At 66.3% G+C, this 56,363-nt stretch carries 51 protein-coding genes (2 of these 51 only partly in view); 27 read left to right on the top strand and 24 right to left on the bottom strand.

The annotated features are described in order from the left end of the window. From NIBR502770_RS03235 to NIBR502770_RS03225, 3 genes are all read right to left on the bottom strand, one after another. A protein-coding gene (locus NIBR502770_RS03235; protein WP_141161209.1) for a MarR family winged helix-turn-helix transcriptional regulator crosses the window boundary here: on the bottom strand, window positions 1-78 show its 5' end (the start). It extends 357 nt beyond the left edge of the window; 78 of the gene's 435 nt are visible here — the first part of the coding sequence; its start codon is at window positions 76-78; its stop codon lies beyond the left edge, outside the window. 124 nt (window positions 79-202) lie between these two features. Further along, the gene (locus NIBR502770_RS03230; RefSeq protein ID WP_141161210.1) at window positions 203-1,420 is read right to left on the bottom strand and encodes an amidohydrolase; all 1,218 of its coding nucleotides are present in this window, start codon (window positions 1,418-1,420) and stop codon (window positions 203-205) included. Between the two features lie 96 nt (window positions 1,421-1,516). Beyond that, window positions 1,517-2,650, bottom strand: a complete 1,134-nt coding sequence (locus NIBR502770_RS03225; RefSeq protein ID WP_141181016.1) for a mannose-1-phosphate guanylyltransferase — start codon at window positions 2,648-2,650, stop codon at window positions 1,517-1,519. A 275-nt stretch (window positions 2,651-2,925) separates the two neighbouring features. On the opposite strand from NIBR502770_RS03225, the gene sdhC reads away from it, so the two are divergent. The 5 genes from sdhC to NIBR502770_RS03200 all read left to right on the top strand — a co-directional run bounded on the left by sdhC (window position 2,926) and on the right by NIBR502770_RS03200 (window position 7,369). Further along, window positions 2,926-3,306 carry a succinate dehydrogenase, cytochrome b556 subunit gene (gene sdhC / locus NIBR502770_RS03220; protein ID WP_141161212.1) on the top strand — a complete coding sequence of 127 codons (381 nt, stop codon included), beginning with the start codon at window positions 2,926-2,928 and terminating at the stop codon, window positions 3,304-3,306. 3 nt (window positions 3,307-3,309) lie between these two features. Next, a complete protein-coding gene (locus NIBR502770_RS03215; protein WP_141181015.1) occupies window positions 3,310-3,771 on the top strand; it encodes a succinate dehydrogenase hydrophobic membrane anchor subunit in 462 nt (153 codons plus the stop codon). A gap of 108 nt (window positions 3,772-3,879) precedes the next feature. After that, window positions 3,880-5,679: a succinate dehydrogenase flavoprotein subunit gene (gene sdhA, locus NIBR502770_RS03210; protein ID WP_141161214.1), complete on the top strand. Its 1,800-nt coding sequence runs from the start codon at window positions 3,880-3,882 to the stop codon at window positions 5,677-5,679. Between the two features lies 1 nt (window position 5,680). Then, the gene (locus NIBR502770_RS03205; protein WP_141161215.1) at window positions 5,681-6,463 is read left to right on the top strand and encodes a succinate dehydrogenase iron-sulfur subunit; all 783 of its coding nucleotides are present in this window, start codon (window positions 5,681-5,683) and stop codon (window positions 6,461-6,463) included. Between the two features lie 132 nt (window positions 6,464-6,595). Further along, window positions 6,596-7,369 carry a S9 family peptidase gene (locus NIBR502770_RS03200; protein ID WP_141181014.1) on the top strand — a complete coding sequence of 258 codons (774 nt, stop codon included), beginning with the start codon at window positions 6,596-6,598 and terminating at the stop codon, window positions 7,367-7,369. 33 nt (window positions 7,370-7,402) lie between these two features. Here the strand turns inward: NIBR502770_RS03200 and NIBR502770_RS03195 are convergent, their stop codons facing one another. The 10 genes from NIBR502770_RS03195 to glyA form a co-directional block, all read right to left on the bottom strand. Further along, window positions 7,403-8,326, bottom strand: coding sequence for a YihY/virulence factor BrkB family protein (locus NIBR502770_RS03195; protein WP_141161216.1), 924 nt, complete (start codon window positions 8,324-8,326; stop codon window positions 7,403-7,405). A 109-nt stretch (window positions 8,327-8,435) separates the two neighbouring features. After that, the gene (locus tag NIBR502770_RS03190; protein ID WP_141161217.1) at window positions 8,436-9,140 is read right to left on the bottom strand and encodes a 2'-5' RNA ligase family protein; all 705 of its coding nucleotides are present in this window, start codon (window positions 9,138-9,140) and stop codon (window positions 8,436-8,438) included. Between the two features lie 4 nt (window positions 9,141-9,144). Next, a complete protein-coding gene (gene trpS / locus NIBR502770_RS03185; RefSeq protein ID WP_141161218.1) occupies window positions 9,145-10,188 on the bottom strand; it encodes a tryptophan--tRNA ligase in 1,044 nt (347 codons plus the stop codon). A gap of 16 nt (window positions 10,189-10,204) precedes the next feature. Further along, on the bottom strand, window positions 10,205-11,038 hold the full coding sequence (locus NIBR502770_RS03180) for an exodeoxyribonuclease III (RefSeq protein WP_141161219.1): 834 nt from the start codon (window positions 11,036-11,038) through the stop codon (window positions 10,205-10,207). A gap of 10 nt (window positions 11,039-11,048) precedes the next feature. Next, the gene (locus tag NIBR502770_RS03175) at window positions 11,049-11,612 is read right to left on the bottom strand and encodes a hypothetical protein (RefSeq protein WP_141161220.1); all 564 of its coding nucleotides are present in this window, start codon (window positions 11,610-11,612) and stop codon (window positions 11,049-11,051) included. A gap of 68 nt (window positions 11,613-11,680) precedes the next feature. After that, the gene (locus NIBR502770_RS03170; protein WP_246857383.1) at window positions 11,681-12,031 is read right to left on the bottom strand and encodes a hypothetical protein; all 351 of its coding nucleotides are present in this window, start codon (window positions 12,029-12,031) and stop codon (window positions 11,681-11,683) included. 150 nt (window positions 12,032-12,181) lie between these two features. Beyond that, window positions 12,182-12,847: a response regulator transcription factor gene (locus NIBR502770_RS03165; protein WP_141181013.1), complete on the bottom strand. Its 666-nt coding sequence runs from the start codon at window positions 12,845-12,847 to the stop codon at window positions 12,182-12,184. Beyond that, window positions 12,844-13,980 carry a sensor histidine kinase gene (locus NIBR502770_RS03160; RefSeq protein ID WP_141181012.1) on the bottom strand — a complete coding sequence of 379 codons (1,137 nt, stop codon included), beginning with the start codon at window positions 13,978-13,980 and terminating at the stop codon, window positions 12,844-12,846. Before NIBR502770_RS03160 ends, NIBR502770_RS03165 begins: the two co-directional genes overlap by 4 nt. A 183-nt stretch (window positions 13,981-14,163) precedes the next feature. After that, on the bottom strand, window positions 14,164-15,066 hold the full coding sequence (locus NIBR502770_RS03155; protein ID WP_141181011.1) for a bifunctional methylenetetrahydrofolate dehydrogenase/methenyltetrahydrofolate cyclohydrolase: 903 nt from the start codon (window positions 15,064-15,066) through the stop codon (window positions 14,164-14,166). A 3-nt stretch (window positions 15,067-15,069) separates the two neighbouring features. Further along, window positions 15,070-16,368 carry a serine hydroxymethyltransferase gene (gene glyA, locus NIBR502770_RS03150; RefSeq protein WP_141181010.1) on the bottom strand — a complete coding sequence of 433 codons (1,299 nt, stop codon included), beginning with the start codon at window positions 16,366-16,368 and terminating at the stop codon, window positions 15,070-15,072. A gap of 276 nt (window positions 16,369-16,644) precedes the next feature. Between glyA and purU the strand changes: the two genes are divergently transcribed. After that, window positions 16,645-17,505 carry a formyltetrahydrofolate deformylase gene (gene purU, locus NIBR502770_RS03145; RefSeq protein ID WP_141181009.1) on the top strand — a complete coding sequence of 287 codons (861 nt, stop codon included), beginning with the start codon at window positions 16,645-16,647 and terminating at the stop codon, window positions 17,503-17,505. A gap of 81 nt (window positions 17,506-17,586) precedes the next feature. Further along, window positions 17,587-18,105 carry a gamma carbonic anhydrase family protein gene (locus NIBR502770_RS03140; protein WP_141161227.1) on the top strand — a complete coding sequence of 173 codons (519 nt, stop codon included), beginning with the start codon at window positions 17,587-17,589 and terminating at the stop codon, window positions 18,103-18,105. Window positions 18,106-18,121: 16 nt separating this feature from the next. On the opposite strand, the gene NIBR502770_RS03135 is transcribed toward NIBR502770_RS03140, so the two are convergent. Both NIBR502770_RS03135 and NIBR502770_RS03130 read right to left on the bottom strand, forming a co-directional pair. Next, entirely contained in the window at window positions 18,122-19,858 is a 1,737-nt protein-coding gene (locus NIBR502770_RS03135; protein ID WP_210418906.1) for an NAD(P)/FAD-dependent oxidoreductase, read from the bottom strand. After that, on the bottom strand, window positions 19,855-21,285 hold the full coding sequence (locus tag NIBR502770_RS03130; RefSeq protein WP_371416511.1) for an amino acid permease: 1,431 nt from the start codon (window positions 21,283-21,285) through the stop codon (window positions 19,855-19,857). The genes NIBR502770_RS03135 and NIBR502770_RS03130 overlap by 4 nt, the downstream gene beginning before the upstream one ends. A 293-nt stretch (window positions 21,286-21,578) precedes the next feature. Between NIBR502770_RS03130 and NIBR502770_RS03125 the strand changes: the two genes are divergently transcribed. Beyond that, window positions 21,579-23,183, top strand: a complete 1,605-nt coding sequence (locus tag NIBR502770_RS03125; protein WP_141161229.1) for a PucR family transcriptional regulator — start codon at window positions 21,579-21,581, stop codon at window positions 23,181-23,183. 7 nt (window positions 23,184-23,190) lie between these two features. On the opposite strand, the gene NIBR502770_RS03120 is transcribed toward NIBR502770_RS03125, so the two are convergent. Beyond that, complete coding sequence (locus NIBR502770_RS03120) at window positions 23,191-24,048, bottom strand: nitrilase-related carbon-nitrogen hydrolase (RefSeq protein WP_141161230.1); 858 nt, start codon at window positions 24,046-24,048, stop codon at window positions 23,191-23,193. Window positions 24,049-24,276: 228 nt separating this feature from the next. Here NIBR502770_RS03120 and NIBR502770_RS03115 point away from each other — a divergent pair, with 228 nt between their 5' ends. The 11 genes from NIBR502770_RS03115 (at window position 24,277) to NIBR502770_RS03065 (ending at window position 37,647) form a co-directional block, all read left to right on the top strand. Continuing rightward, window positions 24,277-25,467 carry an ROK family transcriptional regulator gene (locus NIBR502770_RS03115; protein ID WP_141161231.1) on the top strand — a complete coding sequence of 397 codons (1,191 nt, stop codon included), beginning with the start codon at window positions 24,277-24,279 and terminating at the stop codon, window positions 25,465-25,467. A 131-nt stretch (window positions 25,468-25,598) separates the two neighbouring features. Then, the gene (gene mmsA, locus NIBR502770_RS03110; protein ID WP_141161232.1) at window positions 25,599-27,158 is read left to right on the top strand and encodes a multiple monosaccharide ABC transporter ATP-binding protein; all 1,560 of its coding nucleotides are present in this window, start codon (window positions 25,599-25,601) and stop codon (window positions 27,156-27,158) included. A gap of 45 nt (window positions 27,159-27,203) precedes the next feature. Further along, complete coding sequence (gene mmsB, locus NIBR502770_RS03105) at window positions 27,204-28,487, top strand: multiple monosaccharide ABC transporter permease (RefSeq protein WP_018761952.1); 1,284 nt, start codon at window positions 27,204-27,206, stop codon at window positions 28,485-28,487. Between the two features lie 49 nt (window positions 28,488-28,536). Next, the gene (locus tag NIBR502770_RS03100; RefSeq protein WP_141161233.1) at window positions 28,537-29,631 is read left to right on the top strand and encodes a sugar-binding protein; all 1,095 of its coding nucleotides are present in this window, start codon (window positions 28,537-28,539) and stop codon (window positions 29,629-29,631) included. Window positions 29,632-29,830: 199 nt separating this feature from the next. After that, window positions 29,831-31,270: an ABC transporter permease gene (locus NIBR502770_RS03095; protein WP_141181008.1), complete on the top strand. Its 1,440-nt coding sequence runs from the start codon at window positions 29,831-29,833 to the stop codon at window positions 31,268-31,270. A gap of 2 nt (window positions 31,271-31,272) precedes the next feature. Further along, complete coding sequence (locus NIBR502770_RS03090; RefSeq protein ID WP_141181007.1) at window positions 31,273-31,980, top strand: ABC transporter ATP-binding protein; 708 nt, start codon at window positions 31,273-31,275, stop codon at window positions 31,978-31,980. Between the two features lie 119 nt (window positions 31,981-32,099). Continuing rightward, window positions 32,100-33,170 carry a Gfo/Idh/MocA family protein gene (locus tag NIBR502770_RS03085; RefSeq protein WP_141181006.1) on the top strand — a complete coding sequence of 357 codons (1,071 nt, stop codon included), beginning with the start codon at window positions 32,100-32,102 and terminating at the stop codon, window positions 33,168-33,170. A gap of 200 nt (window positions 33,171-33,370) precedes the next feature. After that, a complete protein-coding gene (locus tag NIBR502770_RS03080) occupies window positions 33,371-34,300 on the top strand; it encodes a hypothetical protein (RefSeq protein ID WP_141181005.1) in 930 nt (309 codons plus the stop codon). 90 nt (window positions 34,301-34,390) lie between these two features. Beyond that, window positions 34,391-35,647 (top strand): hypothetical protein, encoded by a 1,257-nt coding sequence (locus NIBR502770_RS03075; protein WP_141181004.1) that lies wholly within the window; start codon window positions 34,391-34,393, stop codon window positions 35,645-35,647. A 285-nt stretch (window positions 35,648-35,932) separates the two neighbouring features. Continuing rightward, window positions 35,933-37,141: a serine/threonine-protein kinase gene (locus NIBR502770_RS03070; protein WP_141181003.1), complete on the top strand. Its 1,209-nt coding sequence runs from the start codon at window positions 35,933-35,935 to the stop codon at window positions 37,139-37,141. Further along, complete coding sequence (locus NIBR502770_RS03065; protein WP_141181002.1) at window positions 37,138-37,647, top strand: hypothetical protein; 510 nt, start codon at window positions 37,138-37,140, stop codon at window positions 37,645-37,647. The genes NIBR502770_RS03070 and NIBR502770_RS03065 overlap by 4 nt, the downstream gene beginning before the upstream one ends. 88 nt (window positions 37,648-37,735) lie before the next feature. Here the strand turns inward: NIBR502770_RS03065 and NIBR502770_RS03060 are convergent, their stop codons facing one another. Then, window positions 37,736-39,955 (bottom strand): NADP-dependent isocitrate dehydrogenase, encoded by a 2,220-nt coding sequence (locus tag NIBR502770_RS03060; protein WP_141181001.1) that lies wholly within the window; start codon window positions 39,953-39,955, stop codon window positions 37,736-37,738. Window positions 39,956-40,283: 328 nt separating this feature from the next. Between NIBR502770_RS03060 and NIBR502770_RS03055 the strand changes: the two genes are divergently transcribed. Beyond that, on the top strand, window positions 40,284-41,252 hold the full coding sequence (locus NIBR502770_RS03055; protein ID WP_141181000.1) for a serine protease: 969 nt from the start codon (window positions 40,284-40,286) through the stop codon (window positions 41,250-41,252). A 230-nt stretch (window positions 41,253-41,482) separates the two neighbouring features. On the opposite strand, the gene purH is transcribed toward NIBR502770_RS03055, so the two are convergent. Beyond that, the gene (gene purH / locus NIBR502770_RS03050) at window positions 41,483-43,168 is read right to left on the bottom strand and encodes a bifunctional phosphoribosylaminoimidazolecarboxamide formyltransferase/IMP cyclohydrolase (RefSeq protein ID WP_141180999.1); all 1,686 of its coding nucleotides are present in this window, start codon (window positions 43,166-43,168) and stop codon (window positions 41,483-41,485) included. Window positions 43,169-43,311: 143 nt separating this feature from the next. Here purH and NIBR502770_RS03045 point away from each other — a divergent pair, with 143 nt between their 5' ends. Further along, window positions 43,312-44,664 carry an MFS transporter gene (locus tag NIBR502770_RS03045; protein ID WP_141180998.1) on the top strand — a complete coding sequence of 451 codons (1,353 nt, stop codon included), beginning with the start codon at window positions 43,312-43,314 and terminating at the stop codon, window positions 44,662-44,664. A gap of 136 nt (window positions 44,665-44,800) precedes the next feature. Here the strand turns inward: NIBR502770_RS03045 and purN are convergent, their stop codons facing one another. After that, entirely contained in the window at window positions 44,801-45,382 is a 582-nt protein-coding gene (purN, locus tag NIBR502770_RS03040) for a phosphoribosylglycinamide formyltransferase (RefSeq protein ID WP_141180997.1), read from the bottom strand. Window positions 45,383-45,421: 39 nt separating this feature from the next. Between purN and NIBR502770_RS03035 the strand changes: the two genes are divergently transcribed. Next, entirely contained in the window at window positions 45,422-45,853 is a 432-nt protein-coding gene (locus NIBR502770_RS03035; protein ID WP_141161245.1) for a hypothetical protein, read from the top strand. A 12-nt stretch (window positions 45,854-45,865) separates the two neighbouring features. Here the strand turns inward: NIBR502770_RS03035 and NIBR502770_RS03030 are convergent, their stop codons facing one another. Continuing rightward, window positions 45,866-47,182, bottom strand: coding sequence for a DUF6350 family protein (locus NIBR502770_RS03030; protein WP_141180996.1), 1,317 nt, complete (start codon window positions 47,180-47,182; stop codon window positions 45,866-45,868). A gap of 440 nt (window positions 47,183-47,622) precedes the next feature. Beyond that, window positions 47,623-48,465, bottom strand: a complete 843-nt coding sequence (locus NIBR502770_RS03025) for a PRC and DUF2382 domain-containing protein (RefSeq protein WP_141180995.1) — start codon at window positions 48,463-48,465, stop codon at window positions 47,623-47,625. Between the two features lie 259 nt (window positions 48,466-48,724). Here NIBR502770_RS03025 and NIBR502770_RS03020 point away from each other — a divergent pair, with 259 nt between their 5' ends. Both NIBR502770_RS03020 and NIBR502770_RS03015 read left to right on the top strand, forming a co-directional pair. Next, entirely contained in the window at window positions 48,725-49,882 is a 1,158-nt protein-coding gene (locus NIBR502770_RS03020) for a glycosyltransferase family 1 protein (RefSeq protein ID WP_210411276.1), read from the top strand. Next, the gene (locus tag NIBR502770_RS03015) at window positions 49,879-51,246 is read left to right on the top strand and encodes a UDP-glucose/GDP-mannose dehydrogenase family protein (RefSeq protein ID WP_141180994.1); all 1,368 of its coding nucleotides are present in this window, start codon (window positions 49,879-49,881) and stop codon (window positions 51,244-51,246) included. The genes NIBR502770_RS03020 and NIBR502770_RS03015 overlap by 4 nt, the downstream gene beginning before the upstream one ends. Window positions 51,247-51,265: 19 nt before the next feature. Here the strand turns inward: NIBR502770_RS03015 and NIBR502770_RS03010 are convergent, their stop codons facing one another. Next, on the bottom strand, window positions 51,266-52,129 hold the full coding sequence (locus NIBR502770_RS03010) for an HAD family hydrolase (protein ID WP_141180993.1): 864 nt from the start codon (window positions 52,127-52,129) through the stop codon (window positions 51,266-51,268). Window positions 52,130-52,327: 198 nt separating this feature from the next. On the opposite strand from NIBR502770_RS03010, the gene NIBR502770_RS03005 reads away from it, so the two are divergent. Together NIBR502770_RS03005 and NIBR502770_RS03000 are read left to right on the top strand one after the other, a co-directional pair. Beyond that, window positions 52,328-52,597, top strand: coding sequence for a GlsB/YeaQ/YmgE family stress response membrane protein (locus tag NIBR502770_RS03005; RefSeq protein ID WP_141161250.1), 270 nt, complete (start codon window positions 52,328-52,330; stop codon window positions 52,595-52,597). A 155-nt stretch (window positions 52,598-52,752) separates the two neighbouring features. Next, entirely contained in the window at window positions 52,753-54,921 is a 2,169-nt protein-coding gene (locus NIBR502770_RS03000; protein ID WP_246857382.1) for a bifunctional diguanylate cyclase/phosphodiesterase, read from the top strand. A gap of 18 nt (window positions 54,922-54,939) precedes the next feature. Here NIBR502770_RS03000 and NIBR502770_RS02995 read toward each other — a convergent pair whose 3' ends face one another. Further along, window positions 54,940-55,305, bottom strand: coding sequence for a hypothetical protein (locus NIBR502770_RS02995; RefSeq protein WP_246857381.1), 366 nt, complete (start codon window positions 55,303-55,305; stop codon window positions 54,940-54,942). A gap of 220 nt (window positions 55,306-55,525) precedes the next feature. Here NIBR502770_RS02995 and NIBR502770_RS02990 point away from each other — a divergent pair, with 220 nt between their 5' ends. Further along, window positions 55,526-56,080, top strand: coding sequence for a dihydrofolate reductase family protein (locus tag NIBR502770_RS02990; protein ID WP_141180992.1), 555 nt, complete (start codon window positions 55,526-55,528; stop codon window positions 56,078-56,080). On the opposite strand, the gene NIBR502770_RS02985 is transcribed toward NIBR502770_RS02990, so the two are convergent. Next, window positions 56,077-56,363, bottom strand: partial view of a hypothetical protein gene (locus tag NIBR502770_RS02985; RefSeq protein WP_141180991.1) — the 3' portion only. Its footprint extends 64 nt past the window's final position; 287 of the gene's 351 nt are visible here — the last part of the coding sequence; the start codon falls outside the window, past its right edge — the gene reads right to left on this strand; its stop codon occupies window positions 56,077-56,079. The two genes, NIBR502770_RS02990 and NIBR502770_RS02985, sit on opposite strands and share 4 nt — an antisense overlap.

Raw genomic sequence — 56,363 nt, 5'->3', positions numbered from 1 at the left:
GTAAACGGCGGTGGCGGCCCGGGATGCCGAATAGAGCGCAAAACATACTTGCCGGTCCAGGCGGGGTGCTTCGGTCATGGAACTACAATAGCGCACAACTAAGTTGTGCACAACTTATCTATGGTGGCGGCACCCAAGGCCAGCATCGTCGTCGTACTCACCGGCGGCGGTCCGGCACCACCGTGCCGGACCGTCGTCCGCGCTAGGAAAGGGGTGCCGGCTCCAGGTCGCGGATGGTGCGCAGGGCTGCCGCGGTGAGCACCCTGATGCCGAGGCCCAAAGAGCGCTCGTCCAGGATGTAGTCGCCGCGGTGCAGGTCGTAATCCTCGCCGCCGGGCGTTTTGGTGCCAAGGCGCATCATGGCACCGGGAAGTTCAGCGAGGAACCAGGCAAAGTCCTCGCCGCCCATGGACTGGGGTGTCAGGACCACGGCGCTCTCGCCGATTTCAGCACGGGCGGCCGCTTCGATGATGGCTGTCTCGTGTTCGGAGTTGACCACGGGCGGCACTCCCCTGGTGTGTTCCAGGTGGACGTCCACGCCGTAGGGCGCGGCCACCTGATGCACCACTTCGTCCAGCAGTTCACCGGCGGCATGCCAGGCGTCCCGGTCCAGGCAGCGCATGGTTCCGGCCATGTAGCCCGAGCCGGGAATGGCGTTGGGCGCCGATCCGGCGGTGATCTGGCCCCACACCACGGAGACCCCGCTGCGGACGTCCACCCGGCGGGACAGGACGGCCGGAACGTTGACGGCGATCTGCGCCAGCGCGAACACCAGGTCCTCGGTGAGGTGCGGCCGGGACGTGTGGCCGCCGCGCCCGGACAGCTCGATCCGAATGGTGTCCGACGCGGACGTGATGGCCCCGATCCGGGTACCCACCTTTCCCACTTCGATGCGGGGGTCGCAGTGCAGCGCGAGGATCCGGGGGACGCCGTCCAGCACGCCCTGCTCAATGCACGCGTGCGCGCCGCCGGGCATGGTTTCCTCGGCGGGCTGGAAGATGATCCGGACGGTGGCGCCAAGGGGCGATTCCTGGTGCATGCGCTGCAAAACCAGGGCAATGCCCAGCATGGTGGTGGTGTGCACGTCGTGGCCGCAGGCGTGCGTGACACCATGGTTCTTCGAAGCGAAGGGCAGGCCCGTCTCCTCGATGATGGGCAAGGCATCGATGTCGCCGCGCAGTGCTGTGGCGATGGGTCCCTCGCCCACGTCCACCGTCAGGCCGGTGCCCTCCAGGCGGCGCGGGCTCAGCCCTGCGGCTTCGAGCCGTTCGGCGAGCTTGTCGGTGGTGCGGAACTCCTTGAAGGACAGTTCCGGGTGCGCATGCAGGTCCCGGCGGAATTCGATCAGGTCCGGCAGGAGCGGTTCGAGCCAGGGGGCCACCAGGGCGGTGGGCTCGGCTTCAGTAGTGTAATTGCGCACTGTTTCACTCTAGCGAGGGTGGCGGGTTTAGCGCCCATCCCTGACGGCGCATTACATTCCGGTCCTGCCGGCACCATGGCGCCGGCAGGACTCCGGTCAGAGAACGTCCGTGTCCCCGCTCGCCTTGAGCGCATCCACGGCAGCCTTCACGCGCTGGGAATTGGCCATGGTGGTCACCAGGAGGGCGTCCGGCGTGTCCACGATGACAACATCCTGGATGCCGATCAGCGCGATGACGCGCTTGGTGTCGGTGACAACAACGCCGCTGGAGTTCTCGGTGAACACGCGGGCGCCTTCGCCAAGGACAGTGACGTCATCCACTTCCTTGGCGCTGTTGAGGCGCCCAACCGAGGCGAAGTCGCCAACGTCGTCCCAGCGGAAAGTACCGGGCACGACGGCGACGTCCCCGGCTTCGGCGGCGGGCTCGGCCACGGCGTAGTCAATGGCGATCTTGGGCAGGGTGGGCCAAATCCGGGCCGTTACCTCGTCGCGCTGGGGTGTATCCCAGGCCCGGGCGATTTCCTGGAGGCCCTGGAAGAGTTCGGGCTGGTTGGCTTCGAGGTGCTTGAGCATCAGCGACACGGGCGCCACGAACATGCCGGCATTCCAGACATAGTCTCCGCTGTCCACGTACTGCTGCGCCACAATCTCGTCCGGCTTTTCCACGAACTCCACAACGTCGTGGGCGCTGGGCGCGCCGTCGATGTGCAGCGCCTTGCCGGAACGGATGTAGCCAAAGCCGGTGGACGGGTGGGTGGGCTTGATGCCGATGGTCACGATCTTGCCGGTAGCAGCGGTGTGGATCGCTTCCCGGACTGCCTGCTGGAACAGGTCATCCGGGCTGATCACCTGGTCGGCGGCGAAGGACCCCATGATGGTGTCGGGATCGCGTTCGTGCAGGATTGCGGCCGCGAGGCCGATCGCCGCACCCGAGTCCTTGGGTTCCGATTCCAGGACCAGGTCCGAGTCGCGGACCTCAGGGAGCTGGCGGCACACTGCTGCGCGGTGGGCCTGCCCTGTCACCACCAGCATCCGGTCGCCCGCGAGGGGGTGCAACCGGTCGTAGGTGGCGCGCAGCAAGGTGCTGCCCGATCCTGTGAGATCGTGAAGGAACTTGGGAGCTGCTGCTCGTGACAGGGGCCAGAGGCGGGTCCCCACTCCGCCTGCCGGAATCACCGCAATGAAGCGGTCAATGGGTGAAGCCGGGCTTGTCACTTTGTCTGTACTCATCACGGCTACTTTAGCCGAAGGGCCGCCGGCCGCTCCTGTGGCGGCGGATGGGCGCTGCTTTTGGGCTGCCCACGTGCCCTGGCGCCTGCAATGATGTGGCGTTCGTCTCATTTCCCTGCAAAATCCGCTCCAGTACTGGGCACCAACAAACGACTAAATTGAATAAGCTGTTAGCGAAGCCTAGATTTAGGCCTGAGCTACGAGTGCTCTCGCAGCAGGCGTTCCCCCCGCATGGATCTCATGCCAGCGCCGCTGTGTTGCAGGGAGGTTTATCAGTGCCGACAAAACCAGCTGGCACCTTGTACCGCGGCCGTGAAGGCATGTGGTCCTGGGTAGGACACCGTATTACCGGTGTAGTGATCTTTTTCTTCTTGTTGGTCCACGTCCTGGACACCTCCTTGGTGCGTGTGTCACCGGAGGCCTACACCGCCGTGATCGGCGCCTACAAGAATCCGCTGATGGCGCTGGGTGAGACCGGCCTTGTTGCCGCCATCGTCTTCCACGCCTTCAACGGCCTGCGGATCATCGCGGTCGACTTCTGGAAGAAGGGCGCCAAGTACCAGCGGCAGATGCTGTGGGCAGTCCTGGCCCTTTGGGTTGTGACCATGCTTGCCTTCTCCATCCGCCACCTGTCCCTCGCCCTCGGAGGTCACTAAGCCATGACTGCAACGATCGAGAGCCCCCGCAGCGGCCGGGTCGCTCCCCAGTACCGCCGCAGCGGTGGTTCCAAGGGCAACTTCGAGATGATCGCCTGGCTGTTCATGCGCCTTTCCGGCGTGGTGCTGGTGGTGCTGATCTTCGGCCACCTGTTCGTGAACCTCATGGTCGGCGAGGGCATCCACGCCATCGACTTCGGCTTCGTGGCCGGCAAGTGGGCGGATCCGTTCTGGCAGTTCTGGGACCTGGCCATGCTCTGGCTGGCCATGCTGCACGGCAGCAACGGCGTCCGGACCATCATCAACGACTACGCCGAGAAGACATCCACCCGGCGCTGGCTGAAGACCGTTCTTTACGCGGCCGCAGTGGTCATCATCCTCCTGGGCACCCTGGTGATCTTCACCTTCAACCCGTGCCCCGTGGTGAACGGCGTCGCCCTTCCGGGTGGTTTCTGCCCTGCCTAGCACTGGCACATCCCCGGGCCCGCGGGCTTATCCGCGGGCCCTGTTTTGCGGAGCAGGCAAAGCCGCCCCGTTGTTTTATAGCGAATTTTGAGAGAAAGAGCGTCTGGTATGCAGGTCCATAAGTACGACGTCGTCATCGTCGGTGCCGGTGGCGCTGGCATGCGCGCCGCGATCGAATCCGGTCAGCGCGCGCGCACAGCAGTACTGACCAAGCTCTACCCCACCCGCTCGCACACGGGTGCGGCGCAGGGTGGCATGTGTGCAGCCCTTGCCAATGTCGAGGAAGACAACTGGGAATGGCACACGTTCGACACCGTCAAGGGCGGCGACTACCTGGTTGACCAGGACGCTGCCGAGGTCATGGCGAAGGAAGCCATCGACGCCGTGCTGGACCTGGAAAAGATGGGCCTGCCCTTCAACCGCACGCCCGAAGGCCGCATCGACCAGCGCCGGTTCGGCGGCCACACCCGCGACCACGGCAAGGCTCCGGTCCGCCGCGCATGCTACGCCGCCGACCGCACCGGCCACATGATCCTGCAGACCCTGTACCAGAACTGCGTCAAGCACAACGTCGAGTTCTACAACGAGTACTACGTGCTGGACCTGCTGACGGTTGAAGAGGACGCTGTCCGCGAAGACGGCACCCCTTACAAGCAAAAGCGCGTAGCCGGCGTCGTCTCCTACGACCTCGCCTCCGGTGAACTGCACGTTTTCCAGGCCAAGTCCGTGGTGTTCGCCTCCGGTGGCGCCGGCAAGGTCTTCAAGACCACGTCCAACGCCCACACCCTGACCGGCGACGGCATGGGCATCGCGTTCCGCCGCGGCATCCCCCTGGAAGACATGGAGTTCTTCCAGTTCCACCCGACAGGCCTTGCCGGACTGGGCATCCTGCTCTCCGAGGCCGCCCGCGGTGAAGGCGCAATCCTCCGCAACTCCGAGGGTGAACGCTTCATGGAGCGTTACGCCCCCACCATCAAGGACCTGGCGCCGCGTGACATCGTGGCCCGCTCCATGGCCAACGAGGTCCGCGAAGGCCGCGGCTGCGGCCCGAACAAGGACTACGTCCTGCTGGACCTGACCCACCTGGAGCCGGCCCACATCGACGCCAAGCTCCCGGACATCACCGAGTTCGCCCGCACCTACCTGGGTGTGGAACCGTACACGGAGCCCGTGCCGGTGTTCCCCACCGCGCACTACGCCATGGGTGGCATTCCCACCAACATCAGCGCCGAGGTCCTGCAGGACAACGACACCGTGGTCCCGGGCCTCTACGCCGCCGGTGAAGTGGCCTGCGTGTCCGTCCACGGCTCCAACCGCCTGGGCACCAACTCGCTGCTGGACATCAACGTCTTCGGCAAGCGTGCGGGCATCGCCGCCGCGGAGTACGCCAAGACCGCCGAGTTCGTGGAACTGCCGGAGAACCCGCTGGGCTACACCACCGAACTGCTGGACATTGCCCGCAACGGCACCGGCGACGAAAAGGTGGCCCAGATCCGCAAGGAACTGCAGGACACCATGGATGCCAACATGCAGGTGTTCCGGACGGCGGACACCCTGAACCAGGTGCTGCGCGACATCGCATCCTTCGAGGAGCGCTACAAGCGCATCAACGTCCAGGACAAGGGCAAGCGCTTCAACCTGGACCTGCTCGAGGCCGTTGAACTCGGCTTCCTGCTGGAACTGGCCAAGGTGATGACCGTGGCCGCCCTGCACCGCGAGGAATCCCGCGGCGGACACTTCCGCGAGGACTTCCCCGAGCGTGACGACGAGAAATTCATGAAGCACTCCATGGCGTACAAGGATGACCATGCGCCGGCTGACGGATCGGCGGAATCAATCGCCGGTATCCGGCTGGCCACCAAGCCGGTTGTCTTTACCCGCTACGAGCCGATGGTGAGGAAGTACTAAGATGACCGCTGAAATCGCTGAGCCAGCCTCAAAGGTTGAACTTCCTGCCGGCGTTGGCGGGGCCGGGGAAATCCCCTCGTTCGACGTCCACCTGCGCGTCCGCCGCTACAACCCGGAGGTTTCGGAGGAAGCGACCTGGGACGACTTCCACCTGACCATGTACGGCACGGACCGTGTCCTTGACGCCCTGCACAAGGTCAAGTGGGAAACGGACGGCACCCTGTCCTTCCGCCGCTCCTGCGCACACGGCGTGTGCGGCTCGGATGCCATGCGCATCAACGGCCGCAACCGCCTGGCCTGCAAGACCCTGCTGAAGGACCTGGACACGTCCAAGCCCATCACGGTGGAACCCATCAAGGGCCTCCCGGTGGAGAAGGACCTGATCGTGGACATGGAGCCCTTCTTCCAGTCGTACCGCGAAGTCATGCCCTTCCTCATCAACAAGGGCCACGAGCCCACCCGGGAGCGCCTGCAGTCCGCAGAGGACCGTGAGCGCTTTGATGACACCACCAAGTGCATCCTTTGCGCCGCGTGCACGTCATCCTGCCCCGTGTTCTGGACGGACGGGCAGTACTTCGGCCCCGCCGCAATCGTGAACGCACACCGCTTCATCTTCGACTCCCGTGATGACGCCGGCGACATGCGCCTGGAAATCCTCAATGACAAGGAAGGCGTGTGGCGCTGCCGCACCACCTTCAACTGCTCCGAGGCATGCCCCCGCGGCATCCAGGTCACGCAGGCCATCGCGGAGGTCAAGCAGGCCATCCTGGCCCGCAAGATCTAGCACCTTCAACTCCAGATAGACGGCCGACGGCGTCCCTCACCACACGTGGTGGAGGGCGCCGTCGTTCGTTTTCAACACTCATTCACCCCGGATGCTCTATCAGCAAGCTGTCCGCCCGCAGAAAGGGCCCCCATGTCCCGCACCGAAAAAGTGTCCTTCGCCGGCTCCACCGGCGAAATGCTGTCCGGCATCATTGACCTTCCCGAAGGGCCCGTCAAGGGCTGGGGGGTGTTTTCGCACGGCTTTACGCTGGGCAAGGACAGCCCCTCCGCCTCCAGGATGTGCAAGGCGCTGGCGGACAGCGGAATCGGCATGCTGCGCTTCGACAACCTGGGCCTCGGCGGGTCCGCCGGGGAATGGTCCGCGGGATCGTTCAGCCACAAGGTGGCTGACACGGTGAAGGCTGCGGAGTTCATGCGCGGAGAGGGCAAGGAAATCTCGCTGCTGGTGGGCCATTCATTCGGCGGCGCGGCCGTCCTTGCAGCTGCCAGGGACATTCCCGAACTCGATGCCGTGGCCACGGTGGGGGCTCCGTTCTCGCCCAAGCACGTGGCCCACGTGTTCGATGCCGCCCTGGACAGGATCTTGAATGAGGGCAGCGCCGAGGTGGACCTGGGCGGCAAGCGGGTGGAGATCCGCCGGCACTTCGTGGAGGACCTGGAGAACGCTGACCTGACGGACTGCATCCGGCAACTGCATAAGCCGCTGATGGTCCTGCACTCCCCCACCGACAACACCGTGGGGATCGAGAATGCGAGCACCATCTTCCAGACCGCCCGGCACCCCCGGAATTTCGTCTCCCTGGAGGGAAGCGACCACCTCCTGACCGGGAAGGGCCAGGCTGCCCGTGCAGCGAGGATCATCGCAGCCTGGGCCGACCAGTACCTTGATGCGGCCTCCGCCTGACCCAAGCGCCCCCCGCCTCAGAATGGCTGCGGGTCAGGTCTGGGGCGTTGCCCGCCGGGCCCCGAGGATTGCCTTCCGCGGGGCTGAGCCGGACTCCAGGTCGGCCTCGCGGACGGCGGACCACCCCGCGGAGACAAGGTAGACCTGGCTGACCAGGTTGAACCAGATGAGCAGGCCGATGATGATGGCGAACGGCGCCAGGATGGGATTGCGGCTGGCGCCGCCAAGCAGCTCGGTGCTGAAGATCTGCAGGACGGTGGTGCCGACGGCGGCCAGGATGGTCCCTTCCAGCAGCGCCTGGCGGGACAGCTTCAGCCCCGCGGCCAGCCGGAACATGACCAGTGCCGTGACCCAGTTCAGGACCAGCGGCACGACGATCTTCACGGACGTGGTGAGGGGGCCGGCGAGGGCATCGCTGAGGTGCAGGAAGTCCGAGACCCATCCGGCAGCGGTGCCGAAGACCAGGGAGGCGCCGGCACTGATGACCAGGGCGGTGCCCAGCAGCAGCAGGGTGCCGGAATCGCGCAGCTTCATCAGGATGGGGTTGACCATCAGCGGCGGCAGCTGCAGCACGCCGCGGAGGCCGTCCCGGAGCCCGTTGATCCATCCCAGGGACGTGACGACCGTGACCACGGCACTGATCAGCGCAGTCCAGCCAAGTCCGTTGGGATCGAGCAGGTCCTTGGGATCCACCAGTCCCTCCCCGCCGTTGACCTTCAAAAGTCCGGGGGCGCTTGTTGCCACGCTGCTGATGATGGTGTCAAGCAGGGCCGGCTGGCCCCTCAGGACAAGTCCCGCAACCGAGAAGCCGGTGGTCAGGAGCCCGGTGATGGAGAAGAACATCCGGAAGCCAATGCCGGCGCTCAGCAAGGGGCCGTGCTGGAGGTTGTAATGCTGGAACGCGCGCATCGGGCGCAGGGTGTTGAGCTTGGCCTGCAGCCACAGGATCATGGCCATCAGGCGTGGTAACAGCCCGACGCCGGATCTCCTGGCTTTGCCCCAGGCCATCCTTTTCTGGATGGCGGCCAGCTTAAGCTGGGCATGCTCAGTGGGCAGCGGCTGCTGGTCAGGCGCCTTCGGTTGTGGTGTCCGCGGCAGCGTCCGTGAATCGGGTGCCGTCGTGGTTGTCAGTTTCGGTCCCAAAATCCAGCTCTTCCCGTAGCTGCCAGATGCCCTCGGCATCATGCTCATAGAGTCCCATGCTAACCACCGGGAAGGTGGCTTTATAGTTCTTGAGCACCGTTTCGGCCTCATCCAGGCTTTCGGGGGCGACATCGTGGGCGATGGTGACGTGTGGGTGATAAGGGAAGGGCAGTTCACGGTGGAGGGGTCCCTGCTGCAGCTTGCGGTGCAAGTCCACGCAGTGCTCGAACCCGTCCTCCACCCGGATGAAGACCACGGGCGAAACGGGCCTGAAGGTTCCGGTCCCGGCGATGGTGACCATGAAGGGGCTCTGGCAGCGGGCCACCTCGCGGACATGCCGGCGGGTGGCCTCCCAGTCCTGGGTGGGGGTGGTGGTCACCAGCGTGATGTGCGCGGGCACCACTTCGGCCAGGGGATCGCCGAAGGACGCCCGCCAGCGCTGCAGTTCCCCGGCAATCTCGTCTGGAAAGCCCAGGATGACGCCCACACTGATCTCATCGCTGCGGGCCGGTTCATGGTCAGCAGCCGCAGCGTGGCCGGACTCGTCTTCGAAGCGGTCGGCCAGGGTCCGCTCCACCTGGCCGGCAGAGCAGGCACCTCCCCTGGCGGTGACGTTTCTCGAAGACATGGCGCTAGCGGACCCCTGCGAGGCTGAGGGACGGCAGGAAACCCATGCGCTGGTACACCTGGCCCAGGGTGGCCGAGGCGATCTCCCGGGCCCGGTCTGCGCCGAGGGCCAGCAGCCGGTCAAGCTCGGCGGGATCGGCCATGAGCTCGTTGGTCCGGTTGCGGAGCGGGGTGATGAAGTCCACCACCACCTCCGCGAGGTCCACCTTGAGGTGCCCGTACATCTTCCCCTGGTACTCGGCTTCAAGGTCCGCCACGGACTTTCCGGTGAGGGACGAGTAAATGGTGAGCAGGTTGGAAACCCCGGGCTTCTCCTCGGCGTCGAAGCGGATGTCCGTGCCGGCGTCGGTCACTGCCGACTTGATGCGCTTTGCGGCGATCTTGGGATCCTCCAGCAGTTGGATGGCACCGTTGGGGGACTCCCCCGTCTTCGACATCTTGGCGCTGGGATTCTGGAGGTCGTAGATCTTGGCGCTTTCCTTCACGATCGTGGCCTCTGGAACCGTGAACGTGTGGCCAAACCGGGTGTTGAAACGCTGCGCGAGGTTCCGGGTCAGCTCCAGGTGCTGCCGCTGGTCCTCGCCCACCGGAACCAGGTCGCTCTGGTAGAGGAGGATATCGGCGGCCATCAGCGTGGGGTAGGCGAAAAGGCCCAGCGTTGCGGCGTCAGCGCCAGACTTCTGGGTCTTGTCCTTGAACTGCGTCATACGGGACGCCTCACCGAAGCCGGTGATGCAGTTCAGCGCCCAGGCAAGCTGCGCGTGCTCCGGGACATGGGACTGGACAAAGAAGATGCTCTTGTCCGGGTCGATGCCGGCGGCAATGTACTGCGCCGCCACGATGCGGGTGCGCCTGGCCAGCTCGGCGGGGTCGAAATCCACCGTGATGGCGTGCAGGTCCGGGATAAAGAAGACGGCGTCGTATTCCGCCTGCATGTCCACCCAGTTGCGCACAGCGCCGATGTAATTGCCCAGGTGCAGGGAATCCGCGGTGGGCTTGGCGCCGGAAAGGATGCGCTTCTTGGCAGTGGAGGAAGTCTGGGTGGTCATGGAAAAACTTTCGGGCTCAGAGCTGGTAGTCCACTACCAGCGGGGCGTGATCGGAGAAGCGGGTATCCCAGGAGGCTGCACGGTCAACAACGGCCGAAATGGCGGACGCTGCCAGTCCGGGGGTGGCCATGTGGTAGTCGATGCGCCACCCGGTGTCGTTATCGAACGCCTTGCCGCGCCAGGACCACCACGTGTACGGCCCGTCGACGTCGCCGGCAAGGTTCCGGTGGACGTCATGCCAGCCGATTTCCTCACCAAAGAAACGGTCAAAGTAGGCGCGTTCCTCCGGCAGGTGGCCGGCTTTCTTGAGGTTGCCCTTGGAGTTCCGAATGTCCCGGGGCGTGTGGGCGACATTCAGGTCCCCCACCACCAGCGCGTGGTCGCTGTGCTTGGTCAGCTCCGGAAGCCGGGTGCTCATGACGTCAAGGAAGCGGTACTTGTCGTCCTGCTTGGGTGTCCCTGCCTCACCGGAGTGCACGTAGGCGCTGGCAACGGTGAGCTGGACGGGGTTCCCGGCGGCGTCCGGAACGCGGAAATCAGCCTCCACCCAGCGCCCGGCCGTGGCGAAGTAGTCGTCCCCAATGCCGTTCCTGGTTTCGAGCGGCTCCTGGCGGGAGGCGATGGCGACGCCGGCACGGCCTTTTGCTTCCGCCTCGGCGTGCAGGATGTGCCATCCTTCCCCGAGCAACTCCCGGACGATCGCGTCGGGGGCGCGCACTTCCTGCAGGCAGAGGATGTCCACTTCGCGCGGCTCCAGCCACGCCGCCATGCCGTTTTTGTAGGCAGCCCGGAGGCCGTTGACGTTGACTGATGCGATGCGAAGGTGGTCCTTGTTCAATGCCGAGCTCACCCGCTCCACTCTAGTCGATGATGGTTCCGGTCACCGGCTCGCCGCTGCCGCCGGAGGACTTGATCATGTCCCGGGCGTTGGTGGCCGTGATCTCAATCGTCTCGAGGGCGCGGTTGATGGTGTCCTGGTTGGCCGCGGCGCCCTTGGCCCGTTCCTCTTCCACTACGCGGATCTGCACCTGGACGATTTTGAACGAGTGGTCCAGTTTCAGGTCGCGCACTTCGTCGGCCTCGGTCCGTTCGTAGACCACCCGGGTGCCCCCATGGTCCGCTGATGCCTGCACCGGGGCCCGGCCGGTTGCGGTGTGGAAGGCGCTTTGAGCCTCGGACAGCTTGGCGCCGGCCTTCTTGGCGGCCCGCTGGATGCTGAAGACCACGAACAGGGCCAGTGCCAGCCAGAAGGCGGCGATGACGGCAACAACCCAGCCCACGACGTCGTTCTGGTTGGCGGCGAAGATGACGGCAACAACGAACGCCGTCACCAGGACCATCAGGCCCGGCCCGCTGATCCGGAACATCGAGAAACCGGCCCTGGCGGGTTTGGCGGATGACGAGGAGCTGCCCAAAGTTCGCATGCAGCTATTGTCTCAAACCCCGGCCTGTGCTTCGGCCGCCTTCCACCCCCGGCGAACAGCTCCGGCGTTCAGCTCCGGCGGGTCCGGTCACTTCTGCCGTCCGTCCCCGCTGCGGAGGACCTCCAGCCGTTGCCGGTACTCGGTCTCGTCCACCTCCCCCGGGCGTAGCGCTCGCGCAGCACGCCTTCGGCCCCCTGGCCGGCTGCCCAGTGCTGGTTCCGGCGCCAGGTCCTGCGGGCCACGAAGATGAACAGCGCGATCACCAGGATCCAGAAGAGCGGGAACAACAGGAACCAGGGGGAAAAGGCACCGTGCCAGGGGCCGTAGACGACCGTATCGGCCGGCACCTGCGTAGCGGCGGTCAGGGCTGCGGTGGACACGCCCGCAGTGGACAGCGCGGTGGTCAGTGATGGCAACATTTTCGTTCTCCAGACTCTCTCGACCGGCCGGGGATCCGGCCTTGTATCGAGTGTCGTTGCCGCAGCCGGCCGGCGCGTCCGGCGGCGGGAGTCACCTTCACCGGGCCACGTACTCCCCCGGGAGGCCTGCGGCTGCACGTGGTACGGGCCTCAGCCTGCCCAGCCCGGCCGGACCAGTCCGGATTCGTAGGCCAGCACCACCAGCCGCGCCCTGTCCCTGACCATCAGCTTCGCCATGATCCGCGAGACATGCGTCTTTGCCGTGAGCGGGGTGATGAACAGGCGCCCGGCGATTTCCGCGTTGTTCAAACCCTCCCCCACAAGCTGGAGGACTTCCCGCTCCCGGTCGGTGATGCGGTCCAGTGCCACGGGCCGTTCGGCGGCGCGGGAGTGCCGCGCCAACTGGGCCATGATCCGCCGGGTCACCGAGGGCGACAGCAGCGCATCGCCGTCGTGCACAATGCGGACGGCGCGCAGGAGCTCGGCCGGTTCAGTGTCCTTGACCAGGAAACCGGCGGCGCCGGCCCGCACGGCCTCGGCGATGTATTCGTCCAGCTCGAAGGTGGTGAGCATGACCACCCGGGTACCTGGCAGCGCAGGGTCGGAGAGGATCTGCCGCGTTGCCTCCAGGCCATCACCGTCCGGCATGCGGATATCCATCAGGACCACGTCGGGTTGCCACTGCCGGGCAAGCCGGACCGCGTCGCGCCCGGTCCCGCACTCGGCCACGACCTTCATGTCCGCTTCGGCGTCCAGCAACGCCCGGAAGCCCGCCCGGATCAGGTTCTGGTCATCGGCCAGCAGGATCCTGATCATCCCGGTTCCTGCCTTGCACGGGCGGCCAGCGGGAGGACCGCACGGACCCGCCAGCCCGTACCGGAGTGGGCCGGCCCCAGCTCAAGGATGCCGCCCAAAGCTGCCACGCGTTCCCGCATGCCGGTAATGCCGTTACCTTCGGGCGCTGTGCCGGCCCCGGCGCCGTCGTCGTCTATGGTCACCAGTAACTCCCCGTTCGCCGCGTGGATGGACACCTGGGCCGAACGCGCGCCGGAATGCCGGACCACGTTTGTCAAGGCCTCCTGCACAATCCGGTACGCCGCTTCCTGGGCTGCAGCGGGAACGTGGTCACTGCCGGGGCCGGCCAGGAGCCGGACATCGAGCCCGGCCCGCCGCGCGTTCTCTACGATTTCCGGAACCCGGGCCAGGCTGGGCCGGGTGGTGGGGCTCAACGGCGCATCTTCCCGCAGCACGCCCAGCAGCTGGCGGACTTCAGCCAGTGATTCCCTGCTCGCTGCCTTGACGGTCTCCAGGGCAGGCCGGAACTGCGCCGGATCCTTCTCGCCCAGGTGGAGCGCCACCGAGGCCCGGACGTTGATCAGGGACAGCGAATGGGCCACCACGTCATGGATGTCCCGCGCAAGGGCAAGCCGGTATTCATCGCGGGCAGCCTGTTCCGCCGCGGCCGCCTGGCGGTGCCGTTCGGAAACCCGTTCGCCGCGGAACCGCACCCCTTCCCCGACCAGGACCAGGATGGCCAGCCATGAGGACCCGGCGAAGGCGCGGACGAACGCCGCTTCATCGCCGCTGCGCGCAGCGGCAAGAAACAATGCGAGGATTCCCGCGGCGGCTCCCGACCATGCCACAGCGCGCTTCCCGGCCGCCGCCGTCAGGATCAGGGCCATCGCGAAGGAGAGGACCACCGGGCCCCAGCCGTAGCCCAGGGCAAGGTAGGCAGTGGTGGCCCCGGCGGCAACGGGCAGCATCACCAGCGGCGCGCGCCGGCGGAAAGCCAGTGCGGCCGGCCCCAGCAGCAGCAACGCGAGCGCCAGGGGGTCCAGGGGCGCGTGTCCGGGCTGCCGCAGGGAGGCGAACGCCGATCCCGCCACCTGGATCACGGCGACCACCACCACGATGACGGCGGTGGGTGGTCCCCGGAAACGGCGCTGCATGGTCCGAGCCTATTCCCGCGCACGGTGAAAGTCGTCAGGTGGGCGGCGTACCGCTTGTACTCCGCCGGGAGTACAAGCACGGCCGCGCCTGGCTTACCCCGCGCTGCGCTTAAATGGACGACGGCGGCACGGCGCCTTCCATACGGAAGGTCCCGTGCCGCCGTCGAGCGCTTGGGGCCGGTGCTACTCTCCGACGCCTGCTGCGCGTTCGGCGGCTTCGACCACATTGGTCATCAGCAGCGCCACCGTCATGGGGCCCACTCCGCCGGGGTTTGGCGAAATCCAGCCCGCCACCTCCGCGGCGGCGGGATCGATGTCCCCGTAGACACGGCTCTTGCCGGTCTCCGGATCGGTCTCCCGTGTGACGCCGACGTCCAGCAGGGCAGCGCCCGGCTTCACATCAGCGGCCTTCACGATGTGCTTGACGCCGGCGGCACCCACGATGACGTCCGCCTGCCGCAGCAGTTCGGACAGGTTGGTGGTACCGGTGTGGGTCAGGGTCACGGTGGCGTTGACCTCCCGCCGCGTGAGCAGCAGGCCGATCGAGCGGCCGATGGTGACGCCGCGGCCCACCACCACCACGTGCTTGCCGGCCAGGCTGTATCCGTTGCGCTCGAGCAGCTCGATGACGCCGCGGGGCGTGCACGGCAGCGGCGTGGTGATCTTGTTGTTGACGTTGAGCACCAGCCGGCCCAGGTTGGTGGGGTGCAGCCCGTCCGCATCCTTGGCGGGGTCGATCCGCTCCAGGATGGCGTCCGTGTCCAGGTGCTTGGGCAGCGGCAGCTGAACGATGTAGCCGTGGCAGGAGGGGTCTGCATTGAGTTCGTCAATGAGGGCCTCCACCTGTTCCTGGGTGGCGTCCGCCGGAAGCTCGCGCTGGATGGAGTTCATCCCGATCTGCACGGACTGCTTGTGCTTCATGGAGACGTACAGCTGCGAGGCGGGGTCAGCGCCCACCAGCACAGTGGCGATGCCGGGGGTGACGCCCTTGGCCTTGAGTGCGGCCACGCGTTCGGTCAGCTCGGCCTTGATGGCAGCAGCGGTGGCCTTGCCGTCAAGGATCTGTGCGGTCGTGGTTTCAGCCATGGGTTACCACTGCTCGTGCTGGGGGTACAGCGGGAAGTCGGCAGCCAGCTTGTCCACGCGGGACTGGAGGGCCTCGACGTCGGCGCTGGCGCCTGCCTTGAGCGCGGTGGCGATGATCTCTGCCACCTCGGTGAACTCGTTGGCACCAAAGCCGCGGGTAGCCAGGGCCGGGGTGCCAATGCGCAGGCCGGAGGTGACCATCGGCGGCCGCGGGTCGAACGGCACGGCATTGCGGTTCACGGTGATGCCCACGGAGTGCAGGAGGTCCTCCGCCTGCTGGCCGTCCAGCTGCGAGTTGCGGAGGTCAACCAGTACCAGGTGCACATCGGTGCCGCCGGTGAGGACGGAGACGCCGGCTTCGGCGACGTCGGCCTGGTTCAGGCGGTCAGCGATGATCCTGGCGCCTTCCAGGACGCGCTCCTGGCGCTCCTTGAATTCCCGGGTGCCGGCGATCTTGAAGGCCACGGCCTTGGCAGCGATGACGTGCATCAGCGGGCCGCCCTGCTGGCCCGGGAAGACGCTGGAGTTCAGCTTCTTGGCCCACTGCTCCTTGGCAAGGATCACGCCCGAGCGGGGACCGGCCAGGGTCTTGTGCACGGTGGAGGTGACGACGTCGGAGTGCGGGACCGGGCTGGGGTGCAGGCCGGCTGCCACCAGGCCGGCGAAGTGTGCCATGTCGGTCCAAAGGAGCGCGCCCACTTCATCGGCGATGGAGCGGAACGCGGCGAAGTCCAGGTGGCGGGGGTAGGCGGACCAGCCGGCGATGATGACCTGGGGCTTCTCGGCGATGGCCTGCTCGCGCAGCTTGTCCATGTCGATGCGGAAGTTGTCTTCCTCCACCTGGTAGGCGGCCACGTTGTACAGCTTGCCGGAGAAGTTCAGCTTCATGCCGTGGGTCAGGTGGCCGCCGTGGGCCAGGGACAGGCCCAGGATCTTGTCGCCGGGTGTGATCATGGCGGACAGCGCGGCGGCGTTGGCCTGCGCGCCGGAGTGCGGCTGGACGTTGGCGAACTCGGCGCCGAACAGGGCCTTGACCCGGTCAATGGCCAGCTGTTCTGCAACGTCGACGTATTCGCAGCCGCCGTAGTAGCGGCGGCCCGGGTAGCCCTCGGCATACTTGTTGGTGAGGACCGAGCCCTGGGCTTCCATCACGGCGCGGGGCGCGAAGTTCTCGGAAGCAATCATCTCCAGGGTGCCGCGCTGGCGGCCAAGCTCCTGCTCAAGGACTGCTGCGATTTCGGGGTCAAGCTCAGCCAGCGGCTGGTTGCTGACGGCGGTGGTTGAGGTGGCTGTAGTAGTCACGAAGTACTCCTGGCTGGGGATACGGGCACTGCTATAGGTCAGGCTACCGGCTGGCGCGCTTCCGCACCGCGTTGATGACAGGGCGTGAAAGCCCGGCATGGTGCTGCTGTACTGACGCAGGAGCAGCCCCAATTCCGGCAAAACATGACCCTCGGCCCAGGCGTACGATCCGTGGTCTTCGTGATTGCCGCTCCCTGGTGGTTAGCCACCCAACGCCAGTTGCGACCCTTCCAGCGTACCAAAACCGGCACCCGCGGCGCGGGTAGGCTGTTACGCGTGAATCATGAGCAGCTGAACCAAGCGTACGTCGTCACCCTGTCCTGCCCGGACCGCCCCGGAATCGTCCACGCCGTGGCCGGAGCCCTGCTCGTGGCAGGGTGCAACATCATGGACTCGCAGCAGTACGGCAGCCCTTCCACCGGCAACTTCTTCATGCGCGTGGAAGTGACCACGGCGGCTCCGAAGTCCGAGCTGCGCGCCGCGCTGGAACCGGTGGCGGAAGCATTTTCCATGCAGTGGAACCTCGATACCGTCGGTGACAAGGTGCGCACGCTGGTCATGGCCAGCACCTCGGCCCACTGCCTCAATGACCTGCTCTTCCAGCAGCGCTCCGGTACCCTTCCCATCGAAATCCCCGCCATCGTTTCCAACCACCAGGATCTGGCAGGCCTCGCCGAGTTCTACGGCATCCCGTTCCACTACATCCCTGTGACCCGGGACACCAAGGTGCAGGCCGAGGACAAGCTGCGTGCCCTCATCGCGGAGCACGACATCCAGCTGACCGTCCTGGCCCGCTACATGCAGATCCTCTCCGATGAGCTCTGCACCGACCTGACCGGCAAGGCCATCAACATCCACCATTCGTTCCTGCCGTCCTTCAAGGGTGCCAAGCCGTACCACCAGGCGCACGCACGCGGTGTGAAGCTGATCGGGGCCACCGCGCACTATGTGACCGCCGCCCTGGACGAGGGGCCGATCATCGAACAGGAAGTCATCCGCGTGGACCATGCGCGAACGCCCGAACAGTTCGTCCAGATGGGCCGGGACGTGGAGGGCCGCACCCTGGTGCAGGCCGTGCAGTGGCATGCCGAGCACCGGGTGCTGCTGGACGGCAACCGCACGGTGGTCTTCAACTAGGTAGCAGAAGGTGCCGTTTTGGGGCTGCCAAACGACACCTGAGCTACCCAGTTCGGTGGAGGGGTGGCTTAGGGTGAAGCCATGGCTCCTCTTTACCCTTTCGCCGGCAATTCCCCGGCTGTCCATGAATCAGCGTTCGTGGCCCCGTCGGCCTCGATCATCGGCAATGCCACCCTGGGCGCGGACGCCAGCGCGTTCTATGGTGTCTCGGTCCGGGCTGATACCGCGGCCATCACCGTGGGCGCCGGAAGCAACCTGCAGGACAATGTGGTGCTGCACGCCGACCCCGGCTTCCCCTGCACGGTGGGCCAGCGGGTCAGCGTGGGCCACGCCGCCGTCGTGCACGGCTGCACCGTGGAGGACGACTGCCTGATCGGCATGGGCGCCACCGTCCTCAACGGGGCAGTGATCGGCGCCGGCTCGCTGGTGGCCGCCGGCGCCGTGGTCCTGGAAGGAACGGTGGTTCCGCCCCGCTCGCTGGTGGCCGGGGTTCCCGCCAAGGTGCGCCGCGGGCTCTCGGATGAAGAGTTCGACGGCGTGCGCGCCAATGCGGCGCGCTACGTGGAGCTCGCGGCGAAACACCGCGAGCTCCACGCCTGACCAAGTCCGGCCTGGATCAGTCCAGGCTGATCGGCCCGAACTCGTCCAGCAGGTCGCCCGGGCCGGGATTTCCGGGCGCCGAGGACCCGCCCAGGTGCTTCACCACGCCCCACACCGCGTTCAGCCCCGTGGTGACCGCGCCTTCCGCCCAGCCGGCGGTGAAGGAGACGTCGTCGCCGGCCAGGAAGATGCCGCGCTGGGACTCCGGCAGCTTGTCCTGCTTGAAGTGGGTGAACACCCGCTGCTGGTAGCGGTAGTGGCCGGGGAGGTTGGCCTTGAAGGCGCCCATGAAGTTGGGGTCCGCCTCCCAGGACACGGTGATGGGCTGGCCCACGATGTGCCCGGCGATGTCCACGCCGGGATAGATCTGTTCAAGCGAGTGCAGCATCAGTTCCACGCGTTCGTCGGCGTCCAGGGCCAGCCACTTCAGCGCGTCGTCGTTCCAGGTGTAGGAGAGCAGGATGACGGCGGGCTGGTCTGGGCCGTTGTCCAGCAGGTAGGTGGCCCGGTTCAGCCTGTCCGTCAGGGTCATGGACAGGACCTCGTTGCCCGTTTCCGGGTCGACGTCCTTCCAGAACGGCCGGTCCACCATCACGAACGTCTTCGAGGACTGCATGTAGTGCGATTTCTCCATGGCGGTCCAGAGCTCGGCCGGGAACAGGGCCTCCTCCGTGTGGATCCGGGTGGACAGCAGCCACGACTGGCAGGTGGTCACCACGGCCGGGTAGCTGGCCTCGCGGCCCCAGCGCTCCCGGACCCGCAGGTTGCCGTCAGGGTCCCTGCTGATCTTCCCCACGGCGCCGCGCGGCGAGCCCGAGTGCAGCGAGGCCAGGGAGGTGCCCGCAGGCCAGTGCACCAGGTCCGACGGCGCGTGCTGCCAGAGTGCCTCGGGCAGGCGTTGCGCTCCGCCGCGGATCAGCCGGTGCTGGTCGTCCGCGTCGGTGTAGACCACGCGGAGGATTTCCAGGATGGAGTTGGGGAAGTCGGTGTCCCAGCCGCCGGTGCCGAACCCCACCTGGCCGAAGGCCTCTCGGTGGGCGAACCCTGCCTTCTTGAAGGAATCGCTGGCGGCGATGAAACCGTAGAAGGTCTGTTCATCCATGAGCGGGAGCAGTTCGTTCCAGAGTTCCTTGATCCTGGGCATGTCCCGCGCCTTGATGGCGTCCTGCATCTGCACGAACTTGGCGCCGTCATTGACTGCTGCCTTCCAGGCTTCGGCCACTTCGCGGAAGAACGGCGGCAGGTCGCTCGGCTTTTCGGCATAGTGTTTCTTGCCGGCCAGCTCGATTACGGTGCTGGACGTTGCCTCGGCGAGGGGGTTGGGGAAGTCCTGCGTTTCCAGCCCGAGCAGGTCCACGTAGTGGTAGAACGCCTTCCCAGAGACCGGGAACCGCATTCCGCCCAGGTCCGCCACCACGCCCGACGCTGCGGGGAAGGCAGCTGTTCGGAGCCGCCCGCCGATCTGGTCCGCCTCGTAGACCACCGGCCGGAGCCCGAGTTTCATGAGTTCATAGGCGGTCACCAGGCCGGAGAGACCGGCGCCGATGACGGCCACCTCCGCGCCGTACAGCTCCGGCGGGACGGTGCCCAGGCCGTCCGGGTGGGCCAGGTAGTGGTCGTAGCTGAACGGGAAATCGGGGTTCAGCATGGTGATGGGCGCTGCCTGCCCGCCTGCGCCGCGTCCGGCCGCGTCCGCCGGCGGCGTGGAGGTGCTGGAGGGGTCGAAGGCAGGCAGTTCGGTGGCGATGGTCATGGTTGTTCTGCTTTCACAGGTTCCTGGCTCGGGGCCTTGGCGGTCAGTTCACGGTAGTCGAGCTCACTCAGCGCCGCTACCTTGGAGTTCCGGCGTCCATAGCCGAAGTAGATGGCGATGCCCACCAGCATCCAGGCCCCGAAGACGACCCAGGTATCGGCTCCCAGGTTCGCCATCAGGTAGGCACACATGAGCGTGCCCAGCACGGGAGTGATGGGGTACAGCGGCACCCGGAAGCTCCGCTTCAGGTCCGGGCGGTTGCGGCGCAGGTGGATGACGGCGATGTTCACCAGTGCGAACGCGAACAAGGTTCCGATGCTGGTGGCGTCGGCCAGGGCTCCAAGCGGCACCAGGCCTGCGGTGAGCGCGACGGCGGTACCCACAATGAGCGTTCCGGCGGCCGGGGTGCCGGTCCGGGAGGAGACGCGGCCGAAGACCTTGGGGACCAGCCCGTCCCGCGACATGGACAGCAGGATCCGGGTTTGCCCGTAAAGGACCGTGAGCACGATGCTGGCGATCGCGAGGACAGCGCCGACGGAGAAGACCAGGGCGATCCACGGCTGGTGGGTGGTCTCCTCCAGGATCTGGACCAGGGCGGCCTCGGTGCCGTCGAACCAGCCCCAGGGGCGGGCACCGATGGCAGCAACCGCCACCAGGACGTAGATGCCGGTGACGATCACCATGGACAGCAGGATGGCGCGGGGAAGGTCGCGCTTGGGGTCCCGGGCTTCCTCGCCGGCAGTGGAGGCGGCATCGAAGCCGATGTAGGAGAAGAACACCCTGGAGGCCGCGGCGGAGACACCGGCCGCGCCCATGGGCAGGAGCGGCTGGAAGTTGCCGGCATTGAAGGCGGTGAAGGCAACGGCGCAGAAGAACAGCAGGATGCCCACTTTGACGATGACAATGGCCGTGTTGATCCGGGCGCTCTCACGGGCTCCGCGGACCAGCAGGACCATGGCCAGCACCACGATGGCCACCGCCGGAACGTTGACCAGTCCCCCATCGCCGGGCGGCTGGGCTACTGCGTCGGGCAGCACCTGCCCGAACGCCGCCAGCGTCTCGTTGACATACTGGCCGGCGCCCACCGCCACCGCGGCCACAGACACCGCGTATTCCAGGACGAGGCACCAACCGCAGATCCACGCCATGCCTTCGCCCAGGGTGGCGTACGAGTAGGAATAGCTGGAGCCCGCCACCGGGACCAGGCCCGCCATCTCGGCATAGGAGACGGCGGAGAGCAGGGCGGCAAGGCCGGCAATGACAAAGGAGATCCAGATGGCGGGCCCGGCAAGGGGCACCGATTCGCCGAGGATCACCAGGATGCCGGTCCCCAGGGTGGCCCCCACGCTGATCATGGTCAGGTGCAGGACGCCAAAGCTGCGGAGCAGCCTTGGGGCGCCTTCGCCGCCTTCGGCTTCGCTGACCATTTGTCCTATCGGTTTACGCCGCAGCAGCTGGGCCTGGAGGCCGGGCCGTACCGGGCTTGGCGCAGTGGGCTTTTCGGTGGTCACAGGCACAGTCACCGTTGACGTCCCTTCAGAGTAGTTGTCGGTTTCCCCTCACCAACACTCGCATGTGAGCCAACTCTCAACCTGGTGCAAAATGACTTATAGTGATCCACCGTGAGACTTTATGCACAAGCGCGGCGGATCCCGCAATCCGGCACCTGCGGCCGCCGGAGGCCGCGGCTGCCGGGATCCGGCCCGCGCCGGAGGCACCCATGACGGTTGAGCCAGGGGAGTCCGGACCGCTGAGTTTTGTCACGCTGCAGCAGTTCCTTGACCAGCTGCCGCCGTTATTGAAACTCCTTCACGACGGCGGCAGTGGCGGCCGTCTCCTGCGCTGGGTGGAGCCCAGCGAGCTGGAGGACCCCACTCCCTACCTTCCGGAGGGTGAGTTCCTGCTCACCGCCGGACTCCCCTTCCTTGGCGGGGGCGGCACGCCGGCACGGGTGGATGCGTATGTCCGGCGGCTGGTCCAGGCCAAGGTGGCGGCGCTGGGATTCGGGATCCGGCCCTATTTCGATGCCGTTCCCGACGTGGTGGTGGAGGCCTGCCGCCGGCACAACCTCACGTTGTTCGAGGTGCCGGAATCCCTTCCTTTTGCCGCGATCGGCCTCCAGTTCTCACAACTCCTGGAAACCGACAATGCCCGGGTTTTCCGGCAACTCGCGGAGACCAACCGGCAACTCATGCGTGCCGTCCTCTCCCCCCGGCCTGAGCATGAACTCCTGGCCGCGCTGGTCCAGCGCGTCCCCGTGTGGGCGGTCCTGGTAGGCGCGGACGGCCGGGTCCGGGCCCGGGGCACCAGTGACGGCGGCAGCACCGCCGTCGACCTCTCCCTCCTGGAACCCATGCTCGATCGGTTGCTGTCCGGCCGGGGGCCGAGGGTGGAGATGGACGGCTTTGACCAGCCGGGATCTGCATTGGTGGTGGGCCATCCCCTGCGCAGTACCAAGGACGCCAACCTCGGCGCCCTGATTCTCGGCTCCGACGCTCCGTTGACGCCTGCGCAGAACAATGTGGTCCAGTCCGCCGTCGGACTGCTCGAGCTGCTGGTGCGGCAGCGCACCAGCGGGTCGCTGGCGCCGAGCCAGCTGGCCACCGCCGTCCTCCTGCACCCCGAAAGCCTCGCTGCGGGCAGCACCCGGCACCTCAACGGCCTCAAGGACCTGCTGGCACAGAGCCTTTCCTCCACCCGGTCCGCGCCCATGCGCGTCGTGCAGGGCATCAATGTCGAGGCGCCCCAGTGGCCTGCGGGTGACGGCCCGGTCCGGGAGCTGCTGCAGTGGCGCCGGATGCTTGACACAAAGCTCGTGGAGGTCACCGACTACGGGTTCGCCGCCGTGACCCGGCTCAGGGTGGACGATGCCCTGCTCGCAGATGTGGAGAGGCTGGGGTGGCGCCTGGTGATCGGCGAACCGACCGAGCTCACCGGATTGTCTGCCGCGTACCAGCGCGCCACCTCCCTGCGCAGCCAGGTCCAGCGCAGCGGCCGGAGCGTCCGGGCCGATGAGGTGTCCTGGTCCGTGACCGGGCTGCTGGGCCGTGAGGCCGGCACGTTGCTGGCCGAACGCCTCCTCCAGCCGGTCCTGGCACTGGAACCTGACCGGCGCCACCCACTGCTGGCCGTCCTCCGGGGCTGGCTCAGCGAGAACGGCAGCTGGGATGCCTCCGCCAAACTGCTGGGACTGCACCGGAACAGTGTGCGCCGGCAGATCGGCGTCCTGGGCGAACTGCTGCAGATGGACCTTAACCAGGCACAGGTGCGCGCAGAACTGTGGATCGCGCTGCAATACGCAGACGGCGTGGCCGGGGCGGACTGACCGCAGCCTAGGGCCGGCCATTCCCGGGCAGGCCCCGTTCCTGCGGCCGGTCCGCCTCCCACTCCCGGTATACCCCGGGCCGGCGTTCCCGCAGGTACGGCACCACCTCCCGCGCGGCGCGGACCGCCTCCGCCCCCACCTCGGCAAACAACAGCGCCTGGCCGTCCGCCGCCTCGGCAAGAAGCGCACCGTCAGGTCCCGCCACCACGCTTCCACCGCCGAAGATGTAGGCGTCCTCGCTTCCGCAGTGGTTTGCATAGGCCACGTGGAGCTGGCTTTCCAGCGCCCGGGCGCGGATGAGCACCTGCGGTACCGCCTCGAAGCCCGCAGACAACGCGGTGGGCACCAGGACCAGTTCGGCGCCCCGGGCAGCAGCCTCCAGCGCGGCCTCGGGGAACTCGATGTCATAGCAAATCAGCAGAGAGGTGCGGATGCCGTGGAAATCCACCACGGCCGGAGGTTGCGAGGCCGGGACGAATGCCCTGCGTTCCTCATCGCCGAAGAGGTGCACCTTGGCGTAGGTGAGGATTTCCCTGCCTCCGGCATCCACCAGGGTGGCTGAAATGTGCCATCCAGTGCCACCGGCGGACTCCGTTTCACCACCTGCCGGTGCCGGCAGGCTGTACACGAGCGCGACCCCGGTACTGCGGGCGATCCCGGCCAGCCGTTCGCGGACCGCGGGGATCGCCGCCGGATCAAGGTCGCGGCGCAGCCGCAGCGGAGCGTAGCCCACGGGAAAGAGCTCCGGCGTGAGCAGCAGGTGGGCGCCGGCCTGCGCGGCCTGGCGGGCAGCCTGGTCCACGGTCCGGAGATTGGCCTCGATGTCCAGGACCACGGCGTTGGCCTGCAGGACGGACAGCAGCATCGTTACCACCTTCGTTGTGCCTGTCCACGCGGAGGTGGAGGGGCAGGGGTTGTTTCCGTCTTCCAGCCTAGCCAGCCGCAAGCAGTGGCTGGCGGGTCGTTTGGACCCGCCGCGCTGGACGCCGGGACGGAATGCACGGCGGCGCTCCCCACTTCTTCCACCGCTCCCCGACCCACCCTTGCGTTAACTTCTTGACTACAAGCGGAGCGGTAGGGCAATCTTCTTAGCATGTCCGCAACTACGCGCTCAACGAGGAGCAAACCTAAGAACCCCGGATCGCAGTCCGCCCTGCGGCAGCAGAACCAGCAGCGGATCATCGAGACCCTGATGGGCGGCCCGTCCACCCAGGCGGAGCTGGCCCGGCAGACCGGGCTGTCCACGGCAACTGTTTCCAATATCGTCAGGATCATGCTGGATTCGGGGCTGGCATCCACCGAACCGATTACCAGTTCCGGGCGGCGGGCGTTGAACGTGCGGCTGAACAGCAACGGCGCCGTGGCTGTGGGGATCGATTTCGGCCGACGGCACCTGCGCGTGGTCCTGGCCTCCCTTAGCTACCACGTGATAGCCGAAGAATCGGTCATGCTCCCGCTGGGCCACCAGGCGGACGACGGCATCCAGGCAGCGGTGTCCCTGCTGGAGAAACTGCTGCGCGAAAGCGGCGTGGAGCGCACGTCCGTGGTGGGGGCCGGCGTCGGCATTCCGGGCCCCATAGACCGCCGGACGGGAACGGTGGCGCAGGGCGCAATCCTCCCCGAGTGGGTGGGCATCAACATCCTGCAGCATCTTGAGGAAACCTTGAGAATCCCCGTCTTTGTTGACAATGACGCCAATCTGGGCGCGTGGTCCGAAGTGACCTGGGGGCAGCACTCGGGGGTCAGCAACCTTATGTTCCTGAAGATCGGATCGGGCATCGGCGCCGGCCTGATCCTCAATGGCGCCCCCTACTACGGCAACGTGGGAATCACCGGCGAGATAGGCCACGCCACCATCCACGAACAGGGGCTGGTATGCCGCTGCGGCAACCGCGGCTGCCTGGAAACCATCGCCTCCACCACCACCATGATCGAGCTCCTCAGCCGCGGTGAGGACCGGCCCATGACACCGGCGGACATTGTCCGCAAGGCACTGAACAGGGACTCGGCAACGCTGCGCGTCGTGGATGATGCGGGGCTCGCAGTGGGGCGCGCCCTGGGCAATGTGGCCAACCTGATCAACCCTGAGGTCATCGTGGTGGGAGGCCCGCTGGCAGGCCTGGGAGACATCCTGCTGGACCCCATCCGGCGGGGCCTGGTCCGTCATGCGGTACCGGTCATCGGTGAGACCACCACCCTCGCCATGTCCTCGCTCGGCGACCGTGCGGAGGCCCTTGGCGCCGCCGCCCTGGTGTTCCAGCATGCCGGTATCCGGAAGCCCTAGACCATTTCGTTATCCAGCAATTGCGTTAAAGACTTGACGACAACAGCTGTGATCCAGTTTACTTTTGGTTCAGACGGCCCTGCGCTTTGCCGGCCGGACAAAGAAGTCATTGCATTGGAGGGTTAGGGCTCATGACGTCCCAGACCACGCACGCGGACCCGGTCATCCTTGAGATGCGGTCCATCACCAAGGAATTCCCCGGCGTTAAAGCCTTGTCGAATGTGAGCCTCCGGGTGAAGGCAGGCGAGATCCACGCCATCTGCGGCGAAAACGGGGCCGGCAAGTCCACCCTCATGAAGGTCCTGTCCGGCGTGTACCCGTATGGCAGCTACGACGGCGATATCGTCTACCAGGGGCAGGTCCAGCAGTTCCGGGACATCCGGGCCAGCGAGCACGCCGGCATCGTGATCATCCACCAGGAACTGGCGCTGATCCCCGAACTGTCCATCATGGAGAACATCTTCCTGGGCAACGAGCCCACCAAGCGCGGCATCATCGACTGGGCCGAGGCCCGCCTCCGGTCCCTGGACCTCCTGGCCCGTGTCGGCCTGCGCGACGATCCCGACACCCCCATCAAGGAAATCGGCGTCGGCAAGCAGCAGCTGGTGGAAATCGCCAAGGCGCTGAACAAGTCCGTGAAGATCCTCATCCTGGACGAGCCCACCGCGGCGCTGAACGAATCGGACTCGCAGCACCTGCTGGACCTGATGCTGGGCCTGAAGGCCAAGGGCATCACCTCGATCATCATTTCGCACAAGCTCAACGAGATTGAGCAGGTGGCCGATTCGATCACCATCATCCGCGACGGCAAGTCAATCGAGACGCTGGACGTCAAGAAGGACGGCGTGGACGAGGACCGCATCATCAAGGGCATGGTGGGCCGGACGCTGGAATCCCGGTTCCCGGACCACACCCCCAAGATCGGCGAGGTGTTCTTCGAGGTCAAGGACTGGACCGTTGGCCACCCGGCCATCCAGGACCGCCTGGTCTGCAAGGGCTCGAACTTCTTCGTCCGCCGTGGCGAAATCGTCGGGTTCGCCGGGCTCATGGGTGCCGGACGCACGGAACTGGCCCGCTCGGTCTTCGGCCGGTCCTACGGCCGCTTCATCGACGGCCACATCTACAAGGACGGCAAGGAAGTGGTCCTCAAGAGCGTCAGGCATGCCATTGACGCCGGCCTGGGCTACGTCACCGAGGACCGCAAATCACTGGGCCTGAACCTCCTTGACGACATCAAGACCACCACCGTGGCGGCAAACCTTCGTAAGATCAGCCACAACTTCGTGGTGGACGCCAACCAGGAATTCACGGTTGCGGAGCAGTACCGCAAGTCGCTGCGCACCAAGACGCCCTCCGTCGAGGAAGGCGTCGCCAAGCTCTCCGGCGGCAACCAGCAGAAGGTGGTCCTGGCCAAGTGGATGTTCACGGACCCGGACCTGCTGATCCTGGATGAGCCCACCCGCGGCATCGATGTCGGCGCCAAGTATGAGATCTACGGGATCATCCAGCAGCTGGCCAACCAGGGCAAGGGCGTCATCGTCATCTCCTCGGAGCTACCCGAGCTCCTGGGCCTGTCCGACCGCATCTACACCATCTTCGAAGGCGCCATCACCGGTGTCCTGAACAAAGACGAGGCCAGCCAGGAAAGCCTGATGAAACTGATGACCTCCGCTACCCGAAAAGCCGCCTGACCTTCTGGCAAACCCCAGAACCTTCCGGACACAAGGACTGACACCATGAACGCCCTCAAAAAGCTGTTTGGCGGCAACACCCGCCAATTCGGCATGATCTTCGCCTTGGTTGCGCTGATCATTTTCTTCCAAATCTTCACCGACGGCCGCACCCTCACTCCGGGCAACGTCATCAACCTCTTCAACGGCAACTCCTACATCCTGATCCTGGCCATCGGCATGGTCCTGGTGATCATCGCCGGCCACATCGACCTCTCCGTCGGTTCGGTCGCGGCGTTTGTCGGGGTCAGCGTCGCCCTGGCCATCCGCGACTGGGGAATCCCCTGGTATGCGGGCGTACTCCTGGGCCTGCTGCTCGGAGCCCTGATCGGAGCCTGGCAAGGCCTGTGGACCGCGTACGTCGGCATCCCAGCCTTCATCGTCACCTTGGCCGGCATGCTCCTGTTCCGCGGTTTCAACCAGTTCGTGGGCAAGTCCAACACCATTCCCGTCCCGGAAGACTTCCAGTACCTCGGCTCCGGGTACCTTCCTGAGGTAGGACCGGACACCGGGTTCAACAACCTGACACTCCTGATGGGCATCGCCGTTGCTGTTTTCGTCGTCGTGGGCGAACTCCGCGCCAGGGCACGCGCCAAGGCGCTCGGCGCAGGCGTCCCCGAGATGTGGGTGACCGTGGTGAAACTGGTGCTGATCTGCGCCGCCATCCTTTACGCCACGTACCTGTTCGCCACGGGCCGGCCCGGGACCTCGTTCCCCATCCCCGGCCTGATCCTGGCCGTGCTGGTCCTGATCTACGGCTTCATCTCCTCGCGCACGGTCGTTGGCCGCCACGTCTACGCTGTCGGTGGCAACCGCCACGCAGCAGAGCTTTCCGGTGTCCAGTCCAAGAAGGTCAACTTCCTGGTCATGATGAACATGTCCATCCTGGCCGGCCTGGCCGGCATGATCTTCGTGGGCCGCTCCACAGCGTCCGGCCCCTTTGACGGCGTGGGTTGGGAGCTGGACGCCATCGCTGCAGTCTTCATCGGCGGCGCGGCAGTGACCGGCGGCGTGGGTACCGTGGTCGGCTCCATCATTGGTGGCCTGGTCATGGCAGTGCTCAACAACGGCCTGCAGCTCCTGGGTGTCGGCGCCGACCTCACCCAGATCATCAAGGGGCTGGTGCTCCTGATCGCTGTCGCTTTCGACGTCTACAACAAGTCGCAGGGCAAGCGGTCCATTATCGGCATGTTGACCCGGAACATGAACCGGAACACCGCCGGCCCCAGCGGCCCCATCCAGCCTGACGAAACCACCTCCACCAAGGAAGCGATCGCCAGGGAAGCCTGAAGTTTGCAGCCTGAATACTGTTCCATCACACAAAGAAAGAGAACCAACAATGCGAATGTTTGGTAAAGCAGGGAAGGCCGCAGCGGTTGCTGCCATCGCAGCACTGGCGCTGACGGGCTGTGGACGCTCGGAACCCTCCGGTGGTTCCAGCAGCGGTGCCGCGGGATTCGACCAGAACTCCTCCATCGGCGTCGCGCTTCCGCAGAAGACCAGTGAGAACTGGGTCCTGGCCGAGAAGCTGTTCAACGACGGCCTGAACGGCGCAGGGTTCAAGGCTGACGTCCAGTTCGCCAACGGCGGCGTTTCGGAGCAGCAGAACCAGATCAGCGCCATGGTTACCAAGGGCGCCAAGGTCATCATCGTAGGCGCCATCGACGGTTCCCAGCTGGGTACCCAGCTCAAGCAGGCCAAAGACGCAGGCGCCACCATCATCGCCTACGACCGCCTCCTGCTGAACACCGCCAACGTGGACTACTACGTGGCCTACGACAACTTCAAGGTCGGCGTTCTCCAGGGCCAGGCCCTGCTGGACGGACTCAAGGCCAAGAAGCCGGCTGGTCCGTACAACATCGAACTGTTCGCCGGTTCCCCCGACGACGCCAACGCCAAGGTGTTCTTCAACGGTGCCATGAGCGTCCTGAAGCCCAAGATCGACGACGGCACCCTGAAGGTCGTCTCCGGGCAGAACAGCTTCGAGCAGGCCGTGACCCAGGGCTGGAAGGCTGAAAACGCCCAGCGCCGCATGGACACCCTGCTCAGCGGCAGCTACACCACCGCCAACGTGGACGGCGTCCTCTCCCCGAACGACACCCTGGCCCGCGCGATCCTGACCTCGGTCAAGGCTGCCGGCAAGCCGATCCCGGTTGTCACCGGCCAGGACTCCGAGGTTGAGTCGGTCAAGTCGATCATGGCAGGCGAGCAGTACTCCACCATCAACAAGGACACCCGCAAGCTGGTTGAGCACGCCATCACCATGGTCAAGGACCTGCAGGCCGGCAAGAAGCCCGAGGTCAACGACGACAAGTCCTACAACAACGGCAACAAGGTGGTTCCCGCCTACCTGCTGGAGCCGGTCATCGTGACCTCCGCCAACGTCAAGACCGCCTACACGGACGATCCCGTACTCGGCCCGATCACCAAGTAATACCGACAGGCAAAGCCGGCTCCCGCCGGCGAACGGAAAGCCCGGTCCTTCAAAAGGACCGGGCTTTCCTGCGTCCTGCCCCAGCAGCAACACCCTTCACAGGCCAGGCACAGGTGTGGCCGGATTCCCGCACAGGATGCCCGGCGAGGGTTGATGCGAAGCCGGCCCCACGCGCCGGCACCTGAGTCCTAGGAGTAACGTGAGCGTCCTTGCCCGAAGCGTAGGCAATGCCTTCAGAAACAAGGTCCGCACCGCAGCAGTCGTAGCGGTGCTGGCCGTCGCCATTGGCCTGGCCCTGGCCATGCTGGTGGCGAACCAGGCGGTCGGAGCGAAGGTGCAGGAGCTCAACGCCTCCGTCGGCACCGTCCTGACCGTCAACCCCGCCGGCGGGCAAGGCTTCGAAGGCGGCGGTGAACCCCTCACAGCCGACCAGGCAGCCACCGCCGCCGGCGTGCCGAACGTCAGCGCCGTCGTCGGGACCTCCTCCCTCAGGCTGAGGAACGCGGACGCAGCCGCGGCACAGGCGGCCGCAGGCGGGACCGGCCAGGCCGGGCCGGGTGGCCAGACCGGACAGGGCGGCCCCGGTGGCCAGGCTGCGGCCACCCTGACCACCAGCCTCACCGCTGCGGTGGATGCCGGCACCCTGGGCAACCGCAACCAGCAGGCCAATGGAACCACCGGGTCCACCGGCACCACCCAGCAGCCCGTCCGCTCCCTGCCGATCACCGCCACGGGCATCGGCGCCGAGGTGGACACCACCGGCAAAGCCCTGAACATCACCCAGGGCACCGGACTGGGCGACTACTCGGCAGCCTCCACCGGGGCTCTGCTGGGAACCACCCTGGCGGAGAAGAACGGCCTCTCCGTCGGCTCCAGCTTCACCATCAATGACCAGGCCTACACGGTGACCGGACTGTTCGACGCCGGAACGGCCTTTGGCAACAACGCTGTTTACGTCACACTCCCCACGGCCCAAACACTCGCGGGGACGCCCGGTGAGCTGTCCAGCATGATCGTCACGGTCAATTCAATGGATAACGTCGCCACCGCCAAGGCTGCCCTGCAGGCCGCGCTCGGCACCGGCAAGGCGGACGTTACCCAGGGACAGAACCTGCAGACCGCAGTCAGCTCCCTTGACAGCGTCAAGAACATCTCCTTCATCGCCTTTGTCGCCGCGCTGGGCACCGCCGGGCTGATCTTCCTGCTCATCATGGTGATGCTGGTCCGCGAGCGCCACCGCGAAATCGGTGTCCTGAAGGCCATTGGCGCACCCAACCGCACCATCGGCCTGCAGTTCGTCCTCGAAGCGCTGGTCCTCGCGGCCCTGGGCAGCGCAGTGGGGGCAGCGATCGCATCCTTCGCCAGCGGCGGCATCGCCTCGGCCCTGATCAGCAGTAACTCCACGGCCACCGCCGGCCGCAACTTCCCGGCCGCCGCGGGTGGGGGAAGCGTCCGCGGCACCCAGGGCGGACCCTTCGGCGGCGCCTCCCAGCTGCTGAACTCGGTCACCGCGAGCGCGTCCCCGGAGGTGATCGCCGGCGGAATCGCTGCCGTATTCGGCGTCGCCATCATCGGCGCCCTGATCCCCGCGCTGCTTACCGCGCGCATCCGTCCCATCGAAGTCCTGCGAGGAGAATAGCCATGATTGAAGTCAAGAACCTGGTCCGCACCTTCAACTCCGGTGACCGCACCATCAAGCCGGTCAACGATGTCAGCTTCGTCCTGGAACAGGGCACCCTCGCCTCGATCGTGGGCAAGAGCGGAAGCGGCAAAAGCACCCTGCTGTCCCTCCTTGGTGCGCTGGACAAGCCCACCAGCGGGGACGTCGTCGTCAACGGCGTTAGCCTGGCCAATCTGCCGGACAGCAAGCTGACGGAATACCGGCGCCGGGACATCGGGTTCGTATTCCAGCAGTTCAACCTGATCCCCAACCTGTCCGCCGTAGACAATGTCATGCTGCCCATGGAATTCGCCGGAAAACGGAAGTCCGACAGGCTGGAGCGGGCCAAGGGACTGCTGGAACAGGTGCAGCTTGATCCGTCCAAGCACGACCGGCGGATCAACAGGCTCTCCGGCGGCGAGCAGCAGCGCGTGGCCATTGCCCGCGCCTTGGCCAACGAGCCGAAGCTGATCCTGGCGGACGAGCCCACCGGCAACCTGGATGAGCAGACGGGTGACCACATCATCGAACTCCTCAGCTCGCTGAGCCGCGATCACAACACCACCATCCTGGTGGTCACCCACGACAGGGTCCTGGCAAACAAGACCGACCGCCGGTTCCGGCTGCAGCAGGGCAAGCTGACGGAAGAGCCGGTCCGGGGACGGACCGCCGTCGCCGCCAGCGCCTGACCCACGGAAGAGGGCCAAGGGCAGGGGCTTGCGCTCCAGCCCTTGGCCCCCTTTTCTTTGAACTACCACCCGCCGCAGGTTCTCCACTCCTGCGGTGCCGCTGTGACAGGATGGCTGCTATGAGCGCTCCCATCGCCACACCATGGCTTTCCACGCAGCCTGACCGGGATCCCCGGACCGCCACCGGGACTCCCCTGCGCTGGGGAATCATCGCAACGGGCAGCATCGCCCGCGCCGTCTCCCAGGATCTGGCACTGCTTGAAGATGCCGAGCTCTATGCGGTCAGTTCAAGGGCGCAGGACACCGCGGATGCTTTTGCTGTGGCGTACGACTTCGCAAAGGCCTACGGGGACGACGGCGGGGTGCCCGGCTACCAGCGGCTGCTCGCCGATGACGCGGTGGACGTTGTCTACGTCGCCACGCCGCATGCGCAGCACCACGGGATGGTCCTGGCCGCACTGAACGCGGGCAAGCACGTCCTGTGCGAGAAGACCTTCACGATCAACGCCCGGGAAGCGGCCGAGCTCATCGAGGTTGCGCGCAGCCGGAAGCTTTTCCTGATGGAGGCGGTCTGGAGCCGGTTCCTGCCGTCGATGCAGCGCGCTTTCGAGATTGCGGCGTCCGGCGAGCTGGGCGATATCCACTGGGTCACCGCAGATCTGGGATTCCCGGCACCCTACTCCCCCACGGCCAGGTTGTGGGCGCGGAAGGACGGCGGGGGTGCACTGCTGGATCTGTCCGTCTACCCGCTGCTCTGGGCGCTGGGCACGCTTGGCTTCCCGCAGACCGTCAGCGCCACGGGCTTCGTCAACGACGACGGCGTCGATGCACAGAACGCCCTGAGCCTTGGCTACGGCCACGCCGCCCAGGTCCAGCTCACCTCCTCCCTGCTGGCCCACGGACCCCGCACTGCCACGGTGGCCGGCAGCCTCGGCTTCCTGCAGAGCGTGGGTTCCATCAACAATCCCAGCGAACTGGTCATCGCCAAGGGGTGGGAGGACCGCCGCACGGAAAGCTTCGACGTCGTGGGAAAGGGCTACGCCTACGAGCTCCGCGAGGTGATGAGGTGCGTCCAGCAGGGGCTGACCGAAAGCCCGGTCATGCCCCTCGAAGACACCTTGAACACCATGCGCCTCTTCGACGGTGTCCGCGCACAACTCGGAGTGACCTACCCCAACGACAGCCACTAGCAGGATCAACTCCATACGACGGCGGCGGGCAGCTTTTGCGCGATAATCCAGTCCCGTGACTGCCCGCTTCTTCCAGTGACAGTTCCTGCGTCCGCTGCCGGCATTTGTAAATTCCCCTGAATGAATGCTGGACTTCGGGAGATAAGCAGTCTTAGCATTTAGGCAGCATCGATTGCGCCGGTCACTGGGGGGTGGTACGCATGGCTCGTAGTAGTTCGCCATGGCGTGCACTGGGACCGGTACTTCTTGCCGGAGCGGCAGCCGCCACATGGTTGACCCTTTCCTCAACACCTGCAACCGCCGACACAGGTCCTGATTCCTCCTCCCTGCCCGGCGCCCCCACCAGTTCGGTGTCCTCCCTGGGCCAAGATCTTGCGGCCACGGTTTCACCGGTTCCTGCCGGCTCAGCGGACGGCCCGGCCGCGTCCCCCGGGCTGCTGCAGCCTGTCATAACGCCTGTTTCCGGCCTGACGGACAACCTGATTGCCGCCGTTCCCGTGGTAGACCAGGTGGTTCCGGCCGGAACTGTTTCCAGGGTCTCCACTCCCCTTGTTGAGGTGGCCGACACCGTGGCAGCGGGTGTGGCCCGGGAACTTACAGCCCCTGCAGCCGAGGCTCTTCCGGTCCTTGAGCCGGTGCTCCAACCGGTTTCAGATCTTCTGAACGGCGCTGTTTCGTTGCCCGCCCCGCCCTTGGATGACGTTAAGGTGGACGTTCCTGGCGTACTGGCCCCTGCTCCCGCGGGGGACCTGCCCTCAGCCGTGGAAGAAGCTCCGGATGCCACGGATACGGCCACAGAATCCGGCCAGGCGGTTGAGGCGCCATCCACGGCCTCGGACGCAGGCATCCTGGCCAACACGGCATTCCCGCACGCAGTGGTCTTCGAGACCCTCGGCTCCATAGCGGAGCAGCCGCTGGCCGTCGACCCGTTGCCCGTTCCTGCCCAGGCTCCCGCAGCCCCGGCGCCCGGCACAGGCAGCAGCGGTTCATCAGGCGGCACGTCAGCAGCCGCCGCATGGCTCAACCCCATCTACTTCGACTTTGAAGGGGCTGGCGCTGTCCGCGCCGAACGGTCCCCCGGGCACATCCCCTCGCCGGTGTCATTCGACCCCGGCTCTTCTCCTGACTAGTTGATGCCCCCTGCCCTCCCACGGGCAGCACGCGGCTCTACGGGCGGCTGTCCAGCCCCCGGACACTCAACTATTCCAGGAGTAAACACCATGAACTGCACACTTCGCAGGGGGCTGCTGAGCACCCTCTTTGCCGGCGGCCTCCTGGCCTTCGGCTGCGCCACCGCCAATGCGGCGGACGCCACCAGCGGGACGGACCTCTCCGCCTCCGCCCTCATCTCGGCGGCGGCACCCGCCGACTCGACGTCGTTGGGCCTGCTGGGTGACCCAACGCCGGCCGGATCAACAGGTGTCGCCGCCGCAGTGGATGTCAACCTGGGGCTGGGGACTGTGGCCGCCACTGATCCCGCAACCAACGGCACCACCGACCTGACCGCCGCAGCCGACGTCAACCTGGGGCTGGGGGCTGTGGCTGCCACAGATCCCGCAACCAACGGCACCACCAACCTGACCGCCGCAGCCGACGTCAACCTGGGGCTGGGGGCTGTGGCTGCCACAGATCCCGCAACCAACGGCACCACCAACCTGGCCACCGCAGCCGACGTCAATCTCGGACTCGGCAACGTCACAACCACCGACCCCGCAACCAACGGCACCACCGACCTGACCGCCGCAGCCGACGTCAATCTCGGACTCGGCAACGTCACAACCACCGACCCCGCAACCAACGGCACCACCGACCTGACCGCCGCAGCCGACGTCAATCTCGGACTCGGCAACGTCACAACCACCGACCCCGCAACCAACGGCACCACCGACCTGAGCGCCGCAGCCGACGTCAATCTCGGACTCGGCAACGTCACAACCACCGACCCCGCCACCGGCACCGGAACCACGGCGGACCTCGCCGCCGACGCCAACGTGGACCTTGGTGCAGGTGTAGGCGCCGGAACCGCAGGCAACGGCGGCCCCGATGCTGTCGCCGATCTCAGCATTGACCTGGGGATCGGGCTCAGCGGTGACAACACCACGGGCACTCCGGGGACCTCGGATCCGGGGACCACCGCCCCGGGTGACGGCACCACCGGTGACACTGGCACCCCTGGCCCCGGCGCGGACAACAGCACCGGCAACGGCACCCCGAGCGATGACCCCACCGACGGATCCGGGACCACAGGCGTCGACGGCTTCACGGCAGCACCGGCCGGTTCCAGCGCAGTCAGCGGGGCAATCGCCCCTGTGACGGCGCCACGGGCTGCCACCACCAATGGCAACCCGGCACCCGGTACCGCCAACGGGGCCCACGCGGCCCTCGCCAACACGGGCTGGGACGGATCGCTGGTTCCCCTGGCCCTTCTGCTCCTGGCCGCCGGGATCCTGGTGCTCCGCAGGCGCAAGGTCTCGTAGCGGCCAACCACAGAAAGATACGTGCCCGCACCTGTGCGCCTGAAGCGGCGTCACGCAGCGGGCTGGCGGAAGGAGGTCAGCAAGCCCGAAACGCATTACCTGCATAAAACATGTCATCAGCACACATGTCCTTGTAGCCGATGGTCCGGCGGCGAATGTGTTCGAAAATCGCCGCCGGGCCGTCGGCGTGCCCGACGGCGAAAGCCTAGGTCAATCGCCGGTTCCGCCCCACCGCCCGTATAATTTGAGGTACGACAGTGCCGCAGCGCACCGGGAGGAACGGTCATGGTGGCGGAATCGCCTAGCTCCATCAAGAATGAAGTGGTCGGCGGTCGCTACCGTTTGGGTGAGGTCGTAGGCCGTGGCGGAATGTCGTCGGTGTACTGTGCGCGGGACGAAAACCTGGGCCGCGATGTGGCTTTGAAGCTCTTCGCCCCGCAGGCCCCGGACGCGGACGAGCTCAAGCGGCAGGAAGCCGAAATCCAGCTCCTGGCAACGCTCAACCACCCGGGCTTGGTGACACTTTTCGATGCGGGCATCGATGACCGTATTCCGGATGAGCCCCGGCCGTTCCTGACCATGGAACTGGTGGAGGGCCAGGACCTTCGCAGCCGCATCCGCCACAGCACGGTTCCGTTGGAGGAACTGGCCGTCATCGGCGCCGGCATCGCCGATGCCCTGGCCTACGTGCACGGGCTGGGCATCATCCACCGCGACATCAAACCGGGCAACATCCTCCTGGTCCAGATCCGGCCCGGTGAGCCGATTCGGCCCAAGCTCACGGATTTCGGCATCGCGAGGATTGTGGATTCCACCCGGCTTACGGCTACGGGAACCATGGTGGGCACCGCCGCCTACCTCAGCCCGGAGCAGGCCCTGGGCAAACCCTTGTCGTCGGCCACGGACATTTATTCTTTGGGACTGGTGCTGCTCGAATGCATAAAAGGCACCGTGGAATATCCCGGCAGTGCCGTGGAGTCGGCGGTTGCCCGGCTCCACCGGGCCCCGGAAATTCCCGACGACGTCCCCTCCGAATGGGCCGGCCTGATCCGTTCCATGACGGCCATCGACCCGCTGGAACGGCCAGCCGCCGCTGACATTGAATCGGCGCTGCGCCAGGCGCTGGTCTCCCCCGCGTCGACGCCGGGAGAACTGGCGCCGGAAACGACCCGTGTACTGCCGGCCATGCCCTTCCACCCTCCCTCCATTACCGCAGAAGAATCGGTGGAAGACGTGCGCGAGGCCGCGGCGGCACCCAGGACTACAGACCCTGCCCCCGGAACAGAGGCTGGCACGTCCGCTGCAAAGCCGCGCCTCACCCGGAGCCGGCGTATCTGGCTGGCCGTGGTGGTGGGTGTCCTGGTGGTTGCCGCAGCCGCCGCTGCGGTGCTGATGAGCATCTCCGCCCGCCCGGCCGACGTCGTCCCTTATCCCACCGTGACCGGCGTCCTGGGTGACCATCTGCAGGAACTCCAGAAGAGCGTGGCGCCGTGATCCTGAGGCAGGCCCCGGCGGCCCGGCTGCTGCTGGCCTGCGCCGCGGCTGCGCTGGCGGCGGCCCTGCTCAGTGCCTGCGCCGCGCCCGGGGCCGGGCTGCAGCGCGAGGCCGCAACCCAGCTCCAGGCACGGGTACTTGAAGTAACCCAGGCTTCCTCCCAAAACGATCCCGCAGCCGCGCTGAAGGCGCTCGAGGGCCTGGAGGCTGACCTTTCCGCGGCCCAGGCCAAGGGCCAGGTTTCCGAGGAGAGGCGCCGCAGCATCACCACCGTGGCGACGGCTGTACGGGCAGACCTCAACGAAGCCATCAGCGCGCAGGCAGCGGCCGCAAAGGCTGCCGAAGACGCCCGGATCGCCGCCAGCCAGGCAGCACAGGCTTCTTCACCCGCGCCTGGCCCCGCCTCGCAGCCAGCCCCCGCGCAGGCACCGGCGCAAGGTAGCTCGTCGGGCAACGGCACGGATGCCGGCAAGAACAACAGCGACAAGGGCAAGGGCAAGAACTAGGTCCGCCTCCAGCAGGCAGCAAAGCAAAAAGAAGCGGTGCTCCGGTGAAAAACCGGAGCACCGCTTCTTTGTGCCGGAACGGCAGGTGCTAGGCCAGGCTGGCGATGACCTTGTTCAGCGTGGCGGAAGGACGCATCACGGACGAAGCCTTGGCATCATCCGGGCGGTAGTAGCCTCCGATGTCCACGGGTGAGCCCTGGACCTCGGCCAGCTCGCCCACGATGGTTTCCTCCTTGGAGGAAAGCTCGTTGGCGACCGTGCTGAACGCGGCGGCCAGGTCGGCGTCGTCCGTCTGCTTGGCCAGTTCCTCTGCCCAGTAGCGGGCCAGGAAGTAGTGGCTGCCACGGTTGTCCAGTTCGCCGGCGCGGCGGCTCGGGGACTTGTTCTCCAGCAGGAACGTGCCGGTGGCGCGGTCCAGGGTGTCGGCGAGGACCTGGGCGCGTGCGTTGCCGGTGGTGGTGGCCAGGTGCTCGAAGCTCACGGCCAGGGCCAGGAACTCACCCAGGCTGTCCCAGCGCAGGTGGTTTTCCTTCAGCAGCTGCTGGACGTGCTTGGGGGCGGATCCGCCGGCGCCGGTCTCGAAGAGTCCGCCTCCATTCATCAGCGGAACAACCGAGAGCATCTTGGCGCTGGTGCCCAGTTCCAGGATGGGGAACAGGTCCGTGAGGTAGTCGCGGAGCACGTTGCCCGTGACGGAGATGGTGTCCTCGCCCTTGCGGATGCGCTCGAGGGTGAAGGCGGTGGCCTTGACCGGCGACATGATCTGCAGGTCCAGGCCCTCGGTGTCGTGGTCCTTCAGGTACTCGTTGACCTTGGCGATGAGGTTGGCGTCGTGTGCACGCTCCTCGTCCAGCCAGAACACGGCGGGGGTCTGCGAGGCGCGGGCGCGGGTGACGGCCAGCTTGACCCAGTCGCGGATGGGTGCGTCCTTGGTCTGGCAGGCACGCCAGATGTCACCGACGGAAACTTCGTGTTCCAGCAGGACGTTGCCGTTGCCGTCAACGATCTGCACCTTGCCGGCTTCCTGGATTTCGAACGTCTTGTCGTGGCTGCCGTATTCCTCAGCGGCCTGCGCCATGAGGCCCACGTTCGGGACGGTGCCCATGGTGGTGGGGTCGTAGGCGCCGTTGGCGCGGCAGTCGTCGATGACCACCTGGTAGATGCCGGCGTAGGAGCTGTCCGGCAGGACGGCGAGGGTGTCGGCTTCCTTGCCGTCCGGGCCCCACATGTGGCCGGAGGTGCGGATCATGGCCGGCATGGAGGCGTCCACAATGATGTCGGAGGGCACGTTCAGGCTGGTGATGCCCTTGTCGGAGTCCACCATGGCCAGCGCGGGCCCGTCTTCCAGGCCCTTCTTGATCAGGCTCTGCACGCCCTCGCGGACATCCGCCGGCAGGTCCTCGAGGCTGCTCAGGATGGCTGCGAGACCGTTGTTGGGGCTGATGCCGGCGGCGGAAAGCTGCTTGCCGTAGGTCTCAAACAGCTCGGAGAAGTATGCCTTCACCACGTGGCCGAAGATGATGGGGTCCGAGACCTTCATCATGGTGGCCTTCAGGTGGGCGGAGAACAGCACGCCCTCTTCCTTGGCGCGGGCAACCTGGGCCTTGAGGAACTCGTCCAGTGCGGCGGCGCGCATCACGGTTCCGTCGATTACTTCACCGGCCAGGACGGGGAACGCCTTCTTCAGGACCTTGACCGAGCCGTCCTCGCGGACCAACTGGATGGCGATGGTGCCGTCAGCCTCGATGACCACGGACTTCTCGTTGGAGCGGAAGTCGTCCTGGCCCATGGTGGCCACGTTGGTCTTGGAGTCCGCGGTCCAGGCGCCCATGGAGTGCGGGTTCTGGCGGGCGTAGTTCTTGACGGACAGCGGAGCGCGGCGGTCCGAGTTGCCTTCGCGCAGGACCGGGTTCACGGCGGAGCCCTTGATCTTGTCGTAGCGCGAGCGGATGGCGGTCTCCTCGTCCGAGGAGGGGTTGTCCGGGTAATCCGGCAACGCGTAGCCCTGGCCCTGCAGCTCTGCAATGGCGGCCTTCAGCTGCGGGATGGACGCGCTGATGTTGGGCAGTTTGATGATGTTGGCTTCCGGCGTCTTCGCCAGCTCACCGAGTTCAGCAAGGGCGTCACCGATCTGCTGCTCGGGGGTCAGGTAGTCACCGAAGACGGCGATGATGCGGCCGGCGAGCGAAATGTCGCGGGTCTCCACCTCCACACCTGCTGTCGAAGCGAACGCCTCGATGATGGGCAGGAACGAATAGGTAGCCAGCATCGGCGCTTCGTCGGTGTGGGTGTAGATAATCTTGGACATGCGCGGGCGTCTCCCTGTGGGTCGGCTTGGTTGTGAAAAATCGGTCTATTTCACCATGTACAACTTACCTGAGGACCCGGCTTTGAACCGTACCCGGGTCCCAGCGTTACCCCGGCGGTGAGCAGGATTACAGCGATGGAGAACGGCCGACGACGGCACTGGGCCCGGGTGCCGGGGCCAACGTTCTGCATACGGTGCGGGTGGGGCGGGGAAAAGGGTGACCGGCAGCTATTGATACCTCACTACTGTGTACAAACTTGCCCGGTGACGATAAGTTCGCTACGTCACTCCCGCCCCAGGGCCCACCCCCCTTCCAGACAGGACAACAATGACACGCACCAGGTCTCTGGCTTCCGGCCTCCTGACTCTTTCGGCGGCCGCCATGCTCACACTCACTGCTGCCGGTGGCGCCTCCGCCGCCCCGGCGCCGTCGGACGGTAACGAAGCGCCGTCGGTGGCCAGCGTCACGCTCGACGCCGGGGCTGCAGCCGATTACTGGACTCCCGAGCGGATGCAGGGCGCTGTTCCTGGTGACACGCTGGCCGGCAAGGCCCTGGAACGCGGCAACCGTTCAAACCCTGCCCTGGTGGAAAAAAGCAAGCCGTCCTCCACCAAGGCCACCAAGGGCAAACCCACGCTTGCCCAGAGCGCGAACCCCGTCTCCCACATCGGCAAGGTCTTCTTCACGCTCGGCGGAACGAACTATGTGTGCTCCGGCAACGCCGTCACCTCGACCAACCGCAGCACTGTGGCAACGGCCGGCCACTGCGTGAATGAAGGCCCGGGCGCGTACGCCACCAACTTCGTCTTCGTCCCCGCGTATGACAACGGGGCAGCCCCTTACGGCAAATGGACCGCCAAAGCCCTGTATGCCCCCACCCAGTGGGCTTCCAACGGCGACATGACGTATGACACCGGCTTCGCCGTGATGAACCCTGATGCCAAGGGGCGGAAGCTGACCGACGTCGTCGGCGGCTCCGGCACTGCCTTCAACCAGGCACGGGGCCTGACCTACACGTCGTACGGCTACCCGGCAGCGGCGCCCTTCAACGGGGAGACCCTCAAGAGCTGCACCGGGACGGCGTCAAATGATTCCAACAACCCCCAGTTCAACACCCAGGGCATTCCCTGCGACATGACCGGCGGTTCCTCCGGTGGTCCGTGGTTCATCGGCAACGGTCCCGATGGCCTGCAGAACTCCATCAACAGCTACGGCTACAACGGCTCCGCAGTGATGTACGGCCCATACTGGGGCTCCGTTATCGAGACGACGTACACCAATGCCGCGAAATCCTAAAGAACCCGCACCGGACCAGGACCCCGTCAGCCACGTGGACTTGAACCAGTCGCCCGAGGAAGTCCTCGAGTACTGGACAGACGAGCGAATGGCGGCGGCGAAGCCCCGGGAGATTCAGCTTCCGGAGCCCGAACCTCCTGCCGGCCAGGACTAAAGCCGAAACACAACGACGGCGCCCGTCCCCTATGCAGGGACGGGCGCCGTCGTCTGTTGAAACCCGGCGGTGGGGATTAGTGGAAGAAGTGGCGGGCTCCCGTGAAGTACATGGTGATGCCCGCAGCGTTCGCTGCTGCAATGACTTCCTCATCCCGGACAGAACCGCCCGGCTGCACCACGGCACGGACACCGGCGTCGATCAGGATCTGCAGGCCGTCGGCGAACGGGAAGAACGCGTCCGAGGCCGCCACGGCACCGCGGGCACGCTCAGGTGCGCCGCTTGCGTCCGTGTTGGAGGCACCGCCGGCACCGTCGACGTCGGACTCCACCGTGACGCCCAGCGTGTTGGCCCGCTCCACCGCGAGGCGGCAGGAATCGAGCCTGTTGACCTGGCCCATGCCGATGCCCACGGCCGCGCCGTTGTCGGCAATGAGGATGGCGTTCGACTTCGCGGCCCGGCACGCAGTCCAGGCGAAGGCGAGGTCCGCGAGGGTCTTCTCATCCGCGGCCTCACCGGCGGCGAGGGTCCAGTTGGCGGGGTTGTCGCCATCGGCGTCCACCTTGTCGCTGACCTGGACCAGCATGCCGCCGGAGACCTGGCGGAACTCCGTGGGGTACCGGCCGTATCCCTCGGGCAGGGCCAGCAGACGGATGTTCTTCTTCTTGGAGAGGATTTCCACCGCCTCAGCCTCGAAGCCGGGTGCGATGACCACCTCGGTGAAGATGTCCTTGACGGTGTTGGCCATACCGGCGGTCACCGTGCGGTTCGCTGCGATGACGCCGCCGAATGCAGAGACGGGATCGCAGGCGTGGGCCTTGGCGTGGGCGTCGGCGATGGGGTCCGAGGCGTCCTTGGAGCCGACGGCGACGCCGCACGGGTTGGCGTGCTTGATGACGGCGACGGCGGGCTCGCTGAAGTCGTAGGCGGCGCGCAGGGCGGCGTCGGCGTCAACGAAGTTGTTGTAGCTCATGGCCTTGCCGTGCAGCTGGTCCGCCTGGGCGATGCCCACCGGGGCGGCCTTGTCCACATACAGGGCAGCCTGCTGGTGCGGGTTCTCGCCGTAGCGGAGGACCTCGGAGCGCTCCAGGGACAGGCCGGCGTAGGCAGGCCAGTCGATGACGCCGTCGCCGTCCTCGTCCAGGAACTGGCTGGCGGTCCAGGTGGCCACTGCATTGTCGTAGGCGGCGGTGTGGGCGAAGGCCTTGGCGGCGAGGCGGCGGCGGGTTTTCAGGTCGAAGCCGCCTTCCGCTGCGGCCTCCACCACCTGGCCGTAGAAGGACGGGTCCACCACAATGGCGACGGCGGCGTGGTTCTTCGCAGCCGACCGGACCATGGCGGGGCCGCCGATATCGATCTGCTCCACGACGTCGTCCTGCGCGGCACCGGACTTGACGGTTTCCACGAACGGGTAGAGGTTCACCACCACCAGGTCGAAGGCTTCGATGTCCATGCTGGCGAGGGTTTCCATGTGCGCCGGGACGCGGCGGTCCGCCAGGATGCCACCGTGGACGCGCGGGTGCAGGGTCTTGACGCGGCCGTCCAGCATCTCGGGCGAACCGGTGACTTCCTCAACCTCCTGCACGGGAATACCCGCGGCGGCAATCTTCTTGGCCGTGGAGCCTGTGGAGACGAGCTTCACGCCCGCTGCGTGCAGGCCCGAGGCGAGCTCCTCCAGACCGGTTTTGTCGTAAACCGAGATCAGAGCCCGGCGGATGGGTACACGGTCAATGGATACGCGCTCATGCTGCGTGAAGCTCACAAATGTCTCCGTCTTATCTCGCGGAACAGGGCCGCGGTTGGTGGGGATACGGCCAGTTTATCGCGAAGGCAACGGTTACCCCCTGTGGGCTCCGGAGTGTGAACTTCCGCGGGCCCGGATAGAGTCTTCAGCAGGAGGCGGCGATGAATACTTACACCACTGTGCCCAGCGGCGAACAGGTGGTCCAGGAACTGCCCTGGCGATGGAAAGTCCAGGGCAGGATCTTCCTGATCGGGGGCCTCGGATTCATGTTCGACGCCTGGGATGTAACCCTGAACGGCATCCTGATTCCGCTGCTGTCCAAGCACTGGTCGCTGTCCGCCGGGGAAGCGGCCTGGGTAGGCACGGCGAACCTGATCGGCATGGCGCTGGGTGCCTTCATCTGGGGAACCATCGCGGACACCTTGGGGCGGAAGAAGGCATTCACCGCCACGCTGCTGCTCTTCTCCGTATTCACTGTCCTCGGTGCGTTCGCCCCCGATTTCGTCTGGTTCTGCGTGTTCCGGTTCATGGCCGGGTTTGGTCTGGGCGGCTGCATCCCCGTGGATTACGCACTGGTGGGCGAGTTTACCCCGCGGAAACAGCGCGGCAAGGTGCTCACTGCCATGGACGGCTGGTGGCCGGTAGGCGCGGCTCTCGCCGGGTTCGTTTCGGCCGGCCTGGTGGCCCTCTACGGCGACTGGCGCCTGACCATGCTGGTGATGGTGCTGCCCGCCCTGCTGGTCTTCTGGGTCCGGCGGAGCGTGCCGGAGTCTCCACTGTTCCTGATCCGGAAGGGCCGCAGGGAAGAAGCGGCCAAAATCATTGACGGCCTGGTGGAGGCCACCGGGGCGGAACCGCGCGCGTACAGCCTTCCCGACGCCCGGGATGTCCCACGGCTTTCCGCCGGCAGCGCCTGGACCCAGCTGCGTTCGGTATGGCAGTTCAACTGGAAGATCACCGCTGCCGCCTGGTCCCTGTTCTTCAGCATCCTGCTGGTGTACTACCTGTCCCTGACGTGGATGCCCAGGATCCTCATCGGTGCCGGCTTCGCCGAGTACAAGGCGTTCGTCACCACGGCGTCCATGGCCGCCGTCGGCTTCCTGGGCGTGGTGGTGGCCGCCCTCCTGGTGGAGCGGGTGGGGCGCAAATGGATCCTTGCCATCACTGGTCCGTTGTCCGCGCTGACCCTGGTGATCGTGGCATTCGTGGTGGACATCCCCACGGCCGCGGTGTTCTGGCTGCTGGTGTTCGGGTTCGTGGTGCAGGTAGCCATTCCGGTGCTCTACGCCTACGTGTCCGAGCTCTATCCCACGGAATTGCGGGGCACCGGGTTCGGCTGGGCGTCCACATTTTCCCGGCTGGGTGCAGGGTTTGGACCGCTGGTCTTCGCCAACTACTTCTGGCCGGAACTCGGGCTGGCCACTTCCTTCGCCCTGGCCGGCGCCCTGGTGCTGGCCTCCGTGCTGTGGATGGCGTTCTTCTCCCCGGAAACCCGCCGGGCCCGCCTGCAGTAGCCGTTTTTCGCGACGCCCTTATTCATTTTCGACGCGCATGTTCCCCTGCGCGCACAGTATGTACGCCGCGAAAACGGCATATGTGCGTCGAAAAGGAGAGTGCGCGTCGAAAAGGAGAGTGCGCGTCGACGGCGGTCTAGGCGGCGGAATATTCCGGATCCGCGGCGAGGGCGGCCAACGTGGAAACCAGGAGCCGGCGCTCCACCACCTTGATGCGTTCGTGCAGGGTCTCCTCGGTGTCTGCGTCCTCGATGGCCACAGCTTCCTGGGCAATGATGGGGCCGGTGTCCACGCCGGCGTCGGCCCAGTGCACGGTGCAACCGGTGACCTTGACCCCGTAGGCCATGGCGTCGCGGACGCCGTGGGCGCCTGGAAAAGCAGGCAGCAGCGCGGGGTGTGTGTTGAGGTACCTGCCGTTGAACGCGTCGATGAAACCGGGGCTGACAATCCGCATGAACCCGGAGGACACCACAACGTCCGGCGAGTAGGCGGCGACGGCCCTGGCCAGCGCGGCGTTCCAGTCGGTACGGTCCGGGTAGGCCTTGAAGTCCACCACAAAGGTGGGGATGCCGGCGGCAGCGGAACGTTCGACGCCATAGGTCCCTTCGCGGTCGGCGCCCACCGCCGCGATTTCCACATCGAGCTCCCCCGCTTTGACGGCGTCGATAACTGCCTGGAGGTTGGACCCGGTGCCGGAGACGAGGACGACGATACGCATTGGTCCAGCTTAGGTGCAGGCTCGCGTACGCTGGAAAACATGAACAGCGAACCGGGCCGGGCCGGGCGGCAGCAGGCCAGGCCCCCGCTCAGCGAGGCAGCGAAAGCCTCCCTCGCCAAGACCCACACCCTGTTCAGGACGTTCGTGGTGACGGTACTCGGCGCGTTTTTCGTGTACCAGCTGGACGTGGGCTACCTGTGGCTGACAAGCCTGCTCACCTTGGCGAGCCTGGTCCTGGGCATAGTCCTGCTGGTCCGGTCCATCCGGCTGAAGGAATCCAGGCTGGTCCTTGTGGGCACCATTTCCGGGCTGGTGGTGGCAGCCGTGATGGTGCTGCTGATCGTCACCACCTTGGTCCTGTTTGACCAGGTGCGCGAGTACCAGGCCTGCCTGGGCCGGGCGCTGACGGACCGGGCCACCCAGGCGTGCATGGTGCAGTTCCAGGACGTCCTGCCCGCCAGGATTCCCTAGCCCGGGGCGGTCCTAGTGGACCAGTTCCCCTTCGCGATCGGCCGCCCCGGCCTTCTCCCTTTCCAGCCAGGGTCCTGCCGCGTAGCCAATGACCACGCCGGCGGCCACCTCCGCAGCCACCCATAGGGCCGTCCACAGCGGGTCAGGACCGATTGCGGTCAGGCGCCCCAGTCCTGCTGACCCCCGCGCGATCCAGGCCAGGCCCATCACCAGCAGCCCGGCGGCCAGCCCTGCGAGCACCCCGAGGACAAGGGTGGAGACGGTGGCGGTGAACCAGCGGGCGTGGACCTTGATGGCGAGCCACTCGTCAAAGTGGTTTTCCCCCTCCCGCAGGAACCACCACCCCGCCATGACGCCCGCCAGCACGGGAACTAGCAGGGCGACGACGGCGTAGTCCAGGGATCCTGATGGGATGGCGGCCAGGACAGGAATGGATGGGAGCGGCCCGACTGCGGTGCCCAGCGCCCCTGCCTGGGATCCGGCCCCCAGGGCAAAGCCGGCTCCTGACGTCCACGCAAGCGCGAAGACCACAAGGTTGGGCAGGAAGCCCAGCTGCGCGATGGTGAGGGCGGCGCCTCCCACCGGGCCGGCGTCGAGCGCTTCATACACGGACACCACCAGGTTCCAGTGGATGAACAGATCGGCTGCCAGCAGCGCAGCGGCCAGGGTAAGGGCGGATGCGACGGCGACAAAGCCTGCCTTCGCCGCGGAGGCTAAGTAGGATCCGGCCCAGCGGTAATGCTGGCTGGTGCGGGAGATCCAGTCCACCGCGTCGACGCCGATGAGCCGGCTCCAGGACCCTGCTTCCCTTCGTGCACCGACCACCATGCCGAGGCCGAACGGGACCAGGGGAACCAGTATGGCGTACCAAAGGTTGATGACGACGTCGCTGCTGCGGCAGACGAACCCGGTGGCCGCACCGAACGCCGCATAGACTGCCCACGAGCCCAGCAGGGCCTGCCACAACTGGTCCGTGTAGGAGGCCCGTGCGAGCCTCCGGCCGGCGCGCCACGCCAGGAGGAACGGGATCAGGGTCAGGCCCAGGGGAATCAGGCTCAGCGTGCCGGATCCGCCGTGGGTGGCGGTCGCCGGTCCTGCGCCGGCAAGCTCCAGCGGCACCCCATGGACCAGGAGCCAGGACTGCCCTGCCAGGCGTGCCAGCACCTCGAACTGCCCGTTCTGGAAACCCGCGGTGGCCCAGACTGCCACGATGGGCGCCACGACCACCAGCGCCGAGATGATGGCCGCCTGCGCCGCTTCAAGGGCACCCTGCAGCCACAACGGCATGGGAAGGCCACGGTCTCCGGTCTGATCAGCGCGCAGTTTCATCGTGTTCCATGGTGTCACGCCGGGTGCGCCGCGTCCGCGAACGACAGGCTCGCGGGCGCCACCGATCAATATCCAAATGCCCGGCTGTCCGGCGCTTTTTGCCCTGCCCCGCCGTAAAATTGTTAGAAACCAACACCCGCCTGCCCGCAGGGGCATCCTGCGATTTCTGCTGGCCGTGGGCGTGAACCCGACCAGCCGCTTGCCCGGATACCGTCAACCGGGAAAACAGGAGCCGCGAATGAGAGATGAACCGTAAGTTCTGAAGATATTCGTCCTACTGGCTGGTGCAGTTGCCGCTTGCAGCGCGGCTGCACCAGCGCTTTAAACGGTGCGGCGCCGGGAGCCTCCAACCAGGCTCCCGGCGCCGTTCACCGAATCAGGCCCGCCGCTCCAGCCAGCCGGCCCTGCGGACTTGGCGGGGACAGAGTTCCCCGGTCCGATCAGCGACGCGCGTCGCCGTCCGTTTCGATGTTTTCCTTGCGGACTTCCTCGTTGACCGTGACGTCATCATGGACTGTCTCTTTATCCAGCCGGACCCGTTCCACGGGAACAGTCTCTTTCTCCACCACGGGGCGTTCCTCATGCAGGACCACCTCGTGCTCTTCCTCGCTGATGCCCGGGCCGTCCAGCGCGGAGCCGCGGTTGGCGTCCGTGATGGGCTCGCGCTCCACGCGGACTTCTTCACGCTCCACCGGGATGGTCTTGGTGACATTCTCGGTGGTGACGTACTTGCGCAGGCGGGCCCGGCCTGTGGTCTCACGCTCCTTGCCCACGTGCAGATGTTCCTCGGAGCGGGTCATGGCGTCGTCCGTGGTGGGGCCGGAGGTATCGTGGCCCACGGTCCCGCGAGTGTGGGTGTCCCGGTCGGAAGTGATCCCGGCGGTGGGGGTCCCGGCATTGAGGTCTGCATCGCCCTGGAGGTCGACGTCGCCGGCGGTGTCACGGGTGGCCTCGGTGTACGTCCGTGCGCCGCGGTCGTAGTACGTGTACAGCCGGTCCTCTTCCTCGGGGGTGAGGTGTCCGTCGGCATCAACGCGGGGTGCGTCCTTGACGTGCTCCTTGGTGAAGGGCACCACCAGGTCCTCGCCCTGGTTGTGCGCGCCCTCAACCGGCACGAAGGATTCGGACGTACCGAAGAGGCCGGTCTTCACGGTGACCCAGGTGGGTTCGCCCGTGTCGTCGTCTGCATACAGCTGGCCGATCGAACCGATTTTCGTGCCGTCGGAGCCGACTACGTGGCCGCCCTTGGTGAGCAGGTTTTCAAGGTTTTCCCTGTTGAGCATGACGTCTCCTTGGATTGTCGTTGCACTAGGTCTGCCAGCAGTGGATGGTCCGGACCGGGGCATTCTCCCGTCATCCGGCTTCCGCCCCGGCTGCTTGAGGCTCTGCGCTGACTGCCCCACTACCGTAAGCATGCTTAGCATCAAATGCCAAGCCTACTTAGTAATTTTCTTGGCGGCCGGGGCAGCTGTTCACCCGGCCTTCTCCTCCGGGTAACGCTTTTTCCCCCGCCATTTCAAGGACGGCGCGCACGGTGAAGGGGTGAGGATCGCAATCGTCGCCGAATCATTCCTGCCGTTGATGAACGGCGTCACCCATTCAATCCTTCGGGTCCTGGACCACCTCCAGGAGCGTGGTGACGACGTACTGGTCATCGCCCCGTCAGCGCAGGAGGGAGCCGAGCCGGGCCGGGTCAAAGGGGCGGAGGTCCACCGGCTGCCGGCAGTCCCGCTGGCCGGCTACACGAATGTACGGGTGGCACTGGGAGGTGTGTACCGGGTCAAGCGAATCCTTGCCGAGTACGCGCCGGACGTTGTGCATCTCGCCTCGCCGTTCGTCCTGGGCTGGCGCGCAGCGCAGGCGGCACACCAGCTCGGCATCCCCACGGTGGCGATCTACCAGACCGAAGTTCCCAGCTATGCGGCCCGGTACGGCGTTCCCTTCCTTGAAAACTGGGCCTGGAACAGGGTGGAGAACATCCACCTGCTGGCCTCACGCACCCTTGTGCCCTCCACGTTCGCGCTGAACCAGTTGCGCGGACGGGGCATCCCGCGGGTACGGATGTGGCGCCGCGGGGTGGACACCGCCAGGTTTTCGCCGGAAAAGCGCGACGACGGGTGGCGGGCTTCGGTTGCCCCGGACGGTGAACGCATCATCGGCTACGTGGGCAGGCTGGCCATCGAAAAGCAGGTGGAAGACCTTGCCGCCCTCGCCGGCATTCCCAACACCAGGCTGGTGGTGGTGGGCGACGGCCCGCAACGGGCAGCCCTTGAGGCGGCCCTCCCCCAGGCGGTATTCACCGGCTTCCTGGGCGGTGAGGACCTGGCGCGGACGGTGGCATCCTTCGACCTGTTCGTCCATCCGGGTGAGTTCGAAACCTTCTGCCAGACCATCCAGGAGGCCATGGCGTCAGGTGTCCCGGTGGTGGCCACGGGCCGGGGCGGACCACTGGACCTGGTGGAGAATTCACGCACCGGCTGGCTCTACGAACCGGGTGACCTGTCCGCCATGCGCGCCCGGGTGCAGGACCTGATGGGCGACGACGCCAAACGCCGCGCCTTCGCAGCCGCGGCCCACGCCTCGGTCCAGGAGAGGACCTGGCCGGCGCTTTGCACGGAACTGGTACAGCACTATACGGACGTCATTGCGGCAGTCCCCGCGCCGCCGCGGAAGGCTTCAAAGGCAGGAGCAACATCATGAAGATATCCGTGATCGGCTGTGGGTACCTCGGCGCTGTCCACGCGGCAACCCTTGCATCCATGGGCCACAGCGTTGTGGGCATCGACGTGGATCCCGGCAAGGCGGCCCAGCTGGCACAGGGAACCGCACCGTTCCATGAACCGGGGCTTGACGAGCTCCTGGCGCACGGCCGCGCCACCGGACGGCTGCGCTTCTCCACGGATCCGGCCGAGGCGCGCACTGCCCAGGTGCACTTCCTGTGCGTGGGGACGCCGCAGGACAAGACGTCCGACGCCGCCGACCTTACCTTCCTGGTATCAGCCCTGGAAGGGCTGCTGCCGCACCTGGCGGCGGGCGCCGTCGTCGTGGGCAAATCCACGGTGCCCGTCGGCACGGTGGACATGCTCCGGGAGATCTTCGCACGGCGGCCGGACGTGCTGCTCGGCTGGAATCCCGAATTCCTGCGGCAGGGCACCGCCGTCAAGGACTCACTGGTTCCGGACCGGCTGGTCTACGGCGTTGAAGGCGGCCGCCCCGCCGCCTTCAACCCCCACACCGGGGCACCGACGGGGGTGACTGCGGCCCTGGACGCCGTCTATGAGCCGCTGCTGGCTGCCGGAATCCCGCGGCTCGTCTGCAATTTCGCCACGGCTGAACTCATCAAGTCTGCCGCGAACGCGTACTTGGCCACGAAGGTGAGCTTTATCAACGCCGTGGCCGAACTGTGCGACGCCGCAGGCGCCGACATCACGGAGCTCAGCGAGGCAATGGGGCTGGACCCGCGGATCGGCAGCCGGTACCTGCACGCCGGGCTCGGTTTCGGCGGCGGCTGCCTGCCGAAGGACATCCGCAGCTTCCGCACCCAGGCCGCCACCCTGGGAGTACCTGCGGTGGAGCAGTGGATGCGGCTGGTGGATACGGTGAACCTGGGCCAGCGGGAGCGCACGGTGGGACTCGCTGCAGAGTTGTGCGGCGGAACCCCCGCCGGGCGATCCATCACCGTACTGGGTGCATCCTTCAAGCCCGACACCGACGATATCCGCGACTCCCCCGCCCTGGATGTTGCGGACCGGCTGGCCGCTGCCGGGGCGCACGTCACCGTCACCGACCCCAAAGCGGTCAATCTTGCCTGGCGCCGCTACCCGCGGCTTCGGTTCGAGGCCTCCGCTGCGCGGGCGCTCCAGGATGCCGAGCTGGTGCTGCTCCTCACCGAGTGGGATGAATACCGGCAACTGTGTCCCGCCGCGGCCGGGCAACAGGTACGACGCCGGGTGGTCCTGGACGCACGCAACGTGCTGGATGCGGCGGCCTGGCAGGAACAGGGCTGGGTGGTCCGCGGACTCGGAACGTCCTCCGGCGCCGTGACGGCGGCCGCGGTGCGTTGAAGGCCGGCTTCGGGGAAGGCTAGTCCAGCAGTCCCAGCTCCCGGAACGCCAGCGCCACGCCGTTGCCGGCGGGCGGGGCGGTGATCCGGTCCGCCACGGCAAGCACTGCGGGATGGCCACCTTCCACCGCGATGCCAACGGCCGCGTACTCAAGCATTTCGATGTCGTTGGCGCTGTCGCCGATGGCCACGATGTCCGCCCGGTCCAGTCCGAGCCGGGCTTCCACAATCTGGATGCCGACGGCTTTGTGGGTGCCGGCCATGAAGATCTCCCCGGCCCGGTCCCCCAGCGCCGACAGCGAGCTGGGGATCAGCCCCACCCCGGGGCCGAAGTCCGCCAGCAGGCGGGTCAGCGGCACCGGTGAGTCGAAGCAGGAGATTTTGGCGTAGGAGGTGGCGCGGAGATCGTCGCTGTACTGCATCGGTCCCAGGATGTCCTCCAGCGGATCGACATCCGTGCTGAGGATGCCGTCATGCTGGGGGCGGCCGGCAAAGATGGGCCCGAGGACCTCCCGGAGCCGGCGGTCCACGCCTGTGCGGCCGTGCAGTGCCTCCGGCGCTTCCAGGATGTAGGCGGCACCGTGGGCATCGAGCGTTTCGACGAGGCGCGCCGCGAGCCCAGGTTCAAAGCGGGCGTCCCTGAGGACTTCACCGCCTACCTCCACCCTGGCACCAGCTCCGGTAATGGTGCCGTCGAAGCCGGCGTCCAGGATGTGCCCTGGGACCATGGAGAGTGGACGCCCGGTGCAGACGAACACCTGGTGGCCGAGCTTGCGGGCGGTCCGGACGGCGTCGACGTGCGCCTCGGGAGCCAGCCCGTGGTCGGCGTAGGTGCCGTCGATGTCAAGGAATATGGCCCGCGGCCGCTGGGTCTGGCTGGACATGCGAGCTCCTTCAACAAAGGCAGGGACACCCAAATCCTATCGGCAGCAGTTTATGGGCGGCACGGGATTGTCCCACGTCAGGACCAAACTGATAGTCATCCTGTGATATTGGGGGTCTTGCAGAGTAGTAAGCCTGCTGATTGAATGAGGGAACCGGAAATGGGGGCCCGGCACAACTTACTGACAAGGAGTGGCAACATGGGCATTATCGGATTTCTTATTTTGGGCCTGATTGCTGGAGCCATTGCAAAGGCCATCCTGCCGGGCCGCCAGGGCGGGGGCTGGGTGGTCACCATGGTCCTTGGTGTTGTCGGAGCCATCCTGGGCGGCTGGATCGGATCGTTGATCTTCGGCGGCGGCCTGGCGGAGTTCTTCGACCTCAGGACCTGGCTGCTGGCTATCCTCGGCTCGATCATCGTGCTGCTGATCTACGGCGCCGTCACCAACCGCAGCGGCCGCCGGGTGTAGCTGCTTCCACAAAACCATCAGTAACAGGCGCCGGACTCCACCAGGAGGACGGCGCTTTTTACGTCCCGCCACACGGAGGTGCGGACTCAATATGAACCCGCCGGGAGCCGCCCAATTTTCCCCTCCTGCCTTTATGATGGCGAAGGGGTGGTGTGATGACCGGTTTTCTGGGCCGTGACAACAATGTGGCACTGCAAACTTTTGGCGCGGTCATGGATGCAAGTCCGGACGCACTTTTGGCCCTTGCTGCGGACGGGACCGTCCTGGCGGCGAATGCCGCGGCCGCCAGGTTGTTCGGACTGCCGCAGGAAGCCTTCTCCGGCCTGGATTACCGGATGCTTATCGGAACGGGCTTCCACGGCGAAGTGGCCCTTCTGCTGCGCCAGCTCCTCACCCTGCCGGAAGAGCTTCCGCCTCCGCAGGAAATCATCGCGCTGGGGCGGGACGGGACCGAGTTCCCGGTGGAACTTGCCGCCGCGCCCCTCCCCCACCAGGACCCGCAGGGGCCCGGGGACGGCCCAGACGGGAGCGGGCCGCCAATCGCCCGGCTGCTGCTTTCCATCCGCGGGACGGCACACCGCAAGGCAGCCGACACCAACCTCCGCGAGGCAATGTCGCTGTTGACGGCCACCCTTGAATCAACCGCAGACGGCATCCTGGTCATCGGGACCGACGGCACCGTCGCCGGATTCAACGACCAGTTCCTCACCATGTGGGGCATTCCGCCCGAGCTCATGGACGGCGAAACCGGGGAACCAGTGCTGCAGCTCATCATGGAGCAAGTGGCTGACCCTGTAGCTTTCACCGCCAGGCTGGGCGAACTTCAGGAGGACCCCGCGGCGGAAAGCCACGACGTTGTGGAATTCCGGGACGGCCGGACCTTCGAGCGTTATTCTCGCCCGCAACGTGTCGGCGAGAACATTGTGGGCCGGGTGTGGAGCTTCCGCGATGTTACGCCGCGGCGGAAGGCGCAGGAGCAGGCCCACCGGGCCATGATGGACCTCGCAGTCCAGGCGGAGAAGTTGCGTGCCATGGCCTTCCAGGACCCGCTGACGGGACTTGCCAACCGTGCGGTGTTCAACGATGCCTTGGCCGAATCGCTGCAGGAACCGCGGCTGAAGACGGTGGATGTCCTGCTCCTTGACCTGGATGACTTCAAGGAAGTCAACGACATCCTGGGCCACCAGGCCGGTGACGACATGCTCATCGAAGTGGCGCGCAGGCTCCGCGGTTGCGTCCCGACGGCCGACGTCGTGGCCCGGCTGGGCGGCGACGAGTTCGTGGTGCTCCTGACGGCTTGCCCCGACGCTGATGCCATCGCGGCCTGCATTGTGCGCTGCCTCCATGTGCCGGTGACCATCAGCGGCACCGTCCTTCGTCCCAGCCTGAGCCTGGGGGTGGCTTCCCTGGGCCAGGACAGCATGGGCCCTTCCGAGCTCCTGCGACACGCAGACATTGCGATGTATGCGGCCAAGGCTGCCGGCAAGAACCGGTTCCTGCGCTTCCACCCGGAGATGATGCAGGCGCTGGTGCAGCGGACACACATGGAGAGTGGACTGCAGCTGGCCGTTCCGCGCGGCGAGATAACCGTTGACTTCCAGCCGATCGTCTCCCACCGAATGGGGCAGGTGGTCCAGCTGGAGGCACTGGCCAGGTGGGACCGGGGCGGCGAGCGGGTGCCGCCGTCGATCTTCATCCCGCTCGCCGAGCGCACCGGACTGATTGGTGAGATCGGGGCCGAAGTGATGGCCACCGGAATGGTGCAGCTGGCACGGTGGCTCAGTGAGGATCCGTCGCGGTCCCTGGCCGTGAATGTCTCCGGCGTGCAGCTGCAGGAACCGGACTTCGCCGAGGGAGTCCTGAAGCTTGCCGAGGCCAGCGGCGTGGCACCGTATCAACTCGTGGTGGAGGTTACCGAGAGCGTGTTTTTCGACGCCGACTGCAGCCTGATCCAGCAGCTCAGCGCGCTGCGGGATGCGGGTGCCCGGGTAGCGCTGGACGATTTCGGCACCGGTTATTCGTCGCTGGGCCGGCTGCAGGACCTGCCCGTGGACACCGTCAAGATCGACAAGACCTTCGTGTCCATGGTGCGGACGGGGAACGAGCGGCTGCCGATCCTCAGTTCCATGATCAACATGGCGCACAGCCTGGGCCTGACGGTTACGGCGGAAGGGATAGAAACGGCCGCACAGGCGGACTACCTGACGGCGCTGGAGTGCGATTCGCTGCAGGGGTATCTGTTCTCACTGCCGGAGCCCGGTGACCGGCTGGGCCAGGCGTTGAGTCACGCAGAAGAGGCCCTCCATGCACTGAAGGGCAGGTAGCCGGGGCTGCTCGTCGGCCTAGGCTGCTTCCTGGCGGCCGGGGCGCTGCGAATTTGCGGGCGCGGGGTGGGAGTTCTGGGGCTGCGCGGGGTGCGGTGCTTCGCCGGCGGCGGACGGGGAGCCCGTCCCGGTGGTGGTGGCAGCAGCGCGGTTGCGGCGCCAGCGGCGGACCAGGTCGACGGCGGCGAAGAGCCCTGCGAGTGGGGTCAGCACGGCGGCGGCATAGACGAACAGCATCCACGTCAGGGTGGTAAGTGGCGGCTGGTTGTTGTTGAGCAGGGACAGGCCGCCCAGCATGGCAACCACCCAGAACAGCAGGACGGCCGTCAGCACGGCGCCGGCAGGGAAATACTGGTTGGTCACGACTTTTTTCAGGGTTTCCATGCACTTCCTCCTGCCTGGCCGGGGGGACGGCGAAAGCCGTTCAATGACCAGTATGGGGCCCGGCGTGCAGGAAACTGCGCAAGACGACACGGCGAGTGATGAAGCTAACGCTGCAGGCCGCCGTCGTACGATTTGCGGGGCTGAACGCCGCGCCTTCCCTTCCCGGAACGCGTCCCGCCGCATACCGTAATGCCTGACCGCTTATTATTTGGAGGCTCCCATGCGCAAAGTCACCGCCGGCCTGTTCCACTCCGTGGACGGTGTGGTGTCCGAACCGTTCAAGTTCCAGTTCGACAGCTTTGACGCAGAGCTCGGCGAGGGCCTGACCAGGATGATCAACACCGTGGACACAGTGGTCCTGGGCCGGGTCAGCTACCAGGAGTGGGCTGGGTACTGGCCTACCGCCCCGCAGGACCAGGACTTCGCAGCGTTCATCAACCCCGTGGAGAAGTTCGTCGCCTCGCGGACGCTGACGGGGCCTCTGGAATGGGAAAACTCGCATCTCATGGATGCACCGCTTGAGGATTTCGTTGCGGGCCTGAAAGAGCGCGACGGCGGCGAAATCGCCGTGTGCGGGAGCATCTCGGTGGTGAGGCAGCTGCTGTTCGCCGGGCTGCTGGACTCGCTGCAGCTGATGACCCACCCGGTGATTGCCGGCAGCGGCCGCCGGCTGTTCGAGGACGGGGACCCGTTGACCCGCCTGGTACTGCAGGACCAGTCCACCACCAGCAAGGGCAACGTGCTGAGCACCTATGGGGTGCGCGCCAACGATTAGGCGGCCAGCGGCGCCCCGAAAAGCTCCTCCACGAGTCGCTCCAGGTGGTCGGGGATGTCTGCCTCGGCACTGTGTTCCCCGCGGCCCAGGAAGACTGCGGTGCCGCGGATCCCGTCGAGGTCCAGCCCGCATTCATGCATCAGCTGGCCGGCCCGGAAGTTGACCGGCAGGAGCATGGTGACGCTTTCCGCGTTGAGGTAGACATGCCAGTCACCGCGGATCACCGATTCGAGCGGGCCGCCCACCAAGGCCTCCAAAGCCTGCGGGTCCGCCTCCACCCGCT

The sequence above is a fragment of the Pseudarthrobacter sp. NIBRBAC000502770 genome, assembly GCF_006517815.1.
Lineage (GTDB): Bacteria > Actinomycetota > Actinomycetes > Actinomycetales > Micrococcaceae > Arthrobacter > Arthrobacter niigatensis.
Note: the sequence above shows the minus strand (reverse complement) of the source record. Positions and strands in the feature narration are given on the sequence as shown.

Bases quoted from the DNA above. Each gene is read 5' to 3' on its own strand.
- NIBR502770_RS03225 (WP_141181016.1), bottom strand. From the start codon at position 2,650: ATGAGTACAGACAAAGTGACAAGCCCGGCTTCACCCATTGACCGCTTC.
- NIBR502770_RS03215 (WP_141181015.1), top strand. From the start codon at position 3,310: ATGACTGCAACGATCGAGAGCCCCCGCAGCGGCCGGGTCGCTCCCCAG.
- sdhA (WP_141161214.1), top strand. From the start codon at position 3,880: ATGCAGGTCCATAAGTACGACGTCGTCATCGTCGGTGCCGGTGGCGCT.
- NIBR502770_RS03205 (WP_141161215.1), top strand. From the start codon at position 5,681: ATGACCGCTGAAATCGCTGAGCCAGCCTCAAAGGTTGAACTTCCTGCC.
- NIBR502770_RS03200 (WP_141181014.1), top strand. From the start codon at position 6,596: ATGTCCCGCACCGAAAAAGTGTCCTTCGCCGGCTCCACCGGCGAAATG.
- NIBR502770_RS03195 (WP_141161216.1), bottom strand. From the start codon at position 8,326: ATGGCCATGATCCTGTGGCTGCAGGCCAAGCTCAACACCCTGCGCCCG.
- NIBR502770_RS03190 (WP_141161217.1), bottom strand. From the start codon at position 9,140: ATGTCTTCGAGAAACGTCACCGCCAGGGGAGGTGCCTGCTCTGCCGGC.
- trpS (WP_141161218.1), bottom strand. From the start codon at position 10,188: ATGACCACCCAGACTTCCTCCACTGCCAAGAAGCGCATCCTTTCCGGC.
- NIBR502770_RS03175 (WP_141161220.1), bottom strand. From the start codon at position 11,612: ATGCGAACTTTGGGCAGCTCCTCGTCATCCGCCAAACCCGCCAGGGCC.
- NIBR502770_RS03170 (WP_246857383.1), bottom strand. From the start codon at position 12,031: ATGTTGCCATCACTGACCACCGCGCTGTCCACTGCGGGCGTGTCCACC.
- NIBR502770_RS03165 (WP_141181013.1), bottom strand. From the start codon at position 12,847: ATGATCAGGATCCTGCTGGCCGATGACCAGAACCTGATCCGGGCGGGC.
- NIBR502770_RS03160 (WP_141181012.1), bottom strand. From the start codon at position 13,980: ATGCAGCGCCGTTTCCGGGGACCACCCACCGCCGTCATCGTGGTGGTG.
- NIBR502770_RS03155 (WP_141181011.1), bottom strand. From the start codon at position 15,066: ATGGCTGAAACCACGACCGCACAGATCCTTGACGGCAAGGCCACCGCT.
- NIBR502770_RS03140 (WP_141161227.1), top strand. From the start codon at position 17,587: ATGGCTCCTCTTTACCCTTTCGCCGGCAATTCCCCGGCTGTCCATGAA.
- NIBR502770_RS03135 (WP_210418906.1), bottom strand. From the start codon at position 19,858: ATGACCATCGCCACCGAACTGCCTGCCTTCGACCCCTCCAGCACCTCC.
- NIBR502770_RS03130 (WP_371416511.1), bottom strand. From the start codon at position 21,285: ATGGTCAGCGAAGCCGAAGGCGGCGAAGGCGCCCCAAGGCTGCTCCGC.
- NIBR502770_RS03125 (WP_141161229.1), top strand. From the start codon at position 21,579: ATGACGGTTGAGCCAGGGGAGTCCGGACCGCTGAGTTTTGTCACGCTG.
- NIBR502770_RS03120 (WP_141161230.1), bottom strand. From the start codon at position 24,048: ATGCTGCTGTCCGTCCTGCAGGCCAACGCCGTGGTCCTGGACATCGAG.
- NIBR502770_RS03115 (WP_141161231.1), top strand. From the start codon at position 24,277: ATGTCCGCAACTACGCGCTCAACGAGGAGCAAACCTAAGAACCCCGGA.
- mmsA (WP_141161232.1), top strand. From the start codon at position 25,599: ATGACGTCCCAGACCACGCACGCGGACCCGGTCATCCTTGAGATGCGG.
- mmsB (WP_018761952.1), top strand. From the start codon at position 27,204: ATGAACGCCCTCAAAAAGCTGTTTGGCGGCAACACCCGCCAATTCGGC.
- NIBR502770_RS03100 (WP_141161233.1), top strand. From the start codon at position 28,537: ATGCGAATGTTTGGTAAAGCAGGGAAGGCCGCAGCGGTTGCTGCCATC.
- NIBR502770_RS03090 (WP_141181007.1), top strand. From the start codon at position 31,273: ATGATTGAAGTCAAGAACCTGGTCCGCACCTTCAACTCCGGTGACCGC.
- NIBR502770_RS03085 (WP_141181006.1), top strand. From the start codon at position 32,100: ATGAGCGCTCCCATCGCCACACCATGGCTTTCCACGCAGCCTGACCGG.
- NIBR502770_RS03080 (WP_141181005.1), top strand. From the start codon at position 33,371: ATGGCTCGTAGTAGTTCGCCATGGCGTGCACTGGGACCGGTACTTCTT.
- NIBR502770_RS03075 (WP_141181004.1), top strand. From the start codon at position 34,391: ATGAACTGCACACTTCGCAGGGGGCTGCTGAGCACCCTCTTTGCCGGC.
- NIBR502770_RS03070 (WP_141181003.1), top strand. From the start codon at position 35,933: ATGGTGGCGGAATCGCCTAGCTCCATCAAGAATGAAGTGGTCGGCGGT.
- NIBR502770_RS03060 (WP_141181001.1), bottom strand. From the start codon at position 39,955: ATGTCCAAGATTATCTACACCCACACCGACGAAGCGCCGATGCTGGCT.
- NIBR502770_RS03055 (WP_141181000.1), top strand. From the start codon at position 40,284: ATGACACGCACCAGGTCTCTGGCTTCCGGCCTCCTGACTCTTTCGGCG.
- NIBR502770_RS03045 (WP_141180998.1), top strand. From the start codon at position 43,312: ATGAATACTTACACCACTGTGCCCAGCGGCGAACAGGTGGTCCAGGAA.
- purN (WP_141180997.1), bottom strand. From the start codon at position 45,382: ATGCGTATCGTCGTCCTCGTCTCCGGCACCGGGTCCAACCTCCAGGCA.
- NIBR502770_RS03035 (WP_141161245.1), top strand. From the start codon at position 45,422: ATGAACAGCGAACCGGGCCGGGCCGGGCGGCAGCAGGCCAGGCCCCCG.
- NIBR502770_RS03030 (WP_141180996.1), bottom strand. From the start codon at position 47,182: ATGAAACTGCGCGCTGATCAGACCGGAGACCGTGGCCTTCCCATGCCG.
- NIBR502770_RS03025 (WP_141180995.1), bottom strand. From the start codon at position 48,465: ATGCTCAACAGGGAAAACCTTGAAAACCTGCTCACCAAGGGCGGCCAC.
- NIBR502770_RS03015 (WP_141180994.1), top strand. From the start codon at position 49,879: ATGAAGATATCCGTGATCGGCTGTGGGTACCTCGGCGCTGTCCACGCG.
- NIBR502770_RS03010 (WP_141180993.1), bottom strand. From the start codon at position 52,129: ATGTCCAGCCAGACCCAGCGGCCGCGGGCCATATTCCTTGACATCGAC.
- NIBR502770_RS03005 (WP_141161250.1), top strand. From the start codon at position 52,328: ATGGGCATTATCGGATTTCTTATTTTGGGCCTGATTGCTGGAGCCATT.
- NIBR502770_RS03000 (WP_246857382.1), top strand. From the start codon at position 52,753: ATGACCGGTTTTCTGGGCCGTGACAACAATGTGGCACTGCAAACTTTT.
- NIBR502770_RS02995 (WP_246857381.1), bottom strand. From the start codon at position 55,305: ATGGAAACCCTGAAAAAAGTCGTGACCAACCAGTATTTCCCTGCCGGC.
- NIBR502770_RS02990 (WP_141180992.1), top strand. From the start codon at position 55,526: ATGCGCAAAGTCACCGCCGGCCTGTTCCACTCCGTGGACGGTGTGGTG.